49 protein-coding genes (1 of these 49 cut by a window edge) are annotated in these 57481 nt (G+C 71.1%); 23 read left to right on the plus strand and 26 right to left on the minus strand.

The genetic code is table 11. The features are described from left to right. Nucleotides 1–373 precede the first annotated feature (373 nt). The 7 genes from CXP56_RS04575 to cobU form a co-directional block, all read right to left on the minus strand. Nucleotides 374–649, minus strand: a complete 276-nt coding sequence (locus CXP56_RS04575) for a helix-turn-helix transcriptional regulator (RefSeq protein ID WP_051309870.1) — start codon at nt 647–649, stop codon at nt 374–376. Nucleotides 650–702: 53 nt separating this feature from the next. Beyond that, on the minus strand, nt 703–1554 hold the full coding sequence (locus tag CXP56_RS04580; RefSeq protein ID WP_286899993.1) for an ABC transporter permease: 852 nt from the start codon (nt 1552–1554) through the stop codon (nt 703–705). Continuing rightward, nucleotides 1551–2495 carry an ABC transporter ATP-binding protein gene (locus tag CXP56_RS04585; RefSeq protein ID WP_286900117.1) on the minus strand — a complete coding sequence of 315 codons (945 nt, stop codon included), beginning with the start codon at nt 2493–2495 and terminating at the stop codon, nt 1551–1553. The genes CXP56_RS04580 and CXP56_RS04585 overlap by 4 nt, the downstream gene beginning before the upstream one ends. 399 nt (nt 2496–2894) lie before the next feature. Next, nucleotides 2895–3707, minus strand: a complete 813-nt coding sequence (locus tag CXP56_RS04590) for an oxygenase MpaB family protein (RefSeq protein WP_286899994.1) — start codon at nt 3705–3707, stop codon at nt 2895–2897. 88 nt (nt 3708–3795) lie between these two features. Continuing rightward, nucleotides 3796–4554, minus strand: coding sequence for an adenosylcobinamide-GDP ribazoletransferase (locus CXP56_RS04595; RefSeq protein ID WP_028846692.1), 759 nt, complete (start codon nt 4552–4554; stop codon nt 3796–3798). A gap of 3 nt (nt 4555–4557) precedes the next feature. Further along, a complete protein-coding gene (gene cobT / locus CXP56_RS04600; RefSeq protein WP_245566557.1) occupies nt 4558–5622 on the minus strand; it encodes a nicotinate-nucleotide--dimethylbenzimidazole phosphoribosyltransferase in 1065 nt (354 codons plus the stop codon). Further along, nucleotides 5619–6239 (minus strand): bifunctional adenosylcobinamide kinase/adenosylcobinamide-phosphate guanylyltransferase, encoded by a 621-nt coding sequence (cobU, locus tag CXP56_RS04605; RefSeq protein ID WP_028846690.1) that lies wholly within the window; start codon nt 6237–6239, stop codon nt 5619–5621. The genes cobT and cobU overlap by 4 nt, the downstream gene beginning before the upstream one ends. A gap of 95 nt (nt 6240–6334) precedes the next feature. On the opposite strand from cobU, the gene CXP56_RS04610 reads away from it, so the two are divergent. Together CXP56_RS04610 and CXP56_RS04615 are read left to right on the plus strand one after the other, a co-directional pair. Beyond that, nucleotides 6335–7837: a cobyric acid synthase gene (locus tag CXP56_RS04610; RefSeq protein ID WP_028846689.1), complete on the plus strand. Its 1503-nt coding sequence runs from the start codon at nt 6335–6337 to the stop codon at nt 7835–7837. A 109-nt stretch (nt 7838–7946) separates the two neighbouring features. Continuing rightward, on the plus strand, nt 7947–9182 hold the full coding sequence (locus CXP56_RS04615; RefSeq protein ID WP_028846688.1) for an aldehyde dehydrogenase family protein: 1236 nt from the start codon (nt 7947–7949) through the stop codon (nt 9180–9182). A 93-nt stretch (nt 9183–9275) separates the two neighbouring features. On the opposite strand, the gene CXP56_RS04620 is transcribed toward CXP56_RS04615, so the two are convergent. The 4 genes from CXP56_RS04620 to mce form a co-directional block, all read right to left on the minus strand. After that, entirely contained in the window at nt 9276–9725 is a 450-nt protein-coding gene (locus CXP56_RS04620) for a universal stress protein (protein ID WP_028846687.1), read from the minus strand. 334 nt (nt 9726–10059) lie between these two features. Beyond that, entirely contained in the window at nt 10060–11250 is a 1191-nt protein-coding gene (locus CXP56_RS04625; protein ID WP_286899996.1) for a coiled-coil domain-containing protein, read from the minus strand. A 116-nt stretch (nt 11251–11366) separates the two neighbouring features. Then, a complete protein-coding gene (gene ccrA, locus CXP56_RS04630) occupies nt 11367–12710 on the minus strand; it encodes a crotonyl-CoA carboxylase/reductase (protein ID WP_038044509.1) in 1344 nt (447 codons plus the stop codon). Between the two features lie 114 nt (nt 12711–12824). Further along, entirely contained in the window at nt 12825–13283 is a 459-nt protein-coding gene (mce, locus tag CXP56_RS04635) for a methylmalonyl-CoA epimerase (RefSeq protein ID WP_028846685.1), read from the minus strand. 130 nt (nt 13284–13413) lie between these two features. Between mce and CXP56_RS04640 the strand changes: the two genes are divergently transcribed. The 3 genes from CXP56_RS04640 to CXP56_RS04650 all read left to right on the plus strand — a co-directional run bounded on the left by CXP56_RS04640 (nt 13414) and on the right by CXP56_RS04650 (nt 16488). Then, nucleotides 13414–14601, plus strand: a complete 1188-nt coding sequence (locus CXP56_RS04640; RefSeq protein ID WP_286899998.1) for an acetyl-CoA C-acetyltransferase — start codon at nt 13414–13416, stop codon at nt 14599–14601. 31 nt (nt 14602–14632) lie between these two features. Continuing rightward, a complete protein-coding gene (gene meaB, locus CXP56_RS04645; protein WP_028846683.1) occupies nt 14633–15595 on the plus strand; it encodes a methylmalonyl Co-A mutase-associated GTPase MeaB in 963 nt (320 codons plus the stop codon). A gap of 140 nt (nt 15596–15735) precedes the next feature. Next, complete coding sequence (locus CXP56_RS04650; RefSeq protein ID WP_286900000.1) at nt 15736–16488, plus strand: isocitrate lyase/PEP mutase family protein; 753 nt, start codon at nt 15736–15738, stop codon at nt 16486–16488. Between the two features lie 17 nt (nt 16489–16505). Here the strand turns inward: CXP56_RS04650 and CXP56_RS04655 are convergent, their stop codons facing one another. The 4 genes from CXP56_RS04655 to CXP56_RS04670 are packed head-to-tail and all read right to left on the minus strand — an operon-like array spanning nt 16506 to nt 22171. Then, nucleotides 16506–17156 carry a double zinc ribbon and FHA domain-containing protein gene (locus CXP56_RS04655; protein ID WP_028846681.1) on the minus strand — a complete coding sequence of 217 codons (651 nt, stop codon included), beginning with the start codon at nt 17154–17156 and terminating at the stop codon, nt 16506–16508. A gap of 13 nt (nt 17157–17169) precedes the next feature. Beyond that, complete coding sequence (locus CXP56_RS04660) at nt 17170–18474, minus strand: vWA domain-containing protein (protein ID WP_028846680.1); 1305 nt, start codon at nt 18472–18474, stop codon at nt 17170–17172. Next, on the minus strand, nt 18471–19568 hold the full coding sequence (locus tag CXP56_RS04665; protein WP_051309755.1) for a PP2C family protein-serine/threonine phosphatase: 1098 nt from the start codon (nt 19566–19568) through the stop codon (nt 18471–18473). Before CXP56_RS04665 ends, CXP56_RS04660 begins: the two co-directional genes overlap by 4 nt. Next, on the minus strand, nt 19565–22171 hold the full coding sequence (locus tag CXP56_RS04670) for a serine/threonine-protein kinase (protein ID WP_286900002.1): 2607 nt from the start codon (nt 22169–22171) through the stop codon (nt 19565–19567). The genes CXP56_RS04665 and CXP56_RS04670 overlap by 4 nt, the downstream gene beginning before the upstream one ends. Nucleotides 22172–23880: 1709 nt before the next feature. Between CXP56_RS04670 and CXP56_RS04675 the strand changes: the two genes are divergently transcribed. Next, on the plus strand, nt 23881–24228 hold the full coding sequence (locus CXP56_RS04675) for a DUF3817 domain-containing protein (RefSeq protein WP_028846678.1): 348 nt from the start codon (nt 23881–23883) through the stop codon (nt 24226–24228). 13 nt (nt 24229–24241) lie between these two features. Here CXP56_RS04675 and CXP56_RS04680 read toward each other — a convergent pair whose 3' ends face one another. Next, complete coding sequence (locus CXP56_RS04680) at nt 24242–24754, minus strand: MarR family winged helix-turn-helix transcriptional regulator (protein ID WP_028846677.1); 513 nt, start codon at nt 24752–24754, stop codon at nt 24242–24244. Between the two features lie 79 nt (nt 24755–24833). Here CXP56_RS04680 and CXP56_RS04685 point away from each other — a divergent pair, with 79 nt between their 5' ends. Continuing rightward, nucleotides 24834–25760: a tetratricopeptide repeat protein gene (locus tag CXP56_RS04685; RefSeq protein WP_028846676.1), complete on the plus strand. Its 927-nt coding sequence runs from the start codon at nt 24834–24836 to the stop codon at nt 25758–25760. A gap of 283 nt (nt 25761–26043) precedes the next feature. Here the strand turns inward: CXP56_RS04685 and CXP56_RS04690 are convergent, their stop codons facing one another. Further along, nucleotides 26044–27477 carry a neutral zinc metallopeptidase gene (locus CXP56_RS04690; RefSeq protein ID WP_286900006.1) on the minus strand — a complete coding sequence of 478 codons (1434 nt, stop codon included), beginning with the start codon at nt 27475–27477 and terminating at the stop codon, nt 26044–26046. Between the two features lie 167 nt (nt 27478–27644). Here CXP56_RS04690 and glgP point away from each other — a divergent pair, with 167 nt between their 5' ends. The 6 genes from glgP to CXP56_RS04720 all read left to right on the plus strand — a co-directional run bounded on the left by glgP (nt 27645) and on the right by CXP56_RS04720 (nt 34896). Next, nucleotides 27645–30146: an alpha-glucan family phosphorylase gene (gene glgP / locus CXP56_RS04695; protein ID WP_028846674.1), complete on the plus strand. Its 2502-nt coding sequence runs from the start codon at nt 27645–27647 to the stop codon at nt 30144–30146. A 352-nt stretch (nt 30147–30498) separates the two neighbouring features. Continuing rightward, nucleotides 30499–31263, plus strand: coding sequence for an ABC transporter ATP-binding protein (locus CXP56_RS04700; RefSeq protein ID WP_051309867.1), 765 nt, complete (start codon nt 30499–30501; stop codon nt 31261–31263). Nucleotides 31264–31311: 48 nt separating this feature from the next. After that, complete coding sequence (locus tag CXP56_RS04705) at nt 31312–32091, plus strand: enoyl-CoA hydratase/isomerase family protein (protein ID WP_028846672.1); 780 nt, start codon at nt 31312–31314, stop codon at nt 32089–32091. A 66-nt stretch (nt 32092–32157) separates the two neighbouring features. Beyond that, nucleotides 32158–33165 (plus strand): class I SAM-dependent methyltransferase, encoded by a 1008-nt coding sequence (locus tag CXP56_RS04710; protein ID WP_051309866.1) that lies wholly within the window; start codon nt 32158–32160, stop codon nt 33163–33165. Further along, nucleotides 33165–34325, plus strand: coding sequence for a class I SAM-dependent methyltransferase (locus tag CXP56_RS04715; protein ID WP_028846671.1), 1161 nt, complete (start codon nt 33165–33167; stop codon nt 34323–34325). The genes CXP56_RS04710 and CXP56_RS04715 overlap by 1 nt, the downstream gene beginning before the upstream one ends. A 34-nt stretch (nt 34326–34359) precedes the next feature. After that, a complete protein-coding gene (locus CXP56_RS04720; RefSeq protein ID WP_028846670.1) occupies nt 34360–34896 on the plus strand; it encodes a P-loop NTPase family protein in 537 nt (178 codons plus the stop codon). Here CXP56_RS04720 and CXP56_RS04725 read toward each other — a convergent pair. From CXP56_RS04725 to CXP56_RS04735, 3 genes are all read right to left on the minus strand, one after another. After that, nucleotides 34886–36223, minus strand: coding sequence for a serine/threonine-protein kinase (locus tag CXP56_RS04725; RefSeq protein WP_028846669.1), 1338 nt, complete (start codon nt 36221–36223; stop codon nt 34886–34888). The genes CXP56_RS04720 and CXP56_RS04725 overlap by 11 nt on opposite strands. Before the next feature lie 66 nt (nt 36224–36289). Further along, a complete protein-coding gene (locus tag CXP56_RS04730) occupies nt 36290–37261 on the minus strand; it encodes a nucleoside hydrolase (RefSeq protein WP_286900011.1) in 972 nt (323 codons plus the stop codon). 63 nt (nt 37262–37324) lie between these two features. After that, nucleotides 37325–37804 (minus strand): SixA phosphatase family protein, encoded by a 480-nt coding sequence (locus CXP56_RS04735; protein WP_286900012.1) that lies wholly within the window; start codon nt 37802–37804, stop codon nt 37325–37327. A gap of 130 nt (nt 37805–37934) precedes the next feature. Here CXP56_RS04735 and CXP56_RS04740 point away from each other — a divergent pair, with 130 nt between their 5' ends. Next, complete coding sequence (locus CXP56_RS04740; RefSeq protein ID WP_028846666.1) at nt 37935–38684, plus strand: acyltransferase; 750 nt, start codon at nt 37935–37937, stop codon at nt 38682–38684. A gap of 300 nt (nt 38685–38984) precedes the next feature. On the opposite strand, the gene CXP56_RS04745 is transcribed toward CXP56_RS04740, so the two are convergent. From CXP56_RS04745 to CXP56_RS04760, 4 genes are all read right to left on the minus strand, one after another. Next, nucleotides 38985–40235, minus strand: coding sequence for a glycosyltransferase family 4 protein (locus CXP56_RS04745; protein ID WP_286900014.1), 1251 nt, complete (start codon nt 40233–40235; stop codon nt 38985–38987). Beyond that, nucleotides 40223–41785: a 1,4-alpha-glucan branching protein domain-containing protein gene (locus tag CXP56_RS04750; protein ID WP_286900017.1), complete on the minus strand. Its 1563-nt coding sequence runs from the start codon at nt 41783–41785 to the stop codon at nt 40223–40225. Before CXP56_RS04750 ends, CXP56_RS04745 begins: the two co-directional genes overlap by 13 nt. Further along, a complete protein-coding gene (locus CXP56_RS04755; RefSeq protein ID WP_028846663.1) occupies nt 41782–42576 on the minus strand; it encodes a class I SAM-dependent methyltransferase in 795 nt (264 codons plus the stop codon). The genes CXP56_RS04750 and CXP56_RS04755 overlap by 4 nt, the downstream gene beginning before the upstream one ends. A gap of 506 nt (nt 42577–43082) precedes the next feature. Beyond that, nucleotides 43083–45365 carry a heterodisulfide reductase-related iron-sulfur binding cluster gene (locus CXP56_RS04760; RefSeq protein WP_084608939.1) on the minus strand — a complete coding sequence of 761 codons (2283 nt, stop codon included), beginning with the start codon at nt 45363–45365 and terminating at the stop codon, nt 43083–43085. A 330-nt stretch (nt 45366–45695) separates the two neighbouring features. On the opposite strand from CXP56_RS04760, the gene CXP56_RS04765 reads away from it, so the two are divergent. From CXP56_RS04765 to mnmA, 6 genes are all read left to right on the plus strand, one after another. Beyond that, nucleotides 45696–46484, plus strand: coding sequence for an electron transfer flavoprotein subunit beta/FixA family protein (locus tag CXP56_RS04765; protein ID WP_028846662.1), 789 nt, complete (start codon nt 45696–45698; stop codon nt 46482–46484). A gap of 37 nt (nt 46485–46521) precedes the next feature. Then, nucleotides 46522–47481, plus strand: coding sequence for an electron transfer flavoprotein subunit alpha/FixB family protein (locus tag CXP56_RS04770; protein ID WP_286900022.1), 960 nt, complete (start codon nt 46522–46524; stop codon nt 47479–47481). A 219-nt stretch (nt 47482–47700) separates the two neighbouring features. Continuing rightward, a complete protein-coding gene (locus CXP56_RS04775) occupies nt 47701–48489 on the plus strand; it encodes a GNAT family N-acetyltransferase (protein WP_286900023.1) in 789 nt (262 codons plus the stop codon). 41 nt (nt 48490–48530) lie between these two features. Next, the gene (locus CXP56_RS04780; RefSeq protein ID WP_286900025.1) at nt 48531–49493 is read left to right on the plus strand and encodes a lysophospholipid acyltransferase family protein; all 963 of its coding nucleotides are present in this window, start codon (nt 48531–48533) and stop codon (nt 49491–49493) included. 49 nt (nt 49494–49542) lie between these two features. Beyond that, complete coding sequence (locus tag CXP56_RS04785) at nt 49543–50766, plus strand: cysteine desulfurase family protein (protein WP_028846659.1); 1224 nt, start codon at nt 49543–49545, stop codon at nt 50764–50766. Beyond that, nucleotides 50763–51857, plus strand: a complete 1095-nt coding sequence (gene mnmA / locus CXP56_RS04790; protein ID WP_028846658.1) for a tRNA 2-thiouridine(34) synthase MnmA — start codon at nt 50763–50765, stop codon at nt 51855–51857. The genes CXP56_RS04785 and mnmA overlap by 4 nt, the downstream gene beginning before the upstream one ends. Nucleotides 51858–51894: 37 nt before the next feature. Here mnmA and CXP56_RS04795 read toward each other — a convergent pair whose 3' ends face one another. Continuing rightward, on the minus strand, nt 51895–52671 hold the full coding sequence (locus CXP56_RS04795) for a DUF2510 domain-containing protein (protein ID WP_286900027.1): 777 nt from the start codon (nt 52669–52671) through the stop codon (nt 51895–51897). Beyond that, complete coding sequence (locus tag CXP56_RS04800) at nt 52668–53573, minus strand: phospholipid scramblase-related protein (RefSeq protein ID WP_028846656.1); 906 nt, start codon at nt 53571–53573, stop codon at nt 52668–52670. The genes CXP56_RS04795 and CXP56_RS04800 overlap by 4 nt, the downstream gene beginning before the upstream one ends. A gap of 228 nt (nt 53574–53801) precedes the next feature. Between CXP56_RS04800 and CXP56_RS04805 the strand changes: the two genes are divergently transcribed. The 3 genes in view from CXP56_RS04805 to ligA are tightly spaced (at most 58 nt apart) and all read left to right on the plus strand, a layout consistent with a single transcriptional unit that may run on beyond the window. Continuing rightward, nucleotides 53802–54827: a uroporphyrinogen decarboxylase/cobalamine-independent methonine synthase family protein gene (locus CXP56_RS04805; protein WP_038044507.1), complete on the plus strand. Its 1026-nt coding sequence runs from the start codon at nt 53802–53804 to the stop codon at nt 54825–54827. A gap of 53 nt (nt 54828–54880) precedes the next feature. After that, the gene (locus tag CXP56_RS04810) at nt 54881–55678 is read left to right on the plus strand and encodes a hypothetical protein (RefSeq protein ID WP_286900029.1); all 798 of its coding nucleotides are present in this window, start codon (nt 54881–54883) and stop codon (nt 55676–55678) included. 58 nt (nt 55679–55736) lie between these two features. Continuing rightward, on the plus strand, nt 55737–57481 hold the 5' portion of the coding sequence (ligA, locus tag CXP56_RS04815; protein WP_286900032.1) for an NAD-dependent DNA ligase LigA. The gene runs 388 nt beyond the window's last position; only the first 1745 of its 2133 coding nucleotides appear in the window; its start codon is at nt 55737–55739; its stop codon lies beyond the right edge, outside the window.

Consider the following 57481-nt stretch of genomic DNA (forward strand, 5'->3'; position numbering starts at 1 on the left):
CTGCAGCACGTACCGATAGGAGCGCAGCCATCCCGGCTGGCTGTACGACAGGCCGACCTCCTGGCAGAACAGTCGGCCGGGCACCGTCTGTGCACCACGACCGGGCGGTCACCCGACTACCACGACTGGACTGCGGCCCGGGTACTGCGGCCGAGCTGCCGCCCCGCGCACCCGCGGCCGGGCTTGCCGGACCGTGTCCGGACCGTGTGGTCGAACGGGATGGCGGAGGAGCTGCTGGCGCGGCCGTGGTCGGATCGCGGCGTTGCTTGTGGCGGTCGGGCCTACCGGTCGGCGGTTGCCGGAGGGTGCGTTCAGCCGATCCGCTGCCCGCGCACCGTGACCGGCCCGCCGCGCTCGTGCCCGACCGCAGCGGTCACCCCTGGCCGACGTCCGAAGGAGCCCGGTTGCCGCGATGGTTGGTCTCCTCGCTGCCCAGCCGCGGGAACGGTTTGGTGGAGAACACCACTTCGACCGGCACGTCGAAGTACTCGGCGATCTTCAGCGCCAGGTACAGGCTGGGGCTGTATTCGCCGCGCTCCAAATACCCGATCGTCTGGTAGTGGACCTTGAGGGCGTCGGCCAGCTGGCGGCGTGAGATGCCGCGCTCGGCACGGAGCATCGCGATCCGGTTGTAGATCACTTCGCTCATGTCGGGCACACCTCACGCTCGCCTGCTGCCGAATCTGCTCGACTGCTCACCATTCACTGCACACGCTGCAAGGCACGGTCCCGTCGGGCGGCCACCGTCGATCCCGATTCTCGCCTGGCCATCCTGCGCAGCAGGATCGGGGCGAAGATCAGCCCGACGACGATCCACACCCCGAGTACGCCGATCATCTCCGCATACCGCCACGATCCGCCGATCTCCACCGCCGCGGCCGCATCGGGCAGCAGCGCCGACCGCATGCCGAGGCCGAGCCAGTAGATCGGGAACAGCTGGGCGATGAACTGCACCCAGCCGGGCAGCGCGGTGATGGGGTAGAAGACGCCGGAGATCGCCACCAGGCCCAGCAGCGGCAGCATCACCAGGCCCATGTTGCGCGGGTTGTCCGACAGCGAACCGATCATCGCCCCGATCGGCATGGTGGCGATCAGCCCGAGCGCCAGCACCCAGGCCAGCGTCAGCCACGCGTTCAGGCTTTCGATCCGGAACCCGTCCAGCAGGAACAGCCCGGGAATCAACACGATCAGCATGGCGAGCGCGCCGTCGAACGCACCGACGATGATCTTGCCGACCAGGTAACCGAACATGCCGTTGGGCACCGCTTTGGCGCGCAGCAGCGTGCCGTCCTCGCGCTCCACCATCAGCGACGCCGACACGCCGACCAGCCCGGCGAAAGCGACCTGCATGCCCAGCACGCCGGGCATGGCGGCCGAGCCGACGGAGATGTCCGTGCCCGGCAACGTCGAATCCCTCAGGAAGTACATCACGATCAGCGTGATGGTCGGGAAGAACAGCACGTTGAGCAGGTCCGGCCCGCTGGTCAGCATCTGCCTGATCTCCGCCAGGCCACGGCGGATGCCCGCGCGGATCGCCACACCGCTTGCGTTCATCGGGCCCCCTCCTCGTCGATGTCCCGGCCGTGCGGCTCGGCGGCCACGGTCACCTGCTCTTCCCTGCCGAAGAAGACCTGGGCGGCGTCCTCGTCGCCTGCCAGGCCGGATTCCATTCCGTACACCAGTTTCATGTAGGTGTCCTCCAGGCTGGCCCGCCGGACCTCCAGGTCCTGCACGGCCGAGCCGTGCTCGGTGAGCAGTCTGCGGACGAACGTGGTGGCGTCGTCGGTGGAGTGCACGTGACGTTCGGTGCCGATGCTCCACCGCACCTCGGCCTTGGTGGACACCATCCGCGACAGCGCGTCCGCGGAACCGTCCGCGATGATGCGCCCGCCTGCGAGCACCAGGATCCGGTCGGCCAGCTTTTCCGCCTCGTCCAGGTCGTGCGTGGTCAGCAACACGGTGATGTTCTCGTCCGCCAAGCGGTGCACCAGGTCGTGGAACTCGCGCCTGGCATGGGGATCGAACCCGGCCGTGGGCTCGTCCAGGAACAGCACCTCCGGCTTGCCGACGATCCCGATCGCCACGTCCAGCCTGCGGCGCTGGCCGCCGGACAACCGCATCACCCGCTTGTCGGCGTGCTCGGACAGGCCGACCGCCTCGATCAGCTCGTCGGTGTTCCACGGCCGGCGGATCGCCTCCGTCGAGTACGGGGTGTAGAACGAGCCGAGATGGTGCAGCAGCTCGCGCACCCGCCATTTGCCGTGGTCGCGCCAGGACTGCAGGACGATGCCGAGGCGCGCCCGCCAAGCCTCGTTGCCGTGCGCCGGGTCGGTGCCCAGCACCGACACCGAACCGCCGGAGCGCATCCGGAAGCCTTCCAGGATCTCGATCGTGGTGGTCTTGCCCGCACCGTTCGGGCCGAGCAGTGCCAGCACCTCCCCCCGCTCAGCGCTGAACGTGACCCCCTTGAGCACGTCGTTCGTGCCGTAACGCATGTGCAGGTCCCGGACGTCGATGACGGTGTCGGGTCCGGGATCCGCCAACCCCCCGACCTCGGTTGCCGTCTGGGTGGCAGAAGCCGAGGTTCCTCCCTTGTCGACCTCAGTCATGCGACGAAATGTAGCACATGTACTACATCAAGTTGAATCTATATTGCTGAACATCGCTCAGGTATGATAAATGGTTGGGCACCTACTACGTCCGTGAGCTGCCATAGGTCGTGCCGGGACGGCCGTCCAGTGGCCTGGAGCCCGGTGCTGTCGGCAGGAGCGACCTTGCTGTGCGGGCGAGGCAACGGGGGTGCCCCGGCGGCCACGTGGACGGCCTTCCCGACCTGCTGTGCGGGCGAGACAACGGGAAGAACGTGGCCCGGCAGCTCGGTGTCCGAGCCGATGTCAGACGACCGGCCTGCCGGTGCGCAGGCGCCGCCTGGTGTCCCAGCGGATCACGTTGAACGGGAATTCCCGGAGCGGTCGCGGCAGCACCCGGTTCACCTTGCCCAGCATCTGGATGACGCGGTCGAACCGCCGTTGCTGCCGCTCGGACCACGACACCCCGAGCTCGTCCCGGAACTCGGGATAGAGGAAGCCGATGGCCATGAACTCCATCACCGGGCCGAGCAGCCACTGCAGCGGCTTCGGCAGAAACGTGCCACGCGCGAAGCCACGCAGATAGCTGCGCGTGTCGTCGTCCATCTCGATCTTTGTGACCTCGCGCCGCCAGTACTCCTCGAAGGCGGCACGGTCCGCGGGCCATTGCTCTTCGCGGACTTGCAGCGTGGTGGCGTAGCGGCGGGCGTCCTGGTACAGCTCTTCCCGGGTGCGCTCGTCCGGCTCTCCCCACAGCAAGCGGCAGGTGTCTTCGGTGCCGCGGTAGATGCAGGCGGCGACCCACAGCTGCAGCTCCGGGTCCATCGCGTGGTACTGCACCGGGCTGTCCGGTCGTGAGCGCACTCGGGCGTGCACCCGGTTGATCTGGCGGCGGATCTCCTTGCGTTCCTCCGGTGTGCCGTCGACGGCCATCACCAGATACATCAGCGTGGTGCGGGTGCGCTTGAGCGGGTGGCGGTACAGGTTGCCGGATTCCACCGGGCTGTGCACCACGCCGTGCCCGACGGGGAGGCGGGCCAGCTGCATGATCACGTTCGCGCCACCGGCGAGCAGGGCGAGGCCGGTGAGCCTGTCGCGGATCCTGGCCGGCTCAGCCACCGTCACCTCGCCTCTCGGAGACTCTCCGCCATGCGGCTCACGGCGGATTCATGACACCAGGTGACCACAACCGTTGTCAATTGGGCGCTCAGAACGACAGCAGCACCAGCGTGCCCAACGTGGCGGTTTCCACGCAGGCCCCCAGCACGTCCCCGGTGACGCCGCCGAACCGGTGCACGCACCTGGCGAGCAGGGTGAGGGCGCATGCCGCTCCGACCACGACGGCCAGCCCGGCACGCCACGGCGGTAGGGGAGTCGGCAGGCTCGCCGCCGCGACGAGAGCGACACCGGCCAGCAGTGTCGTCACCGCGGCGAGCCGGCCGACCGTCCCGGCGACGGTCGCGCCGAGCCCTTCGGGGCGAGCCGACGGCACGCCCCGTGCACAGCACAGCGCCAGCACCAGTCGTCCGGCCAGCATGCCGACGGCCACCGCGAACGGACCGTGCCCCGCCGCGATCGCGCCGGTGATGGCGGCAGCTTGGCCGCCGAGCACGAGGACGACGGCCACGACTCCGCTCGGGCCGGTGTCTCCGCTGCGTATGACCGTCAACGCTCGCTCCCGGTCGTAGCCGGCGCTCAGGCCGTCGGCGGTGTCGGCGAGACCGTCCCAGTGCAGACCCCGGGTGCCGAGAGCGCCGGTACCGATGCACAGCAACGCGGTGAGCAGAGCGGGCAGCCCAAGCGCTTCACCGGCTGCCGCAACGCCCGCGGCCAGCACCGCCAACGGCAGCACGGCAACGGGGGCAAGCACCATTGCGGCGCCCGCGACGCGGCGGTCGACGACGCTCGGAGCGGGAACGGGGAGCGCGGTCAGCGTGCCGACGGACAACAACAGGGCGTTCACGATGGCTCAGCGGGGCGTCCCGCCGTCCGGCGGGACGACTTCGGACAGCAGACCCATGTCGCTGATGACCGCGCGGGCGGCGCGCAGGAACGGGATCGCCTGCACGGCGCCGCTCCCTTCGCCCAGCCGCATGCCCAGGTCGACGATCGGCTGCAAGCCCAGCGCCTTGAGGGCGAACTCCTGCGCCGGCTCGGTCGATCGGTGCCCGGACAACCACCAGGCGGCCGCACCCGGCGCGATCTCCGCGGCGACCAGCGCGGCGGCCGTGGTGAAGACGCCGTCGAGCACGACCGGTGTCCTGCGTGCGGCGGCTTCCACGACGAATCCCGCCGTTGCCGCAGCGCACGCGCTGCCAAGCACGGTGAGCAGGGAGAACGGGTCGGTGATGCGCGCCTCTGCGCGGTCCAGTGCCGCCTTGACCACGGCTGTCTTGTGCGCACGTGTCGCCGGGTCGATGCCGGTGCCGCCACCGACGACCTCTTCGGCAGGCAAGCCGAGGTGCGCGGCCACCAGCGCGGACGCGATGGTGGTGTTGCCGATCCCCATGTCGCCCGGGATCAACAGCCGGGCACCCGCGGCGATTTCCGCCCGTGCGACGGCCTGGCCTTCGCGGAACGCGCGCGCCGTCTGCTCGGGGCTGAGCGCATCCGTGGTGTCGATCGAGCCCGAACCCCGGCAGACCTTGTGCGCCAGGATTTCCGGTGGCATGTCCGTCAGATCGGCGTCGACACCGATGTCCACGACCCGCACCTGCGCTCCCACCTGGCGAGCCAGCACGTTCACGCCACCCTTGCCGCTGTGGAAGACCCGCACCATGGCCGCGGTGACGTCGCGCGGATAGGCCGACACCCCGTTGTGACTGACGCCGTGATCACCGGCGAACACCACCACGTGCACCGGGTCGACCGGGCCGGGCGGGACGCTGCCGTGTCTGCCCGAGAGCCACGCGGCCAGCTCTTCCAGCCTGCCCAGCGACCCTTTCGGTTTCACCAGGCTGTCCAGGACGTCCCGCGCGCGCCGCTCGGCGTCCTGGTCCGGGGCCGGGATGGTGGGGATGCCGGGAACGATCACGGCGCCTCCAATCGGATCGGGCGGCCCGCCACCATGAGCAGTACCGCGTCGGACTCGCTGGCCATGCGGCTGTTCAGCACACCGAGTTCGTCCCGGAACAACCGCCCGGACGGGGTGCTCGGCACGATGCCGCTGCCCACTTCGTTGCTGACCGCGACGACGGGAACGCGCGCGGCTCGCCAGGCCTGCACCAGCTCCTCGACCTCGTGCTCCAGCCGCTCTTTCCACCCTGGTGCGGCGTCCCATGCGCCGGCCTCGTCGCAGATCCGGGCGAGCCAGGTGGCCAGGCAGTCGATCAGTACCGGGGCGTCGGCCGCGCGCAGGGCGGCGGCGATGTGGATCGTCTCGACCGTCTCCCAATGAGCGGCCCGGCGCTCGCGATGGCGCCGGATGCGCTCGGCCCACTCCTCGTCGTCGCCCGGCGGTGCCCCGGTCGCCAGATAGATCACCCGGCGCCTGCCGGCGAGCAGCTGCTCCGCGTACGAGGACTTGCCCGAGCGGGCGCCGCCGAGGATCAAAGTGCGCCGCGGAGGAGCCAGCTGAGCAGCAAGACCGTCGAGCACGTGCGCGCCGCGCCGGACGACGGCGGCCAGTGCCGCGCGCAGGATGGACGTCACGCGGTCATTGTGGCAGCGGTGCGGTGGCCGGGAAATGTGAGTTTCCGGGCAGAACGCCGTTCGGTGCGGCGTTGCTCGGCTAGCGTCCGGGGGTCATGAGCGAAGCGCGACGGCAGCCGGGGAAAGGCCTGCTGGTGGCCGGAACCACCTCGGACGCGGGCAAGAGCCTGGTCACGGCCGGCTTGTGCCGGGCGCTGGCCAGGCGAGGCGTCTCGGTCGCCCCGTTCAAGGCGCAGAACATGTCGAACAACTCGATGGTCTGTGCCGACGGCGCGGAGATCGGCCGTGCGCAGTGGCTGCAGGCCCGCGCCGCGGGGGTCGAACCGGAAGCGGCGATGAACCCGGTGCTGCTCAAACCGGGCAGCGACCTGCGCAGTCACGTGGTGATGATGGGCAAGCCGTTCGGCACGCTCCAGGCGGGGGAGTTCGCCGTCGGGCGGCACGAGCTCGCCCGGCACGCCTTCGCCGCGCTGGAGGACCTGCGGCGGCGTTTCGACGTGGTGATCTGCGAGGGCGCGGGCAGCCCCGCGGAGATCAACCTGCGTGCGGGCGACTACGTCAACCTCGGGCTGGCCCGCGCCGCGGGTCTCCCGGTCGTGGTGGTGGGCGACATCGATCGTGGCGGGGTCTTCGCCGCCATGTACGGCACGCTGGCGCTGCTCGACCCCGGCGATCAAGCCGTGATCGCCGGCTGGGTGGTGAACAAGTTCCGGGGCGACCGCGGCCTGCTGGAGCCGGGCCTGCGCGAGCTGGAGAAGCGGACCGGCCGCCCGGTGCTCGGCGTGCTGCCCTGGCTGCCGGGGGTCTGGATCGACTCCGAGGACACGCTCCCGGTCACGGCGTGGCGGGACAGCCGATCGGCGACCGGGCTCACCGTCGCCGTCGTCCGCCTGCCCAGGATCTCCAACGCGACCGATGTCGATGCGCTGGCCGCCGAACCGGGGGTGAGCGTGACCGCGACCGCCGATCCGGCTGCGGTTCTCGCCGCCGACCTCGTGGTCCTTCCCGGGTCGCGAGCCACCGTCAGCGACCTGGCCTGGCTGCGCGACCGGGGACTGGCGGCGGCGCTGCAGGCCCGGGCCCGGTCCGGCAGGCCGATCCTGGGCATCTGCGGTGGCTACCAGATGCTGGCCGAGCAGATCGACGACCGGTGGGAGTCGGCCGCCGGAACCGTCGAGGGACTCGGGTTGCTTCCGGCGCGGGTGGTGTTCGCCGAGGAGAAGGTGCTGGGACGGCCGCACGGAACGTGGCGAGGGCACGAGGTCACCGGTTACGAGATTCACCACGGCACCGTGTCGGTGACGGGGGAGGCCGAGCCGTTTCTGGACGGCTGCCGGCTGGGCGCGGTCTGGGGGACCATGTGGCACGGCGCGTTCGACAACGACGGATTCCGGCGGGCATGGCTGGCCGAAGTCGCCGCGCAGTCCGGGGTCGAATGGCAACCGGACGCGGCGGCACCGGGGTTCGCCGATCTCCGCGAGCGGATGCTGGACCGGGTGGCCGATGCCGTGGCGGAGCACGTCGATCTCGATGCGGTGACCCGATTGATGGACGCCGGCCCCGGGCGGTTGCCCACGCTGGTGCCGCGGTTGGCGTGAGCGCGGGGACAGACGCCGTCCCTCGGCCGAGCCGGGGACCGCGCGGCGTGCATACTGGGCGCGGGGTTGGAGACCGACCGAGGAAGGACTCACCAGCGTGCAGCAGCAGGTGCCGGATCACGTGGCCGAAGCCGTCGAGCAGTGCGCCAAGGCAGCCAAGCAAGCCGCGCCGTCGCTGGCCGCCGCCTCCGACAAGGCGATCGACGCGGCGTTGAGTGCGATGGCCGGCCGGCTGGAGTCGGCGCGCGAGGAGGTGCTGGCCGCCAACGCCGAGGACGTCGCCAAGGCCAAGGCGGACGGGATGAGCGCGGGCCTGCTCGACCGGCTCACGGTCACCGAGCAACGGCTGGCCGGCATGGTCGAGCAGCTGAAGCTGCTGTCGACCACCCCGCACTTGGAGCGCGAGATTCCGGTGAAGGAGCTGAACGGCGGGCTGCGGCTCATCGAGCGCCGTCGGCCGGTCGGGGTCATCGGCGCGAACTACGAGGCGCGGCCGAACGTGACCGTCGACATCGCCTCGCAGCTGGTGAAGTCGCGCAACGGTGGTGTCCTGCGCACCGGTGGGGCGGCGCTGGCGTCGGCGAAGAAGCTGATGGAGGTCGTCATCGCCCCCGGCCTGGCCGACGCGGGCATCGACCCGGACGTCGTGCAGTTGGTGCCGGTACCCGAGCGGGAAGCGGCCTTCGCGCTGGTGGGCCTGCCTGCGCTGGTGCCGCTGGTGATCCTGCGGGGCAGCGGCGACAGCACCCGCGCACTGGCCCGCGCCGCGGCCGCCAAGGACGTGCGGACCCTGGCGCACGCCGACGGTGGCGGAGTGCTGTTCGTCGAGCGCAGCGCCGATCTGAGCAAGCTGCACGACCTGGTGTTCGAGAGCCTGGACCGGCTCGGCGTCTGCAACCGGTTGAACCTGCTGCTCATCGACGAGCCGATCTACGACAAGGCGTGGGAGGTCGTCTCGCAGGCGCTCGAGAAGCGGGGTGTGCGGCCGTCCCTGCCGCCGTACGACCACCCGATCGGCTACGAGTGGGCGCTGGATTCCGAGCGCGAGGCCACGGTGACCGTGGCCAAGGTCGACGGGGTGGACGCCGCGGTGGCGATCGCCAATGACGAGACCTCCGGGCTGGCCGCGGGGATCGCGACCGAGGACGCCGACGCGGCGGCGCGCTTCCTGGACGGCTACACCGGCACCGGGGTGTTCTGGAACGCGACGACGCGCCTGCTGGACGGCTTCAAGCTGCTGGCCGTGCCGGAGACCGGGATCAACCTGGACCGGGTGCCCGGGCCGCGCGGTCCGGTGACCTACCAGGACCTGTACGTGCGGCAGTACGCCGTGGTGCCCGCCTGACCGGCCGGCCTGCGTCGGCTGACCGGCCGGCTTGCGTCGGCTGACCGGCGGGCTTGCGTCGGCTGACCGGCCGGCTTGCGTCTGCGGGTGTGGTCAGGTGGTGTGCACGATCAGCACGTCGATGCCAGCTTTGCGGGCCACCTCGGAGGGAACCGAGCCGAGAATGCGCCCGGCGAGGGTGTTCAACCCGCGGTTGCCGACCACCAGCAGATCCGCGGAGTGCTCCTTGACCACGCGCAGCAGCGTGGCGACCGGCTCACCTTCCACCGCCACGGTCTCCACGTCCCGGGCGCCCTGAGCCGCCGCTCGCTCCCGCGCGGTGTGCAGGGTCTCGTCGGCCGGAGCCGAACCGACGACCTGGTAGGCCTCGTCACGCAGGATGTCCTGGGCTTTGTCGACCACCTCTTTGCTGGCGGGATAGTAGGCGCAGGCGACGACCAGTTTCGCCTGCGCGGCGGCGGCCACCTGGGCGGCGCGATCGACGGCGGCGTACGAGGACTCCGACCCGTCAGTGCCGACGACGACGGTTCGGTAAGCGGTCATGGTGGCTCCTTTGTGTCCGTGACGCCTCTGCGGCACGCGCTGAAGACTAGCGATGCGCGCTGCCGTATGCAGATCAACAACGAGCGTTCGGGTGTCAGGTTTCGGTCGGTGCCAGGATTGCCCGGCTCGTGTGACCACCGCGACGTGCTCCGGCCCGGGACACGCGCTCCGGGGCCGGTAGGGCGAGGGCGACCTGGCCGGAATGGACCAATTGAGGACGTGCGGGCCTCCGAGGCGTCGTCGCAGCCCCGCTTCGGCTTTGCTTTCGGCTGCCGGCCGGCGACGGGTGACGACCCCGAATCCGATGACTCGGCAGCGGCCGCCGGGGCAGGTCTCAGTTGGCCCCGTCGGCCTGCTGCACGACCGGCTTGAGCGCCTTGACCGTGTCCATCTCTGCGGTGGACTTCGCCGCCTTGCCGGCGCCCGTCGCGTCGTTGGCGTCCTTGCCCTTGCCCTCGACCTTGCCGTCCTGCTTCGCCGTGCTCTGCTCGGTCACCGACGTCGCCTCGGCGAGCAGGCCGTCGGCCTCGGTGATGGCCGTGCGGGCCGCGTTGATCTGGGCCGCGATGCGGGCGCGCAGCCGGCGCAGCGCCTCGACGCGCTCGGCGGCGTAGTTGATGCGGTGGTTGGCCAGTTCGGTCGCCTCCCGCACCCGCCGCTCGGCTTCGCTGGCCGCTTCGGCCAGCCGGGCGTTCGCCTCGGTGATCGCGTCCTGCTTGCGCCGGTTGGCCTCCTCGATCGACTCGCGACGCTGCTTGGCGATCAGCTCCTGGTGCTCGGCCAGCTCCCGGGCGATCCGCTCCTTGTGCTCGGACAGCTCGCGAGCGATCCGCTCCCTGGTCGCCTTGGCCTCCTCGGCGGCTTCCCGCAGCCGCTTCTCCGCCTCGGCCTTGCTCTGTGCCTCCTGCTCGGCCAGCTGCTTCATCGCCTCGGCGCGCCGGGTCGCCATGGCGATGTCGAAGTCCTCCTCGATCTTGGTGCGGCGCTCGGCGGCCGCCTTGTCCAGCCGCTGCCGTTCCTGCTCGGCCTTGGCCAGCAGCTCCTCGGCCTCCTTGCGCGCCTGCTCCATCGTCGTGCGATGTTCTTCCTCCATCGCCTGACGGCGCTTGTCCAGCTCGGCGAGCTGCTGGTCGTAACGCGCGCGCAGGGCGCTGGCGTCGGCTTCCGCCTTCGCCCGGATGTGCGCCGCTTCGGCTTCGGCGCGGGCCTTCGTCTCGGACGCCTCGTCCTGGGCCAGCTTCAGCATCCGCTGCAGCCGCTCGGACAGGCCCTCCATCGTGGTGGGTGGCTGGGAGAGCCGGTTGACCTTCTCGCGCAGCTCGTCGATCTCCGAGCGCGCCTCCTCCAGCTGCCTGGCCAGGTCGCTGGCCTGCTGGATGGCCGCGTCGCGGTCCGAGGTGAGCATCTTCAGGTCCGCGTCGAGGCGTTCCAGGTGCTCGTTGACTTGGTTAGGGCTGTATCCGCGTCGTACGACATCGAAGCCGGCACCCAGCGGTACCAGATCCCCGTCCTCGCCGAAGTTCATGGCTGCCAACGTTACCCGTTCGTGTTCGATCTTCCGTGCCGGTCGGCCGGGACGACGCGGCTGTCGGCGTGTCGCCCCGTGCGCACCGGCCCCGGAAGACGATTATCCCGGGCGGCTCACCGGCCGCGGAACCGGTTGATGGCGTCGATGTGCTTGGCCCGCAGTTCCTCGTCGCGCACGCCGAGCCCTTCCTGCGGCGCCAGGCACAGCACGCCCACCTTGCCCTGGTGGACGTTGCGGTGGACGTCCAGCGCGGCCTGGCCGGTCTCCTCCAGCCGGTAGGTCTTCGACAGCGTCGGATGGATCATGCCCTTGCTGATCAACCGGTTCGCCTCCCACGACTCGCGGTAGTTGGCGAAGTGCGAACCGATGATCCGCTTGAGGTTCATCCACAGGTACCGGTTGTCGTACTCGTGCATGTAGCCGCTGGTGGCCGCGCACGTCACGATCGTGCCGCCGCGCCGCGCGACGTAGACCGACGCGCCGAAGGTCTCCCGGCCCGGGTGCTCGAACACGATGTCCGGGTCCTCGCCCCCGGTCAGCTCGCGGATCTTCTTGCCGAACCGGTTCCACTCCTTCGGGTCCTGCTCGGTCTCCGACTTCCAGAACCGGTAGCCCTCGCCGGTGGCCTCGCTGCGGTCGATCACCAGCTCGGCGCCCATCTTGCGGCAGATCTCCGCCTTCTCCGGGCTGGACACCACGCACACCGGGATGGCCCCGCCGTTGAGCGCGTACTGGGTGGCGTACGACCCGAGCCCGCCGGAGGCGCCCCAGATCAGCACGACGTCGCCCTGCTTCATGTTCGCACCGTTGGCCGACACCAGCTGGCGGTACGCGGTGGAATTGACCAGCCCCGGGCAGGCGGCCTCCTCCCAGGTGAGATGCCGCGGCTTCGGCATCAGCTGGTTGGCCTTGACCAGCGCGATCTCGGCCAGGCCGCCGAAGTTGGTCTCGAAGCCCCAGATGCGCTGCTCGGTGTCGAGCATGGTGTCGTTGTGCCCGTCCGGGCCCTCCAGCTCCACGCTCAGGCAGTGCGCCACCACTTCGTCGCCCGGCTTCCACCGGTGCACGCCCGGCCCGGTGCGCAGCACCACGCCCGCCAGGTCCGACCCCACGACGTGGTACGGCAGGTCGTGCCGCTTGGCCAGCGGCGACACCTTGCCGTAGCGCTCGAGGAACTTGAACGTCGGGATCGGCTCGAAGATCGAGCTCCACACCGTGTTGTAGTTGATCGCGCTGGCCATCACCGCGACCAGCGCCTCACCCGGCCCCAGCTCCGGCGTGGGGACCTCGTCCAGGTGCAGCGACTTGCGCGGGTCCTTCTCCTTGGTCGGCACGCCCTGGAACATGTCCACTTCGTCGGCGTGCAACGTGACCGCCCGATAGCTCTCGGGTACCGGCAGCGAGCCGACAGCGTCGAGATTGTCGCTCAGGATTGCGTCCAGGATCTGCTGCACCATTGTCGCGACCTCCGTGCGCTCGGCCTGCGGGTGACCAGTTGCCCGGATTGAACCACGTCACAGGAAAAGTTACTCACAAGTAGCGAGCCATCTCACGTTCCCGCGCACGCGCCGTCACCCGGCGTCGCGAGCGGGTTCGACCAGCTCGATCAGCACGCCACCGGCGTCTTTCGGGTGCACGAAATTCACCCGGGAGTTGGCGGTCCCGCGCTTGGCCTCCTCGTAGAGGACCCGGCGCCCGTTGGCGCGCAGCACCTCGGTGACCTTGTCGATGTCGCTCACCCGGAACGCCAGCTGCTGCAGGCCAGGGCCGTTGCGGTCGATGAACTTGGCGATGGTGGACCGCTCGTTCAGCGGGGCGAGCAGCTGGACGGCCGTCCCGTGCCCGCCGTCGCCGGGTGCGTGCAGCATCGCCTCACGCACCCCTTGCTCCTCGTTGACCTCGACGTGGGTGGCCTCCAAACCGAAGTTGGCGCGGTAGAACTCGATCGCGGCATCCAGGTCCGGCACCGCGACCCCCACGTGGTCGATCGCGGTGACGAGGTGCTGCACGGGCTGCATGACGTCGTTCATGGCAGCAGCGTAGGTCACGGCGGCCGTCGCAGAGCAGCGCTGCAGAGTAGGTCACAGCTGCTACTGCGCAGTAGCGAGCGGCGGTAAGGTCCCCGACAGGACGACGTCGTCGAAGGCTTGGAGGCTCACGGTGTCTGGTTCGGTCATTGTCGGCGCTGCTCGAACCCCGATCGGTCGCCTGCTCGGCTCGTTGAAGGACTTCTCCGCCGCGCAGCTCGGCGGCATCGCCATCAAGAAGGCGCTCGAGCAAGCGGGCGTGGCGCCCGAGCAGGTGCAGTACACGATCATGGGCCAGGTGCTCACCGCGGGTGCGGGCCAGATCCCGGCCAGGCAGGCGGCGGTGGCCGCAGGCATCCCGATGGACGTGCCCGCGCTGACCATCAACAAGGTGTGCCTGTCCGGCATCGATGCGATCGCGCTGGCCGACCAGCTCATCCGCGCCGGCGAGTTCGACGTCGTGGTGGCCGGCGGGCAGGAGTCGATGACCCAGGCTCCGCACCTGCTGCCCAAGTCGCGCTCCGGCTTCAAGTACGGCGACACCACGCTGGTCGACCACATGGCCTACGACGGCCTGTTCTGCGCGTTCGACCAGGTCGCCATGGGCGCCAGCACGGAGAAGTACAACTCCCGCTACGGCCTGACCCGCGAGGAGCAGGACGCGTTCGCGGCCGCCTCGCACCAGAAGGCCGCCGCGGCGATCGCCGAAGGCCGATTCGACGCCGAGATCGCGCCGGTGGAGATCCCGCAGCGCAAGGGCGACCCGGTGATCTTCCGCGCCGACGAGGGCGTGCGGCCGGACACCACCGTCGAGACGCTGGCCAAGCTGCGTCCGGCGTTCGCCTCCGACGGCACGATCACCGCCGGTTCGGCGTCGCAGATCTCCGACGGAGCCGCGGCCGTCGTCGTGATGAGCAAGGCCAAGGCCGAGGAACTGGGTGTGCAGCCGCTGGCCGAGATCGGCGCGCACGGCGTCGTCGCGGGTCCGGACGCCTCGCTGCACGAGCAGCCGTCCAACGCGATCAAGGCCGCGCTGGCCAAGGAGGGCATCGGCGTCGACGACCTGGACCTGGTCGAGATCAACGAGGCGTTCGCCGCCGTCGGTGTGGTGTCCACCAGGAAGCTCGGCGTGCCGGAGGAGAAGGTCAACGTCAACGGTGGTGCGATCGCGCTCGGCCACCCGATCGGCGCGTCGGGCGCTCGGCTGGTGGTGCACCTGGTGCACGAGCTGCGCAGGCGCGGCGGCGGCGTCGGCGTCGGCGCGCTGTGCGGCGGCGGTGGTCAGGGTGACGCGCTGCTGGTGAAGGTTCCGCGGTCGTGATGCGCCCGGAGCTCTGGGCTCACCAGGCGTGATCCCGCAGTTCGACGTCGGCGAGCTGGTCGACCGCGCGCGAGCCGGGCAGCCGCGTGCCGTCTCCCGCTTGCTGTCCCTGGTGGAGGACGACCACCCACGGTTGTCCGAGGTCGTCCGCGCGTTGACCCCGTACACGGGCAACGCGCAGGTCATTGGGCTCACCGGTCCGCCGGGGGTGGGCAAGTCCACGTCCACGTCGATGCTCCTGGGCGCCTTGCGCGAGCAGGGCAAGCGCGTGGGCGTGCTGGCGATCGACCCGTCGTCGCCGTTCTCCGGCGGCGCGCTGCTCGGTGACCGCATCCGGATGACCGAGCACGCCACCGACCCCGGTGTCTTCATCCGCTCGCTGGCCACCCGCGGGCAGCTCGGCGGGCTGTCCTGGTCGACGCCGCAGGCGGTGCGCGTGCTCGACGCCGCCGGGTTCGACGTGGTGCTGATCGAAACCGTCGGCGTGGGGCAGTCCGAGGTGGACATCGTCCGGCTGGCCGACACCGTGGTGGTGCTGCTTGCGCCGGGTGCCGGGGACGGTATCCAGGCGGTCAAGGCGGGCGTGCTGGAGATCGCCGACGTGTTCGTGGTGAACAAGGCCGACCGTGACGGCGCCGAGACCACCGTCCGGGAGCTGAAGACCATGATCGCGCTGAGCCGCCGCGAGCTACGGGGCAAAAGGTGGCGGCAGCCGATCGTGCGCACCGTGGCGGCGCGCAAGCAAGGCGCCGAGGACGTCCTGCAGGCGATCGGGCAGCACCGTGCGTGGTTGGAGTCGGAGGGCGAGCTGGCGCGGCGGCGGCTGACCAGGGCCCGCACCGAGGTGGAGACCATCGCGCTCAGCCGGCTGCGTACCGAGCTCGCCGACCTGCGCGGTGGGGAAACGCTCGAGGTGCTGACCAAGCGCGTGGTGGATCGGGAACTGGATCCGTTCGCCGCCGCGGACGAGCTGATCCGCACCCTGCGCCGGTGAACCCCTGCCGGTCACGGCGGGACGCCCAAGACGGCTTGTCCGGCCCCCGAGTGCCCCCGCACCGGTTCGAAAGTGCCCTTCCATGCCGAGCCGCCCCGCACCGTGGTGGGAGACGGGGCGGGTTCGGGTAGAAAGATCGGGTGACCGCTCAGGATCTGTTGGACCTGCACGTGCCCGGCACCCCGCTGGTGCTGCCGAACATCTGGGACGCCGACACCGCCCGCCTGGTCGTGGCGGCGGGATTTCCGGCCGTTGCCACCAGCTCGGTCGCGGTGGCAGGCACGCTCGGTTACGGCGACGGGGAAGAGGCCACCGCCGCCGAGATGTTCGCCGCCGCGGCGCGCATCACCGCCGCGGTCGACGTGCCGGTGACCGTGGACGCCGAGTCCGGCTATGGCCTGCCGCCCGGTGCGCTGGCGGAGATGCTGCTGGAGATCGAGGCGGCGGGATGCAACGTGGAGGACACCGATCAGCAGTCCGGGCGCAGGCGCACGCCGAGCGAGCAGGCCGGCTTCATCGCCCAGCTGCGCGAACACGCCGATGACGCCCTGATCGTCAACGCGCGCATCGACTCGTTCCTGTCCGCGTCCTCGGCGGAAGCGGAGCGCGCGGCGCTGCCGGACGCGATCGAACGGGCCCGGGCGTATCTCGACGCCGGCGCCCACTGCGTGTATCCGATTCACGTGCGGTCGGCGGACGTGCTGGAGGAATTCGTCGCCGCGGTGGCTCCCGCGCCGGTGAACGCCACCTACCTGCCCGGCGGTCCGGACCTGACGCAGCTGGCCGGGATCGGGGTGGCCCGGATCTCGCTGGGCGGCGGGCTGTGGCAGGCCGCGCGCCGCTGGCTGGCCGATGCGCTGGCCGAGGTGGCGGCGGGGAAGGCGCCGTACTGACCGTGGGCGCAAGCTGGTCAGTGCGGGTCGACCTTGATGGTGATGACCGTCCAGGCGCCCAGGTAGAGCCGGTCGCCGTGGCGCAGCCGATGCGGGACGTTCGCGGGCAGCGGATACGGCTGGTCGTTGAGCATGGTGCCGTTCGTCGAGCCCACGTCCACGACGCTCCAGGTGTGGTCGCTGTTGGGCACGAACACGGCGTGCAGATGGGACACGCCGTAGTCCTCCGGCGGCCCGGTCAGGTCGATGTCCGGCTTGATCTTCCGCGAGCGGCTGCGCCGCCCGACGCTCATCTGGTCACCGCGCAGCACGTAGCGCCGGTCCTGCCAGCTGCTCGGGAACTCGCCGGGTGCGGAGCCGTTGCCCGCCGCCGTCACCGCTTCGAAATGCGCCCGATCGGCACTGACCACGGCCGTCCAGGTGGCCCTCGGCGGCTCCGGGAGCGGTGTGACGTGCACCGGCCGTTGCTCCGGCACCGGCGGGGGAGCGCCGGGCAGGGAGTCGGTGCCGCACGCTTCGCAGAACCGCCCCTGCAGCTGAGCACCGCACGCCGGGCACTTCGCCAAGCTCGGCACCGGCGAGGTCGGCTTCGACGCATGGAGCGAGAGCCCGCAGACGTCGCAGTAGTCGACGTCTGCGGTTTGATGCCCGCCAGGGCACCTCGGCATCGCACTCACCCTTTCAGAGTCCGGTGCGTCGCGAGACCCTCTTGGTCACCGTCGACCGGGTGTCCAACGTCATCTCGTCGATGGCCGAGACTCGACTCTTCAGGCGCACGGTGCCCTGCACCGCGTCTTCCACTTCCACCACGCCCGCCAGCAGGTTCACGGCGTCTTCGTGCCCGGATTGTGTGGCCAAGGCCACAGCGCGGCCGAGCTTCTGCGTGGCGGTCTCGACGTCGCCCGCCCGGCGTGCGGCAAGACCCGCGTGGATGGCGTCGGCCAGCTCGGCCTGGCCGGTGTAGTGCGCCACCGTCGGGTCGATGGCGGTGGACAGCGTGGCGTCGTCGGTCCACACCGCCAGCACGCGCGCTTTGCCGAGCACCACGTCGGACCCCTTCGGGCCGGAGGCGACCAACTGTGCCCGGCAGGCCAGCATCTTGTCGCCGACACCCGCCGGCGGTACCCGGAGTTTCACGTGGTAGGAGCGGGTTTCGCTGCCCCACGCACCCGTCGGGTACTCGATGCTCTGGGCGTCGATCCGTGCGCCCATCTCGGTCAGGTCGTCCAGGGTCGGCTCGACCTGCTTGACGAACTCGATCCTGGCGCCCTGCGGCGTCCACAGCCGGAGCCCGACGTCGGCCACCGCCTTGCTCATCGCGGCCTCGGTCATCGCGGCGAAGTCCGCGGCCAGGTCGGCGGGCTCCGCCACGATGTCCACGCTGCCCAGCAACGCGTGGGCGATCTGGCGTAGCTCGGCGACCTCCCAGTCGGTGCCGACGCCCCGGCAGTCGCACACGAAGTTGCCCGCGATGTCGTCCAGCGTGGCGTTCAGCTCCTTGGGGGCCTGGCTGTCGTTGCGGCCGTCGGTGAGCAGGATGGCGTGCCGGATCTCCGCGTCGCTGGTGGCGAACAGCTGGTCGGCCAGCCACAGCCAGCGCCCCATCGCGGTGCCGCCGCTGGTCTCCAGCCCGGCCACCGCGTGCCTGGCTTCCGCCTTGGTCCGCTCGTCGGCCACCGCCAGCCGGGTCGGTTCGCGCTGCGGCGGGTACACCACCCGGGCGGATTCGTTGCCCGCGATCACCGCGAACTCCACGCCGTCGCGGATCCCGTCGATCGCGGTCATGGTGGCCTGCTTGGCCGCGTTGAGCTTGCTCGGCCGGTACATCGACGCCGAGCAGTCCACGATGACGATCTCCGCGGCCGTGGTGGCCGTTTCCTCCGGCGCCTCGGCCGTCACCGTCAGGATGGCGTCGACCTGGGTGGCGCCCGGGGCCAGGTACTGGTTCTGCGCGACCTCGAGCTGGAATTCCGGGTAGCTGGTCATGAGCCGTCACTCCTCGCCGTCGTCGCCTCGTCGGCGCCGCGCAGCGGGAACGGGATCGCGGCCACGGTGATGTTGTCCCTGCCGCCCCGTTCGTTGGCGGCGTCGGTGAGCCCCATCGCCGCGCCGAGCGGGTCGCGCCCGCCGATCGGCAGGTGCGCGGCCAGCACCGGTGGACCGCTCAGGTACCCCCACAGCCCGTCGGTGCACAGCAGCACCGTGCCCGGCCCGTGCGGCCGGAACCGCTGGATCTGCGGCTGCGGGTCCTCAGCGTCGGCACCCAGCCAGCGGGCCAGCGCGGTGGCGTCCTCCGCGGAACCCGCGTCCACCGCGTTCACGCCCGAGGCGACCAGCTCGTTCGCCCTGGTGTGATCCACCGTCAAGCAGCGCGACCGGGTGCTGCGCGGGCCGGTGGCCAGCCAGTAGGCCCGGGAATCGCCCAGCCAGCCGACGGTCACCTCGTTCTCGGTGACCACGGCCGACACGTAGGTGGTCGCGGGCGGTCCGTCGGTGAGCTCGCCGGGGTCGTCGGCCAGCCGGTTGACCGCGGCCGAGGCGGCCGCGGCCGCGGCACGGGTCGCCGCGACCGGTTCGGCGGCCCCGGACATCGCCGACAACAGGATGTCCACCGCGGTGTCCGCGGCGGCCTGGGACGCTTCGGTCGCGCGCGAGGAGAACGCCACGCCGTCACACACGACCGCCACCACGCAGGACGGGTCGTCGCGGCGGCCCAGGAAGCCGAGCGCCAGCGCGTCCTCGTTCCGGGTCCGGCGCCTGCCACGATCGCTCACCCCGGCCACCACGCCGTCGAGGTCGTAGATCACCCGGTCCCGCCCGCGCGGCTGGGCCCGCCCGCAGCGCAGGCAGAAGCCCTCGGCGTCGATCCGGTCGAAATCGCACGACACGCACGCCTGCGCCGCCGCGGACGGATCCGGCCCGCCGACCGGGGTGCGGTGCACCAGCAGGTTGCGGCCGCACACCTCACAGAACCGGTCGTGCCAGCCCACCGGCGACGAGCAGCCGGGGCACACCTGGCTGGGCCGCACCGGCTCGGTGTCGGCGAGCGAGATCGACGTGCTCGGCGGGTGGGTGGTCACAGCCAGGTCCTCGGGCGTACTCGGTTGGCGCGGTCCACCAGGGCCACCCGTTCCTCTTCGTCGGACGCCTGGCGGGCCAGCGCGCGGTAGGCGTCCTCCAGCCCGCTGCGCAGCTCGTGCTCGGTGAGCCGGCGGCCGAGCACCTTGCGGTCGGATGCGTCGCCGCCGGTGCCGTTGGACGTGGTCCAGGCCAGCGCGGCCTCCAGCAGCTTGGCCGACATCCGGGCGCGGCGGCCGGGGTCGAGCTCGAGCGCGCTCAGCTGTCTGCCCGCCCGCTCCAGGTCCTCGGGGGTCAGCGACGCCGGATCGGTGGCCGACGTGGTGGTCTGAATGGCCAGCAGCCGCGCCGCGATGTAGTGGCTGGACGTCTCCGGCACCGAATTGAGCACGTCGGTGGCCTCCTCGCTGGCCCCGTTGGCCAGCAGGGCGCGGGCCAACCCGAACGCCGCGCTCACGTAGGTGCGGTCGGTGCGCCACACGGTGCGGTAGTAGTAGTCGGCCCAGTCCCAGTCGCCCTCGGCTTCCGCGCAGGCGGCGAGTGCCAGCTTGGGGGCCAGCTCGCCGGGCACCGTGTCGAGCACGGTGTCGAACGCGGTGCTGGCCTCGGTGGCCCGGCCCGCCGCCAGCAAAGCCAGCCCGCGGTGCCACTCCGCGCGCCACTGGGTACGCGACGTGTGCTCGCCGGAGCCGGCCAGCAGCTCGTCGACCGCGCGCAGCGCCTCGTCGATCTCGCCGAGCTCGATGTAGGCGCGGATCATCCGGAACCGGATCTCCTCGGTCGGCTTCTCGGCGCCGAGGATCTCGATCAGCTCGGCCGGGTCGGACGTGCCGATCGAGGCCAGGAACGCCGCCGCCGGGTCGTCGCTGTCCACCCGGGTCACCGGCAGCGCGTTGGCCACCTGCCGCGGGTCGACCACCCGGCGCAGCCGCTGGGCGTCGAACGAGTCCAGCTGGGAGATCACGCCGAAGCTGCGCCGTTCCGGGGTGAACTCGGTGGACGGCCCCGGCCGCGGCTGCCCGTCCTTGGCGGACAGCACCTCGCGCAGCACCCCGGTGAGCTGCTCGGCCATCTCGGCGGCCGAGGTGAACCGCCGCTCCGGTTCCAGCGCGGTGGCGCGCCGCAGCAGCCGGTCGAACGAGTCGAACTCGGCCAGCAGCGGAACGTCCTGCTGTGCGGGCAGGTGATCGCGGTAGCGCTTCTGGAAGTCGAACGGGAAGCTCATCACCGCCAGCGACCGCCCGACCGCATACAGGTCGGAGGCCACCGACGGCCCTGCCGTCTCCACTTCCGGCGCCTGGTAGCCGATGGTGCCGAACACCGCGGACGAGTCGTCGTCGGCGTGCCGCACCGCGCCCAGGTCGATGAGTTTCAGCTGCTCCTGGGTCTGGATGACGTTGTCCGGCTTGAAGTCGCAGAACAGCAGCCCGATGCTGTGCAGATAGCCGAGCGGGCGCAGCGTCTCGATGGTGTAGGCGATGGCCTGTTCCAGCGGCAGGCACTCGTTCGGGCCGTACTTCGCCCGCCGCTCCTTGATCATGTCCTTCAGCGACTGGCCGCCGACGTACTCCATCACGATGTAGCCGACGTTGTCGCCGTGCTGATCGCGGTGCTGGACGAAGTTGTGGATCTTGACGATGTTCGGGTGCTCGACCTTGGCCAGGAAGTGCCGCTCGGCGAGCGCGGCGGCCATGGCGTCGGAGTCCCCGGTGTCCAGCAGGCCCTTGAGCACCACCCATCGGTCGGCGACCGCGCGGTCCCTGGCCAGGTAGATCCAGCCGAGGCCGCCGTGCGCCAGGCAGCCGAGCACCTCGTACTGGCCGTGCACCAGCTGGCCGGGGAACAGCTTGGGGGTGAACGAGAAGCGCTGCCCGCACTGTGAGCAGAAGCCCTCGGTGCGGCCGGGCCGCCCGGCGGTGCTGCGTCCCACCTTGGCGCCGCATCGGCTGCAGAACCGGCGGTGTTCCGGCACCATCGGGTTCTTCAGCACGACCTCGGTGGGATCCCGGTACGGCACGTGCGGCATCTCGACCAGGCCGGCACCGAGCATGCCGCGGCCGGACGCCCGGGATGGCCCACTGCCCCGGGTGGTGGTGGTCGCCGAGTGCGACGAGGCCGCCCAGCCGCCGCTGGGTGCGGTCGCCCCCGATCCGGTGCGCTGCGAGACCGTGCGATGGGAGACCGTGCGCAGCGACCCGCGCCGGGATCCGGTGCGCTCGGACGGCTCGTCGTCGGTGTGCTGTGCGGCCCTGTCCGAGCCGCGCTCGGCGGCACCGTCCTTGGCGGCCGCATCCTTCGCCGGGGTGCCGGCCCGGGATGCTTGCTTGATCGCGTCGGAGGGCGCTTCCAGGCCGCAGACGACACAGAACCTGTCCTCGTCGAGGGTGCCGTCGCAGGACTCGCGCGGGCACGGGATGGCATCGGCCGGCGCTTGCGGCGCGCTGTCCCCGCCGCGTTCGCCGTGCGCCTCGACGACCGGCTTGCGCTCGTGATCCTCGTTGCCGGGGAGCGACCTGTCCATCACCTCGGTCCGCATGCTGCCGTCACCGGCGCGGGCCTCATCCGCCTGCCTAGCGGTCGACTTGCTGGTGCGTCGCCACCTCATCGGTACTCCCTCAATCGCTGCCGCGCACCGGATGTCGGTCCGGTAGCGGTGAGCAAGGCCGCCCACGCGGTCGGCCCGGTAGTGCCGGCCGCCGTCACGCTGTCGATCACTTCGGTCCCCTTGGTCCGGCTGTGCTCGGGTCGCGGGCCGTCCGGGGTGGCCTGCACGGCGAGGCGCACGGTTCGGCGAACTGCCGTGGTGCGTGCCGCGGCCACGCCCAGTGACGCGGTGTCAGCCAGCAGGCGCAGCGCACCACCGGAGGAGTGCCGGGGTGGAAAACGGCGCTGGGCCGGACGTTTCCGGGCGTGCGGTTGCCGGTGGACCGCATCGGTTGATCGTGGTGGGGATGCCACGGTCATACGTGCTTCTCATTCCTGCTGGGGGTGGTCGTTCGGGGGAATTGTCACCGTCCGCTGTCGTCACCGTATCCGTGCAGGTCACGAAAGCGAAGTCCCGTTTACTGCACGCGTATGCACGGTTACCGGGTGCACGGATTCCGGCGTATTTTCGGGCCGATCGGCCACGCGGGCGCGCGAACGACGGTGCCGCCCGCCGGACACTTCCCATATTTTTTGTCGGCGATTAAATCTGTGTCGCCCGTCGGTCCCGGGGACACGCCCGCAATCGCTCTCGTGGCACTCCGAGTCCCGGGCGCAGGCGGGTGTGTCGAGGCTCCCCTGCCGTGCGGTGGCCGGCCGCAATGGGGCCGACGGTGTCCGGCCGCAGAACTCATCGCCCTCGATCCCTCGTCTCCACCTCGTTGCGTTCTGCTGCTCGATCGCCCGCCCGTAGGACGGTCCTGCGGTGATGCGCGTCAACCTAGCCGCAAAACCGGTCCGGCGACACCACAAGATCGGCAAATTTCCGACGCGGACCCCACGAGCGAAGTCCATCGAGTGGGTTAAGCAGGGTCGCCCTGCGTCGAGGTCGCAGGCGGATCGACGTGATGATGCTCACTCTTCAGAGTTAGCACGGACGGTGCGGCGCCGGGCACGGGTGGGACGAGCGTCCGCTGACCGTTCGGTCACGAACCATGCCCGCGTGACCGTGGCCCGGGCACGGTCGTGGAAGCGGTGCGGCGAGCCGGGTCCGGACCGTGCCGTGTGGCAAGGCAGGTCGGGGCCGTGGTGCGGGGTGAGGGGGATCGGGACCGTACCGCAGGTCAGCCGGCGCCGGCACGGTCGGCGAATTGGCCGGGGACGGATTCGTGCCAGCTCGCGACCGTCCCGGCGCCGGCGCGACGGCTACCGGGGCTCGACGGGTGCGCCGCCCGGCAACGTCGCACGCCCGGCCCGATACCTGCGTCGGGAGCGCGGTTCGGCAATGCAGCGCTCGCGGTGCGATGCTTCCGGCTGGGTCCCCGCCCGGCGACCACTCCGCCCGCTCCGACGCTTGTGCAGGGTGTGCCATCGGGCAACGCGGCGTGCCCCCTTCCGGGATCTGCGGCGGGCGTGGGGGTCCGGTAATGCAGCGCTGCCGGTCCGATGCCTGTGGCGGATGCGCCGCCCGGCGATCCAGTGCGCCCGCTCCGGCACCCCCGATCACCAGCGACGATGCCCATTCGGCGCCCATTCGGCCGGTGCGGCCGGCTGCCTTGTGTCGGCCGTCTCAAGCGAGCCCGCCACGGCCGCCGTGAACGGCGTCACGACCGCAGAATGAGCGCCGGGGTCCGCCACGGACGGTCCGCACGAGCAAGGGAAGGGACAAGCGTGCACGGCAAGGTCGTCAAGACGTTCCAGGTGGTCGCGGTGGCCGAAGCGCTGTCGTGGACCGGCCTGATCGCGGGCATGATCGCCCGGTCGGTGGGCATGGGGGACGGCGGTGTGCCCGTGCTCGGCCTCGTGCACGGTGTGTTGTTCGTCTGCTACGTCGTCGCCGCGCTGGTGCTGGCCCGGTTGTGCCGGTGGAGTGCGGGAACGCTGGTCGCCGCCGCAGTCGCCGCGGTGGTGCCGCTGGGCACCTGGCCGTTCGAGCGGTGGGCGCTGCGCACTGGCAAGCTCGACGAGGCCGGTGTGCGGCGTCAGGCGGGCGTGGGCCTGTTCCTGCAGACCGCCTGAGTTCGGGCCGCCGTCAGTCGCGGTCCTCGAAGTCGCCGCTGGCTCTCCGCACCCGGGTCAGCAGGTCGATGAGCTGCTGGGTCTGCCGCTCGGTCAGGCCCTTCAGCCCGAAGTCGATCGAGGTGACCGCCTCGGTGGCGGCCTTCAGCCGCTGCCTGCCCGGCTCGGTGATCTCGACCAGCGTCGCCCGCCGGTCGCTGGGATGCGGCACCCGCTTGACCAGGCCGTCGGCCTCCAGCCGGTCCACGATGTTGGTGACCGACGTCGGGTGCAGCTGCAGCCGCTCGCCCATCACCCGCATCGGCAGCGCCGACCGGCGGGAGAACGACAGCAGCACCAACGCCTCGAACCGGGCGAACGTCAGCTGGTGCGGCTTGAGCGCGGTGTCCACCGCCGACTGGATGATCTGCTGCACCCGCATCACGCTGGTGACCGCGGCCATGGTGCGCGAGGGGCCGATGCGCTCGGCCCACAGCTGCGCTGCCCTCTCGATCGGGTCGAACGGCAACGGGGTGCGGCGATCCATGGCAGCAAAGTAGCAGTGGGCCGGGCACGCACCGCGAACCGCTGCCCCGAGCGGGGGTGCCGCTGGGTAGATTGGAGCCGTGACTGCACCACGTGGGATTTCCGGCGCGGTGGATCTGACCGCGCTCAAGCAACGGGCCGAGGCGCAGGCGCAAGCGGCCAAGCAGGGCAAGGCCACGCAGGACGGCACGGCGGGCGGCACCGGTGCGGCGGTCGTCGACGTCACCGAGGCCACGTTCCAGGCCGAGGTCGTCGAGCGGTCCATGCAGCAGCTCGTGGTGGTCGACCTGTGGGCCGACTGGTGCGGGCCGTGCAAGCAGCTGAGCCCGGTGCTCGAGCGGCTGGCCGGGGAATCCAACGGCGCCTGGGTGCTGGCCAAGGTGGACGTGGACGCCAACCCGCGCATCGCGCAGCTGTTCGGCGCGCAGTCCATCCCGACGGTGGTGGCGATCGCCGGCGGGCAGCCGGTCGACGCGTTCGCCGGTGCGCTGCCGGAACCGCAGGTGCGGCAGTGGCTGGACCGGCTGCTGACCGCGTTGAAGGACAAGCTGCCCGGCGTGCAGGCGGCCGCACAGCAGGCGGCCGAGCAGGCCCCGCCGGATCCGCGGTTCACCGAGGCGGAGGAGGCCGCGCAGCGGGGTGATTTCGACGCGGCGGCCGCCGCCTACGAGCGGATCCTGGCCGACGAACCGGCGAACGAGCAGGCGAAGGCGGCGCTGACCCAGGTGAAGTTCCTGGCCAGGGCGGGCAAGCTCGACCCGTCGGCGGTGCAGCGCGCCGACGCGGACCCGGCGGACGTGGCAGCGGCGATGCAGGCGGCCGACTTCGAGGTGGCCAACGGCAGGCCGGAGGCGGCGTTCGACCGGTTGATCGCCGCGATTCGCCGCACCGCGGGGGAGGACAGGGACAAGCTGCGGGCGCACCTGGTCGAGCTGTTCGAGCTGTTCGACACCGCCGACCCGCGGGTGGCCAAGGCACGCCGGGATCTGGCCTCCGCGCTGTACTGACGGCCCCGACGACTGCTGCTGCGTTCCCGGTGCTCGGTCGTCGCGGGTGACCGGACGGGCGGTGCTGGGCTCCCCGCCGAGCCCGCCAGGGCAGACGGCCACCCGCACACCCGGCCGTGTGCGTGCGGCCGTCACCTCCCAGCGGTTCGGCCGGAGCACGAACCGCATGGGCTGCGCCTGGTGACGGCGATCCGTCCGTATGAGGCCGCGTTCGCCTCGTCGGGGTGCCTGCGCACCGGATCCCCGGCTGGTCAGGCGATTTCCGGTGCGCCGCTGCGCTCGCTCAGCAGGCGTCGCGCCCTTCGAGGTAGCCCTTGCCGAACGCTTCGACCCGCAGGAATCCGCTCGGCACCTGGCCGCCGCTGACGTTGGATCCGATGAGGCTCTCCGGCTGCAGCATCTCCAGGATCGCCTCGTCCACGTCACCGGGGGAGAGCCGGATCACCGGGCCGTTGGCCTGTTCCGGGTTCTGCACGCCTTTCGCCCACGCGCCGGTCAGGCACGCCGCGCGCAGCGCCGCCTCCATGTCGTCGATCGGCTTCCCCTCGGCCTTCTGTACCGCCAGGGTGTACCGGGAGGCCAGCGACGCGTACGCGGCGAAGTCGCCCTTGCCCGCCGAGGCCTCGCCCGCCATCTCCCGCCCACGGTCGATCGGGGTGCCGATCTGGGCCAGCGCGGCCAGGTCGACGGTGACCACGTTCTCGTCCGGGCAGTACGACGTGGGCGGGGTGCCGCTGCCGTCCGGGCAGGTGCCGCCGGTGGTCCGCAGCTCCGGCGCGCCCTGACCGCCGAACACCCGGTCCAGGCTTTCCTTGACCAACCGCACCGAGTCCTCGGTCACCGGCATGTCGCCGCGGTCGCGGTCGGACTGGCTGAACCTGAACTGGGTGGTGCGCTCCCGGATCAGCTGCTCGTCGTAGGAGGCGCACTTCTTCGGGCCGTCGGTGAAGCCTTCGCGGAAGGCCAGCGTGCGGTCGAACGCGGTGCCGTGCGCCCCGACCTCGCCGGCCAGCTTCCCGGGTGCGTCACGCACCAGGTACATGGTGCTCAGCGCCGCGTTGAGGCCTTCGGCGGTGGACACCTGGAAGTACTTGGACTTGCCCTCCACGATCCACCGGAAGTAGGCGCCGGTGAAGCAGTCGGCCTGCGCTTCCAGCACGATCGTCTTCGGCTCCGGCCCGTCGGACGGGATGCCCGCTTTGTCGCCCAGCCGGTGCTGCACCGCGTGGCCGTACTCGTGTGCCAGCACGGCGATCGGGGCGACGTCGCCGTACAGCTTCATCAGCCGGGGGAGCAGCTCGCCGCGATCCCAGGCCACCGCGTCCTCCGGCGGGCAGAAGAACGCGTTGATCTCACCCTGCACGCTGCGCCCGCACATCTCGATCGTGTCGGTGTTCGAGTCGTACGACAGCAGCCGCTTGACCTGCTGGAAGTCCATGCCGAAATCCTTGGGCATGGTCTCGGCCCAGAACTGGCTGACGTCGGCGATGGTGGCGATCGCGATCTTGTCCGCCTGGTCGTTGGTGGCGTTCTCCACCGGAATGTCCGGCTCCGGCGCGTCCGGCTTCAGGCCGCTCTCGAAGTGCGTCACCGGCAGGTCGGCCACTTTGCCGACGTCCGGTCCGGTCGGTGTCCCCGCGGTGGTCGGGCCGCACCCGCCGGCGCCCAACGTCCCGATCAACAGGCACGCAGCCAGCGTCTTACCCCGGTATGTCATCTCGTCTCGTCGTCTCGCTTCGCAGAAATCCCACAGGCCAGGTCGGCACGTCGTAGCGCACGATATCGAGCGAGGCGACCGCGAGGGGGCCGAACGCGGTGATCTGACGCGCAGGAGCGATCTCGGGCACCGTCGGTGGACGTCCGCGCACGCTATGTTCGGTACGCATGAGGGCAGTGCGACGGTTCACCGTGCGAGCGGGCATTCCCGCCCCGCTGGCCGGACTCACCGAGCTGGCCACCAACCTGCGGTGGACCTGGCACCCGCCGACGCGTGACCTGTTCGCCTCGATCGATCCGGTGCTGGCCGGCCAGGTGGGCGGTGACCCGCTGCGCATCCTGGTCGAGGTCGATCCCCGTCGGCTCGACGCGCTGGCCGAGGACCAGCAGTTCCTGCAGCGCGTCCGGGCAGCCGCCGACGACCTGCGCGAGTACTTGACCAAGCCGCGCTGGTACCAGCGGAACGTGGAAGGCAATTGCCCCCAGGGCATCGCCTATTTCTCGATGGAGTTCGGTGTCACCGAGGCGTTGCCGAACTACTCAGGGGGCCTCGGCGTGCTGGCAGGCGATCACCTGAAAGCGGCATCCGACCTCGGGGTGCCGATGATCGGCGTCGGCCTGTTCTACCGGGCGGGCTACTTCCGTCAGGCGCTGTCGCTGGACGGCTGGCAGGTCGAGCACTACCCGGTCATCGATCCAAATGCGCTGCCGCTGGAGCTGCTCAGCGACGCCGACGGCAAGCCGGTGCTGGTCGACGTCGCCCTGCCCGGGGACCGCACGCTGCACGCGCGGATCTGGAAGGCGCAGGTCGGCCGGGTGCCGTTGCTGCTGCTGGACGCCGACGTGCCGGACAACGACGAGGACGCCCGTGCGGTGACCGACCGGCTCTACGGCGGCGACACCGATCACCGCTTCCAGCAGGAGATCCTGGCCGGGATCGGCGGCGTGCGCGCGGTGCGCAAGTACTGCGAGCTGACCGGCCACCCCGACCCGGAGGTGTTCCACACCAACGAGGGCCATGCCGGGTTCCTCGGCCTGGAACGGGTCCGCGAGCTGGTCGACGAGCACGGCCTGTCGTTCGACGAAGCGGTCGCCGCAGTGCGCGCCGGGACGGTGTTCACCACCCACACCCCGGTGCCCGCGGGCATCGACCGGTTCCCGGTGGAGAAGGTGCGCAGGTACTTCGCGGACGGCAGGCTGCTGCCCGGCATCGAGCCGGACCGGATCGTCGGCCTCGGCGCGGAGGACGACCCGGGGCTGTTCAACATGGCGCACATGGGGCTGCGCCTCACCCAGCGCGCCAACGGGGTGTCCCGGCTGCACGGCGAGGTGTCCAGGGCCATGTTCAACAAGCTCTGGCCCGGCTTTCCCGCCGACGAGGTGCCGATCACCTCGGTGACCAACGGGGTGCACGGCCCGACCTGGACCGCCAGGCAGATGCTCGAGCTGCGCGAGCGCAACCAGGACTGCACCGACGAGCAGCTGTGGCGCTTGCGCTGCCACCTGCGCGGCATCCTGATCGCGGAGGTGCGCCGCCGGTTGCGGGACGCGTGGCTGCAACGCGGCGCGTCGCCGTTGGAGCTGGGCTGGACCGAGCGCGCGTTCGACCCGGACGTGCTGACCGTGGGATTCGCCCGGCGCGTTCCGACGTACAAGCGGCTGACGCTCATGCTGCGCGACCCCGACCGGTTGCGGTCGCTGCTGCTGGACGAAGACCGGCCGATCCAGTTCGTCGTCGCGGGCAAGTCGCACCCGGCCGATCAGGGCGGCAAAGCGCTCATCCAGCAGATCGTCAAGTTCGTCGACGACCCCGCGGTGCGGCATCGCATCGCGTTCCTGCCCGACTACGACATGGCGCTGGCGCGGTACCTGTACTGGGGCTGCGACGTGTGGCTGAACAACCCGACGCGGCCACTGGAGGCGTGCGGCACGTCCGGGATGAAGTCCGCCCTCAACGGCGGGCTGAACCTGTCGATCAAGGACGGATGGTGGGACGAGGGCTACGACGGCCGCAACGGTTGGGCCATCCCGACCGCGGACGGGGTGACCGATCCGTTGCGGCGGGACGAGCTGGAAGCCGCGGCGCTGTACGACTTGCTCGGCCAGCAGGTGGCGCCGTTGTTCTACGAGCGGGACGACAACGGGGTGCCCGCCAGGTGGATCGCGATGGTCCGGCACACGCTGCAGACGCTCGGGCCGTGGGTGCAGGCGTCCCGGATGGTGCGCGAATACGTGCAACGGTGCTACCTGCCCGCCGCCGAGACGGTCGCCCGGCTGACCGCGAACTCCTACGCCGGTGCCAAGGACCTGGCCGCCTACCGCGCCAAGGTCGAGCGCGCCTGGCCCGGCGTGCGAGTGGTCGACTCCGAGCTGGAGACCGACGGCCGTGACCTGGTGGTGGGCACGGACGTGCGGGTGCGCGCCACCGTGGAGCTCGGCGGCCTGCGGCCGGACGAGGTGGAGGTGCAGGTCGTCCTGGGCAGGGTGGGGGACACCGACCAGATGCACGACATCGTCACGCACCCGATGCAGCCGGACGGCAGCCCGCAGCGGTTCTCCGCCACGGTGCCGATGCCGCGTGCCGGTTCGATCGGCTACACCGTGCGGGTGCTGCCCAAGCACGAGCTGCTGGCGGTACCCGCCGAGCTGGGCAAGGTCGCGGTGCAGTGAACCGCGCGCCGGTAGGGTGAAGCGACATGACGACCAGCACGTGTGACCGCTGCTCCGGCGCCGGGCAGGCGGCCGGAGCGGGCGCGCACGACCGTGTGCTGCCGGAGCCGAAGTGAGCCGAATGCGTACCGGATTGTTCGCCAGGAAGCTGCTCCGCCGGTTCGGTATGGAACCGGTCGCACAGGAAGCGGGCCGCCACCGGCTGCCGGATCCGCCAGGACAGAATGAGGGCGTGGCCGCATCGTCAGCGTCCCCAGAGCCCACCGACAACCCGGGAGCCAGCCAGGTGAACCGATCCCGTCCCGCCGTGGAGTTCGTCCTGCCCGAGGACCCGAACGACTTGGTCGTGCACATGTCCGGGGTCGGCGTGCGGCGCGGCAGATCGACGCTGCTGGACCGGCTGGACTGGGCGGTGGAACTGGACGAGCGCTGGGTGGTGCTCGGCCCGAACGGGGCGGGCAAGACCACGCTGCTGCGCATCGCCGCCGCCGAGCTGCACCCCACGTCGGGGGTCGCGCACGTGCTGGGGGAGCGGCTGGGCCGCACCGACGTGTTCGAGCTGCGCCCGCGCATCGGATTCGCCTCGGCGGCGCTGGCCGCGCGCGTGCCTGCCGACGAAACCGTGCGCGACCTGGTGCTGTCCGCCGGCTATGCGGTCGTCGGCCGCTGGCGCGAGCACTACGACGAGATCGACGCCGAGCGGGCCGAGGAGCTGATGAAGGCGCTCGGCGTGGCGCACCTGGCCGACCGGGCCTACGGCACGCTGTCGGAGGGGGAACGCAAGCGCACGCTGATCGCCCGGTCGCTGATGACCGACCCGGAACTGCTGCTGATGGACGAACCGGCGGCCGGGCTGGACCTGGGCGGCCGGGAGGACCTGGTCGGCCGGTTGTCGATGCTGGCCAAGGACCCGGACGCGCCCGCCATCGTGCTGGTCACCCACCACGTGGAGGAAATCCCGCCGGGCTTCACCAACGCGCTGCTGCTGCGCGACGGCCGCGCGGTGGCCGCCGGCCCGATCGACGACGTGCTCACCGCGGAGAACCTGTCCGCCACCTTCGGCGAGGACCTGCTGCTGGAGCAGTGGGGCGAGCGCTACTTCGCCCGCAGGCGGTAGCCTACCGGCGAGTAGACATCCAGCTGGACGAAGCCGGAGGAGCTGCGGGTGGCAGAGTTCGTACGTCTTGAGGTCGAGGCAAAGGTCGGCACGATTCGACTGGAGCGTCCTCCGGTCAACGCCCTGAACCGCCAGATGCAGGAGGAGATCCGGCAGGCCGCGCGCGAGGCGGCCGAGCGGGACGACGTCCGTGCGGTGGTGATCTACGGCGGGGAGAAGACGTTCGCCGGTGGTGCGGACGTCAAGGAGATGGCGGCCATGGACTACGCCGAGATGGCCGCCGCCGCGCCGCTGCTGAGCTCGGCGATCACCGCGGTCGCGGAGATCCCGAAGCCCACGGTGGCCGCGATCACCGGGTACGCGCTCGGCGGTGGCCTGGAACTGGCGCTGGCCGCAGACCGCCGGGTGGCGGGCGACAACGTCAAGGTGGGTCAGCCGGAGATCCTGCTGGGCATCATCCCCGGCATGGGCGGCACACAGCGGCTGGCCCGGCTGATCGGCCCGAGCAAGGCCAAGGACCTGATCTACACCGGCCGGTTCGTGCCCGCCGAGGAGGCGCTGGCGCTGGGCATCGTCGACGAGGTGGTGCCAGCGGACGACGTCTACGCCACGGCGCACAAGTGGGCGGCCCAGTTCGCCGAGGGGCCGATGCGCGCCCTGGCCGCGGCGAAGGCGGCCATCGACGGCGGCCTGGACACCGACCTGACCAGCGGCCTGCGGCTGGAGAGCCACCTGTTCTCCGCGCTGTGGGCGACCGAGGACCAGCGCGCGGGCATGACCTCGTTCATCGAGAACGGCCCGGGGAAGGCCACCTTCACCGGGCGCTGACGCCGGGCGCGGTGCCGAGCAGCCAGCACATCGAACACGGAAGTGAGACGGTACGTGACCGACGTCATCGACCCGGCGGCGCACTCCGAGCAGGAGGCAGCCGGACAAGCAGGGCAGCAGGCCGACCCGAAGCCGCGCCCGCACCCCACCGCCGAGGAGGTGGAGGCGGCCAGGAACGACCCCAAGCTGGCCAACGTGCTCTACCACGACTGGGAGGCGGGCACCTACGACGAGAAGTGGTCCATCTCCTACGACGAGCGGTGCATCACCTACGCGGTCGAGGTGTTCCGCGCCGTGGCAGGCGACGAGCCCGCCAGCTACGACAGCGCGATGGAGCTGGGCAGCGGGACCGGGTTCTTCCTGCTCAACCTGATGCAGGGTGGCGTCATCAAGAAGGGCTCGGTCACCGACCTGTCGCCCGGCATGGTGCAGACGGCGCTGCGCAACGCCGAGCGGCTCGGCCTCGACGTCGACGGCCGGGTCGCCGACGCCGAACGGATCCCGTACGACGACGACACGTTCGACCTGGTCGTCGGGCACGCCGTCCTGCACCACATCCCGGACGTGCGCAAGGCCCTGCGCGAGGTGCTGCGGGTGCTCAAGCCGGGCGGGCGCTTCGTCTTCTGCGGCGAGCCGACGAAGATCGGCGACTGGTACGCCCGCAGGCTGGGCCGCCTGACCTGGTTCGTGACCACGAACGTCACCCGGCTGCCCGCGCTGCGGGCGTGGCGGAGGCCGCAGCGTGAGCTCGACGAGTCGTCACGGGCCGCCGCCCTGGAAGCCGTGGTCGACCTGCACACGTTCGACCCGGCTGAGCTGGAGCGCTGGGCGCGGCAGGCCGGCTCGCTGAACGTGCGTGCGGTGACCGACGAGTTCACTGCGGCACTGTTCGGCTGGCCGGTACGGACGTTCGAGGCCGCGGTGCCGCCGGAGAAGCTGACGCCCGGCTGGCGGTGGTTCGCTTATCGCTCCTGGCAGCGGCTGATCGCGCTGGACCGCACTGTGCTGGCCAAGGTGCTGCCGCGGTCGGTGTTCTACAACGTGATGATCACCGGGACCAAGCCTGGGAACTAGTGGGCTACGCGTTCACGCTCGACGACGTGGCGTTTCTCCGCTCAGCCGACGGGGCGGAGGCGTTGCGCGCCTGCTCCGGGCTGGAGCTGACCGAACGCAGCATGGTGCGAGACGTGGCGGCGGCGCGGGAGATCGCCGGTGCCCGCGCGCCTGCGGTGCTGGAGACGCTGCTGCTGCGCCGCAAAGCGGCGGGCAAGCTGGTGGGCGCGGACCACTGGCTGTTCAGCGATGACGCGTTGCAGCAGGCCACGCCGACGGCCGTCGCCCGGCACCGTGCTGCACGGCTGACCGGACGCGACGTGCACGACGTGACCTGCTCGATCGGAGCGGACCTGGTCGAGCTGCAGCGGACCGCTGCGCGGTGCCTGGGGTCCGACATCGATGTCGTACGGCTGGCCATGGCCCGGCACAACGTCCCCGCAGCCGGTCTGGTCCAAGCGGATGCGCTGCGCCCGGTCAGCCGCGGAACGGTGATCGTGGCGGACCCGGCGCGCCGGGACAGGCGTGGACGCCGGCGCTGGAAGCCCGAGGACTTCGTGCCGCCGCTGGATGCTCTCGTGCAGGCCTACGCCAAGTGCGACCTGGTGGTGAAGTGTGCACCCGGCATCGCGCCGGAGGCCGTGCCGTGGGCGGACGAGCGCGAAGTGGTGTCGTTGGACGGCCAAGTGCGCGAGGCGTGCCTGTGGCGCGGCACGGTGGCGACAGCGCGGCGACGTGCGACCGTTCTGCGCAGCGACGGAACGGCGTGGACGGTCACCGACGACGAACCGGACGAGTGCCCGGTCGGTGAGCCGGGGGAGTGGATCGTCGATCCGGACGGTGCGGTGGTGCGGGCCGGGTTGGTGCGCCAGTACGCCGCCCGGCACGGGTTGTGGCAGCTCGACGAGCACATCGCCTACTTGACCGGGAATCGGCCGCCGCCGGGCACGCGGGCCTTCCGGGTGCGCGAGTTCGGCCGATACCGGGAGAGGGACCTGCGGCTGACGCTGCGGCGGCTGGCGGTCGGCAGGGTGGAGATCCTGGTCCGCGGTCTCGACGTCGATCCCAACGAACTCCGGCCGCGGCTCAAGCTCGGTGGCGAGAACGAGGCGACCGTCGTGCTGACCCGGATCGGGCGAACGCCGATGGCCTTCGTGTGCCAGGCACACCGCATCCCCTGATGCATCGACCGGCCCGGCTCATGTCGTGACGGGCATGGTCGACTTGGCAGCTCGTCGCGTGCTGGTCTACGGCGTCACGGGCTCCGGCAAGACCACCGTCGCCCGGCAACTGAGCCGGATCACCGGGTTGCCGTGGTACTCGGTCGACGACCTCATGTGGCAGCCGGGGTGGGTGCAGCTGCCACGGCAGGAGCAGATCCGGCGGATGAGCGCCATTTGTGCCGGCGACCGGTGGATCCTCGACGCCGCCTACGGCGCCTGGGAGTCGGTGGTGCTTCAGCGGGCCGAGCTGGTCGTGGCGCTGGACCTGCCGCGCTGGCTGAGCATGTGGCAGCTGCTGCGGCGCACCCTGCGCCGACTGGTCTCGCGGGAAGAGATCTGCAACGGCAATCGCGAATCACTGCGGCTGCAGCTGAGCCGCGACTCGCTGCTGCTGTGGCACATGCGCTCGTTCCGGGTCAAGCGGCGACGCATCGAGGCGATGATCGCCGACCCGGACGGGCCGGAGGTGATCCGGCTGCGGCGACGGCGTGAGGTGAACGCGTGGCTCGCTTCGCTGGCTAACGCCTGACTGTCGTCCGCCGGATGGAGTCGATCAGCAGCTTGTCGCCGCGTTTGACGATCTCCAGCTCGGTGCGCTGGAACGACGGACGCCCTTCGTGATCGACCAGGACGCCGATGGTGACCGTGCGCCCGGCGACGTCGGCCGATTCGATGATGGTGACCGACCCGACCGAGTCCCAGTAGGCGTCGAACTCGGCGCGGCCGGTCGCCCTCGCCCGCGGTGTGAGCATCGTCCACGCGGTGTCGGTGTCCCTCGGCAGGACGTGGTAGAACCGCGTCGCCACGGCGGCACGATCGGTGGGGCTGACACCGTCACCGGCCGCGCGGACGTCCTTGCGCTCCGGTTGAAACCCCATGGTGGCCATGACCAGCACGAAGACCAGCACGATGGTCACGATCGAGCCGGTGGTCACCAGCGTCCTGGGCTGCCTGTTGCGCGGACGGCTCCGCGTCGGGCGGCGTGCCGGAGCGGAGTCCGGCTGGTCAGGGGCAGGCGTCGAGCTCGTCGTCTCGGCCAGCACCGCGCGCAGCCGGTGGTGCACCTCGCGCATGGTGGGTCGTTGCGCGGGATCCGGGGTCAGCATCGCGCGCAGCAGCGGGGTCAGGGGGCCCGCGTGGCGTGGCGGGACGATCCGGTGGTCGGCAGCTGCCTGCAGCACGTCGGCGCGCTTGGCGAGGTCACCGTAGATCAGGTGGCCTTCGACCGCGCGATAGAGCGTGGCGCCGAGGGAGAACACGTCCGCGGCCGGTGTGGGCTCGGCTCCGCGGATCGACTCGGGCGCCACGTAAGCCGGGGAACCGATCAGCGGCCCGGCTGCGCCGACGACGTCACCGTTGACGTGGGCGATTCCGAAGTCGGTCAGTTTCACCAGCCCGTCCGGGCTGTCGGCGAGCAGGATGTTCGCCGGCTTGACGTCGCGGTGGACGACCCCTTGGGCGTGCGCGGCGGCCAGCGCGGCAGCGACCGGGGCGCCGATCCGAGCCACCTCGGCCGGTGACAGGTGGCCGCGCTCGGCCAGAACGTGGGCCAGCGTGCGGCAGGAGAGGTACTCCATGATCAGCACCGGCTCGCCACCGTCGTCCGCCACGTCGAAGATGGTGATCGCGTTGGCGTGGCAGATCCGCGCGGCCACCCTGGCCTCGTGCAGCACGCGCTGGCGCGCCTGCTCGGCTTCGTCGTCGGCCGTCCCCGGCGGCAGCAGCATCTGCTTGGCCGCGATGGCCCGGTTCAGCACTTCGTCGTGGGCCAGCCACACGGCGCCCATCGCGCCGCTGGCGAGCTTGCGGGTGAGCCGGTAGCGGCCGGCGATCACCCGGCCGTTCGGCTGTCCCACCCCCGCCTCCTCCTGGCGCCATGAGCAAACCGGGTCCTCCGGTTTGTCGGGTTCCGGCCGCGGTCGTTACCGGGTTCGCGTGAGCCCGTCCAGCAGGCGGGCCCGCACCCCTTCGAATCCCCATTCCGGCGCCACGTCAACCGCGACGGCGACCGGCTCGGTGTCGGTGGCCACGGTCTCGGCGATCAACTCGCGACGCCGGCGGTCGGCGACGAGCGCGCCACGCGACGGTCCGAAGGCGCATTCGACGTCCAGCGGATAGTCCTCGGTGCGCAGCATGCCCGGCCAGATGGCCTCGGCCACGGCGATCGCGTCGTGCAGGACGACCGCAGGCCGGCCCAGCGCCTTGGTGTAGTACTCCAGGTAGTCGGTGGTCAGTTCGCGCAATGCCGCGCCGATCGGCCCGGACGCCGCGAGCCGGTCGAGCCACGGCACGTCGACCGCGCATCGGCAGGTGAGGTCCATCGGCACCAGCACGCAGCGCACGTCGGGTTCGGTCAGTACGCGACGGGCCGCTTCCGGGTCGCTCCACAGGTTGAATTCGGCGCGCGCGGTGACGTTCCCGCCGTCGACCGCGCCGCCCATGATCACCACGCGGTCGATCTGCGGCTTGATCTCCGGATAGGCCGCCAGCAGCAGGGCGATGTTGGTCAGTGGCCCGATCGGGACGAGCACGACGGGTTCGGTCGCCTCGCGCAGCAGGGACACCATGAGCTCGACGGCACCGGCGTCTGCGGTCGGCACGATCGGGTCGGGCAGGACGGAGGACCGGCCGGAGAGGCCGTCCGAACCGTGGGCATAGCGCGCACGGTGCGGGTGGGGATGAACGAGCGGGCGTTCGGCACCCCGGGCGATCGGAACACCGCTGGCGCCACACAGCGCCAGGATCCGCTGCGCGTTGCGGGTCGTGGCGTCAACCGAGACGTTTCCGTAGACGGTGGTGACGCCGAGCAGGGTGACGTCGGGATCCAGCGCGGCGAGTGCGATGGCGAAAGCGTCGTCCACTCCGGGATCGGTGTCGATGATGAGCGCGGGCATGTGCCCATCAAACCCGATCGCCCGGGCGAACCGTTGTCACCGCACGCGGTCCGCCGACGGCGGCTAACGGGCGCGCGGGGTGGCGGCGGCGACCAGGCGCCCTTTGCCCGGGGCTGCGTCGGTCCACGATCCGGTCCAGGCGACTACCGCGATGCCTGCGGTGCTCAGGTCGATCCGTTCCCCGGCGAGCAGGCCCGCCAGGTGGGACAGGCCCGGGTTGTGGCCGACCAGCATGACGTGCCGGGTGTCGCCGGGCAGCTGGTGGACCACGTCCAGCAGGTCGCCCGCGGAGGCGGCGTAGATCCGCTCCTCGATCCGGACGGGGATGTCCGGCAACGCGGCCATGGCGAGCTCACACGTGCGGCGGGCCCGGACCGCAGGGGAGCACAGCACCAGCGAGGGCAATGGCTGGCCGGCGAGCCAGCGCCCGGCGACGGGGGCATCCGCTTCGCCGCGATCGGCCAGCGGCCGGTCGATGTCGTCCACGTCGTCCGGCCATGCGGCCTTGGCGTGGCGGAAGAGGGTGATCCTGCGGTCGGCCATGCACGATTCCTATCACGTCGGTGCGCAAACGCACGGTCACGATTCGCGCTTCGCCGGGCCCGGCGAGTGTTCGGCGCGTCGTCCGCCGGGTCCGATCGGCCGGTCGTGACCCGCCAGTAGGGTGTCCGACATGACGTCGATGTGGGGTGCCCCGATGCTGCAGCGGCTGGCCGCCTGGCGCCGCATGCGCAAGGACCCGGAGCAGGCACGGTTCTTCACCATGGACTCGCTGCGCTGGATCGTCCGTAACCGTGCCTACACCCCGTGGTACCTGGTCCGGTACTACCGGCTGTTGAAGTTCCGGCTCGCCAACCCGCACGTGGTGCTGCGCGGCATGGTGTTCCTGGGCAAGAACGTCGAGCTGCACTGCCGCCCCGGCTACGGCAGGCTGGAGATCGGCAAGTGGGTGCACATCGGCGACGGCAACGCCATCCGCTGCCACGAAGGCTCGCTGCGCATCGGCGACAAGGCCGTCTTCGGCAGGCAGAACGTGGTCAACTGCTACCTGGACATCGAGATCGGCGACGCCACGCTGGTGGCCGACTGGGTGTACATCTGCGATTTCGACCACGTGACCACCGACATCACGGTGCCGATCAAGGACCAGGGCATCGTCAAGGCGCCGGTGCGCATCGGCCCGGACACCTGGTTGGGGACCAAGGTGACGGTCACCAAGGGCACCCGGATCGGCCGCGGCAGCGTCATCGGGGCGCACGCCGTGGTACGCGGTGACATCCCCGAATACAGCATCGCGGTCGGGATCCCGGCGCGCGTGGTCAAGGACCGCAAGGAGCAGTACGAGATCGACCGCCAGCGGCGGGAGGCCGTGGCGGACATGGCGCGGAAAGCCAAGGCGGCCCTGCGCAAGACGCTCGGCTAGCTCGCGGCCCCGCCGCCGCGTCCCGGTAGCCACCGGCTCGGCCGACCGCCATCACGACGACCCTCACGCCGGGCACGGGCGTCGGCGGGCGAATCCTCACGCTCGGGTGTTCGGCGGCGCTGCGCAACAGATTCGCCGAGCTGGCGGCGAGCGGCTCGGACGGCCGGACCGTCTGCACGGTTCCGCCGGACGTGGCGGCGGGTCCGCTCGCCGGAGGCGCAGCGGGGTTCTCGGCCGGGCGATCACGCTGCGGAGCAGCCGGGCACGCCGTCAGCGGCGAGTGATCCGTCAGGCCACTTGTCACGTCTGGAAGGCGTTGCCGGTGGCGATCTTCGGGCGGCCAAGGGCCTGCGGCCCTCCGGCGCGCGCGTTCCGGTAGACCTCGGCGGTCGCTGCCGCGATGGTGGGCCAGTCGAAGTCCTCGGCCAGCCGTGCCCTGGCCGCCTCGGCCCGCCGCTTCGCGCCCTCCCGGTCGGACAGCACGCCGTGCACCGCCGCGACCAGGCCGTCCACGTCGCACGGTTCGAACGCCAGCCCGGTCACCCCGTCCTGCACGACCTCGCCCAGCCCGCCCGCGGTGGACGCCACCAGCGGGGCATTGGCGGCGGCCGCCTCCAGCGCCACGATGCCGAACGGCTCGTAGCGGCTGGGCAGCACGACGGTGTCCGCCCCGGCGAGCACGGCGCGCAGTTCCCGGTCGGGCAGGTGGCCCACGAAGTCCACCGCGCGGCGGATCCGCAGCTTGCGGGCCTGCTCGATGAGCGGGTCGAGGTGCCGTCCCTTGCCGGCCACCACCAGCCGGGTGCCCGGGTGCAGCTGCCGGATGCGCGGCAGCGCGGCCAGCAGGTCCTGCACCCCCTTCTCGTACTCCAGGCGACCGAAGAACAACAGCAGCGGGCCGCCGTTGCTGTGCCTGGCCCTGGCCGCCTCCACCTCGGCCCGGGAGACCTGCCAGGACCGCTGCTCGATCCCGTTGTGGATGACGTGGATGGTCTCCGGCGGGATGTCGAACAGGTGCGACACCTCGGCGCGCATCGCCTTCGAGCACGTGATCAGCTCGTCGGCGCGGTTGGCCAGCCACCACTCCACGGAGTGGATCTGCTGGTTGAGCGGGTGCGACAGCCAGCCGGCGTGCCTGCCCGCTTCGGTGGCGTGGATGGTGCCGATCAACGGCACCCGCGCGGCTTCGGCGAGCGCGATCGCCGGGTGCGTCACCAGCCAGTCGTGCGCGTGCACCACGTCGGGACGCCAGCCGCGGAGCAGCTCGTAGCCTGCGCGGACCATGGCGTGCCCCATCGCCAGCGTCCACGCGGCCAGGTCCCGCTCGAACGTCACGTGCATGGGGTCCTCGGCGACCCGGATGATCCGCACGCCCTCGCTGACGGAGTCGGTCGTCGGGTGCGTCTCGGCGTCGGTGCCCGACGGCTGCCTGCACAGCACCACCACCTCGTGCCCGTCGGCGGCCAGGTAGCGGGCAAGCGCATGCACGTGCCTGGCCAGGCCGCCGACCACCACGGGCGGGTACTCCCACGACAGCATCAGGACACGCATGAAGTCTCCGATCGTTGCAAGCGGCGAGCGTCGAGCTGGCCGAACGGGTGGTCCGCGGCCAGTTGCCCGCGGGCCAGCGCGGCGGCCCGCTCGGTGTCGGCGGCGTCCAGGGCATCGGCGAGCCGGGTGAACCGGGTGGTGTGTTCCGCCGCTCGGTGCCTGGCGTAGTCGGCGGCGGAGTCCTTGGTGACCATGAAGGCCCAGTCGCTGGACAGTGCCAGCAGCGCCTCCCGCACCAGCTGATCGGCCGCCGGATCGCGGACATCGGCCGTCGCCCGGCCCGCTGCGCGCAGGCTCGCCATGGTCCGCAGCAGCCGCTGTTGCAGCCGGGCGTTGCTGTCCACCATGTCGGCGACCTGCTCGCCGTCCCACACCCGCCAGTCCTTGCCCGATCCCCAGGACGAAGCGGGCAGTTCGACGGGTTCGCCGACATGACCGGCTTCGGTCGCCCCGCGCAACGTCGTCACGCGCACACCGGCTTCCGGCAGCGCGCGCAGCACGCCTTCCAGCCACATGGGGCCCTCGTGCCACCAGTGCCCGAACAGCTCGGTGTCGTAGGCGGCGATCACCAAGGCCGGCCGCCCGTGTTCGGCGCGCAGCTTCCGCAGGCGGAGCAGGACCGTTTCGACGAAATCCTTGACGTGGCTGTGCACCGCCTGCGCCGCGCGGTCCTGGTCGTAGGGCGCCTTGTCCGGCGGCGGCACCCGCTTGCCGGTGACGCGGGACGGCTTGATGCCGACGGCGTGGTCCCAGGTGTGGAAGTCGCGGTAGGCCGGATGGCCGGGATAACCGGCCTTCGGGGACCAGACACGGTAGGTGACGTCCAGGTCCCGGCCGAAGCAGAGCACGTCGGTGTCACCGACCGGGCGGGCGACGTGGGTCCGGCCGCGCAATGCCGGCCCGTCGACCAGGAACCGCCGCACCCCGGCCGCCGCATACGCGGCTTCCAGCCCCGGTTTGTAGCCGCACTCGGGAGCCCAGATGCCCTCCGGCCGGTGGCCGATCCGCAGGCGGGTGTCGGCCAGGCCTTCGGCCAGCGCGAAGTCCCGGACCGGATCGGCCAGCAGCGGCTGGAAGGGATGGGTCAGCGGGCCGCCGAGCAATTCGATCACGCCGTCGTCGACCAGCGGCCGCAGCACCGGCGACAAGCCGTGCCGCCAGTCCGTCTCCAGGTGCTCGGCGGCGGCGATGGCGGCCTTGTGCTCGGCGACGGCCAGCTCCCGCAGCAGCGGGTCGTCCCGCCAGCGCACCGCGGCCTGCTGGACCCGCAGCTGCCAGTGGCCGATCCATTCCTGCACCCCGCGCAGCGCGTACGGGTCGTCGAGCTGGGCGGCCAGCACCGGCGTGACGCCCAGCGTGAGCAGGTCGCGCCTGCCTTCGTCGGCGAACTTCCGCAACAGGTCGAACACCCGCAGGTAGGAGTGGGTCCACGCCTGGTAGAGCCACTCTTCGCCGACCGGCCAGCTGCCGTGGTGCAGCAACCACGGCAGGTGGCTGTGCAGCACCAGGCAGAAGGTCCCCTCGTCGTTGCCGTTCAACGCTGTGCTCACCGCCGCACCGCCACGGCGATCAGGTCCAGGCTCGCGTCGATGTCCTCGTCGCGGATGACGAAGTCGTCCGCGGTCAGCGCCGCCACGTCCGCCAGCAGGTCGTCCGGCCAGGGGGCCGCGCCGGGCAGGTGGCCCATCACCACGTCCAGCTGGGCCTCGATGATCGATCCGCCGTACCGGTCGTCCAGGCGCCGCACGCCGGGGCCGTGGTGCAGCCCGCGCAGGCTCCGCACGGCGAACCCGGCCTCGCCCAGCAGGTCGCTCAGCTCGGCCGCGGTGAGTTCGCGCGTGTGATACGGGTTGAGCGGAGTGTCCGAATCCGGGGTGAACGTCAGCCGGTTCGGCGTGGTGCACAGCAGCAGGCCGCCGGGGCGCAGTACCCGAAGGCATTCCCGCAGGAAGCCGTGCTGATCCCACAAGTGCTCGATGACCTGCAGGTTCGCCACCACGTCCACGCTGCCGTCCCGGAGGGGCAGCCAGGCCAGGTTGCCGCGAACCGGGCTCACCGCGGGATAGGCGCGCGCGACGTGCCGGACGCATTCCGCGTCGTAGTCCAGCGCGATCACACGCTCGGCGACCTCGGCGATCATTTTCGCGCCGTAGCCCTCGCCGCATCCGGCTTCCAGCACCACGGCGTCCGCGCACAGCGGCACCAGCGCGCGGTAGGCCGCTTCGTGGCGGCGGAACCAGTAGTTCTCCTCCGGCACGCCGGGGACGGTGCGCTCGCCGGTGAGGTGCAGCTGGACCGCCCTGGCAGCGCGCACGGCGGCTCCGTCGGCCGTGCCCGCCATGCCGCTCACCGGCCGGCCTCCCGCCGCGGCGCCGCCCGCCTGCCCATGCCGCGCGCACACGCCTGCGCGCTCACCGGGACTTCTGCCATGGACATGAACCTACCCGTCGGTATCTGGCTCCGCCCGGCCGGAGCCGGTCGCTCCGGCCGAGCTCACACCGCCGGACACCGCCCGCCGTGCGCGCCGAATGCCGGACGAATGTGGGGCGATCGGGGGACACCGCATCCGCCCGAGGTCGGAAATACTCGCGGCGGGGTCGGCACGGCCGGCGGGGATGCGGCGGTGCGATGAGCGCGGCGCGAAGGCCTCACGGGTCGCTGGGGAGGGCGACCCGGGATCGGTGACCGTCGACGAGCAGGGCGGCACGCACGTGCCGGGCGACGGTCGTCGGCGTGTCGCACCAGCGGCACAGCCGACCGCGGTCACCGGCGTCGGTCGCCAAGTGTTCATCGCACCAGCCGCCAGCCGGCGATGAGCGGGCCGGTGCCCGCTCATCGCCGCACCGGTCAGGACTCCGTCTTCTCCAGCTCCGGCTCGGCCTGCCCGGCCGCCCGCTGCTGGACGTCCTCGCCGCGCTTGACCGCTTCGAGCAGCAGCTGGGCGACGTCCTTCACGCCGACGTTGGTGCCGACGTTCTCGCTGCCGCGCTGGGTCAGCCCGTCGGCGACCATCACCTTGCAGAACGGGCAGCCGGTGATGACGGTGCCTTCGGCGTCCTTCGGGCCCGCGCCGTTGCCCAGCGTGGTCAGTGCCTCGTCGACCCGCTCGAGGTTGATGCGCTTGCCGATGTGCTCTTCCATCCACATCCGGGCGCCACCGGCACCGCAGCACAGCGCCCGGTCGGCGTGCCGCGGCATCTCCGCCAGCTCGGCGCCCGCGGCGTCGATCAGCTCACGCGGCGGCGAGTACACCTTGTTGTGCCGACCCAGGTAGCACGGGTCGTGGTAGGTGACCTTGCGCCGCTCGATCGGGCCGACCCCGTCGACCGTGGTGCCCTCCGGCGGGGTGATGGGCACCAGCTTCTTCTCCCGCACCAGCTTGTTCAGCAGCTGGGTGTGGTGCACCACCTCGTAGTGGCCGTTCAGTTGCGGGTACTCCCTGCCCAGGGTGTTCATGCAGTGCGGGCAGGTGGTGACGATCTTGCGCTTGACCGGCTCGCGGCCCTCGAACACCGAGTTGAGCATCTCGACGGTCTGCTGCGCCATCATCTGGAACAGGAACTCGTTGCCCGCGCGGCGGGCCGAGTCACCGGTGCAGGTCTCCTCGGTGCCCAGCACCACGTACTTGACCCCGGCCAGGTGCAGCAGTTCCGCGGTGGCCTGCACGGTCTTGCGGGCGTTGTCGTCGAACGCGCCGGCGCAGCCGACCCAGAACAGGTACTCCACGTCGTCGGCCAGCTCACCGTCGTAGACCGGCACCTCGAAGTCCAGCTCCTTGGCCCAGTCCAGCCGCTCGGAGTTGTTCTGGCCCCACGGGTTGCCCTTGTTCTCCAGGTTGCGGAACAGCGTGCCGAGCTCGCCGGGGAACTCTGACTCGATCATCACCTGGTGGCGCCGCATGTCCACGATGTGGTCGATGTGCTCGATGTCCACCGGGCACTGCTCGACGCAGGCGCCGCACGTGGTGCACGACCACAGCACGTCCGGGTCGATGACGCCGAGTTGCTCGGCGGTGCCGACCAGCGGCCGGGTGGCCTGCCGGGGGTCGTTCTGCGCCATCCGGGACGAGCCGGACTCCGGCACGCCGTGCCCCTTGGTCTCCACCGCGTCCACCGCGTCCGGGATCTCCTTGCCACCGATCAGGTACGGGGCCTTGGCGAACAGGTGGTCGCGCAGGTCCATGATCACCAGCTTGGGCGACAGCGGCTTGCCGGTGTTCCACGCCGGGCACTGGCTCTGGCAGCGGCCGCACTCGGTGCAGGTGGCGAAGTCCAGGTAGCCCTTCCAGGTGAAGTCCTCGATCGCCCCGCGGCCGAACTTGGCGTCCTCGTCCGGGTCCTCGAAGTCGACCGGCTTGCCGTCGTGCTCGATCGGCTGCAGCGGGCCGAGCGCGTCGGGCAGCCGCTTGGCCGACACGTTCAGCGGCGCCAGGCCGATGTGCAGGTGCTTGGAGTGCAGCACGATCAGCAGGAACACCAGCATGACGCCGATGTGCAGCAGCAGGCCGAGCCGGTCGAGGAAGAAGATCGTGTCGGCGTCCAAGCCGGACATCAGCTCGCCGATCGCGTCCGAGGCGAACGCCCCGCCGTCCTTGTACGGCAGGTGACCGCCCGCCGAGGCGGCGCCGCGGAAGAGGAACATCGTCCACAGGACGTTGAAGATCATGAACAGGATCAGCCACGCCCCGCCGGTGTGCGAGCCGTAGAACCGGGAGGCCCGCTGCTTGCGCTCGGGCGCCTGCTTGATGCGCAGCACGGTGAACGTGATCAGCCCGACCAGCGCGGCGAGCGCGATGAAGTCCTGCAACGCGCCGAGCAGGTCCCACTTGCCGATCAGCGGGATGGCGAAGTCCTCGTCGAACAGCGCACCGTAGGCCTCCACGTAGACCGTGGCCAGGATGAAGAAGGCCCACATGGTGAAGAAGTGGGCCAGGCCGGGCACTGACCACTTCAGCAGCTTGCGCTGGCCGAACACCTCGACGAACTGCAGCCACACCCGCTTGGCCAGGTTGTCGCCGCGATCGGTCGGCTGGCCCGACCGGATGAGCTTGATCAGCCACGCGATACGCCGTGCGGCCAGCGCCGCCACGACGGCCGTGGCCAGCAAGCCGATGATCAAGGTGATTGTCAACGGGTCCTCCGTGGTGGTGCGTCAGGGAACGCGGCAGCCGTTGGCGGACAACTTAACTTGTCGGTAGCAGGTGCGGAAGTCGGGCACCGACCGGCATCGACAGAAATCTGGACGATCGTGCAGGTAAATCGCGATTCCGCGTGAATGACGTCACGCGATGGGCTGCATGCTGCGTTTTCGCCGTAAGCTACCCGCCGGTAGGGCTCTAGGGTCGCTGAGGTTCCGCCAGGGTTCTGCCGGACAAGAACCACATCAACCAGCTACCAACGAGCTGTCGCGCACAGCCGATCGCCAGCCGAGCGGCTGCCATCAGGAGGTCGAAGAAGGCCGATGACCAACATTGTCGTTCTGGTCAAGCAGGTGCCGGACACCTACTCGGAGCGCAAGCTCAGCGACTCCGACTTCACGCTTGACCGTGAGTCCGCCGACGCGGTGCTCGACGAGATCAACGAGCGCGCCGTCGAAGAAGCGTTGAAGATCACCGAGGCGGGTGAGGGCGAGGTCACCGTCCTGGCCGTCGGCCCGGACCGGGCGACCGACGCCATCCGCAAGGCCCTGTCCATGGGCGCGCACAAGGCCGTCCACGTGTCCGACCCCGCGTTGCACGGCTCCGACGTGATCGCCACCGCCAAGGTCATCGCTGCGGCGATCCGCCGGCTGGACAGCGTCGACCTGATCATCGCGGGCAACGCCTCGTCGGACGGCGGCTCCGGTGGCGTGCCCGCCATCCTGGCCGAGCTGCTGGGCATGCCGCAGCTGACCCACGCCCGGTCGGTCACCGTCGAAGGCGGCACCATCAAGGTGGACCGGGAGACCGCCGACGAGGGCGTGACGCACCTGGAGGCGCAGCTGCCCGCCGTGGTCAGCGTGACCGAGAAGATCAACGAGCCGCGGTACCCGTCGTTCAAGGGCATCATGGCCGCCAAGAAGAAGCCGGTCGAGACGCTCACCGTGGCCGACCTGGGGGTCGACGCGAGCGAGGTGGGCCTGGACAACGCCTGGTCGAAGGTGCTCGAAGCCGCGCCGAAGCCGCCGCGTGAGGCAGGCCAGAAGATCGAGGACTCGGGTGACGGCGGCGTGAAGATCGCCGAGTTCCTCGCGGCCCAGAAGCTCATCTGAGACCACCCCGCCTCGATTCCCAAGGAGACGTAAACCGATGGCTGAAGTTCTGGTTCTCGTCGACCACGTCGACGGTGAGGTCAAGAAGTCCACGTTCGAGCTGCTGACCGCCGCGCGTGCGCTCGGCGAGCCGGCCGCCGTCGTGGTGGGCGCCCCGGGCAGCGCGGCCAAGGCGAAGGAGTCGCTGGCCGCCTACGGTGCGGCGAAGATCTACGTCGCGGAGTCCGAGGACGCGGCGAACTACCTGGTTACCCCGAAGGTCGACGCGCTGCAGGTGGCCGCGGGCAAGGCTTCCCCGGCGGCGGTGCTGGTGCCGGCGACCGCCGAGGGCAAGGAGGTCTCGGCGCGGCTGGCGGTACGGCTGGACGGCGGCCTGCTGGTCGACGCGGTGGACGTGGCGGCCGACGGCACCGTGCAGCACAGCATCTTCGGTGGCGCGTTCACGGTGAAGGCGCAGGCCACCAAGGGCGTGCCGGTCATCTCGGTGCGGCCCGGCGCGGTGGACGCCGAGCAGGCCGAGGGCGCGGCGGCCGAGGAGCCGCTGGAGCTGCCCGCGGTGGACCCGGCCAAGGCGGCCAAGATCACCGGGCGGGAGCCGCTGGTGCGCGGCGACAGGCCGGAGCTGACCGAGGCGTCCGTGGTGGTCGCCGGTGGCCGTGGCGTCGGTTCCGCCGAGCAGTTCTCGGTGGTGGAGGCGCTGGCCGACTCGCTGGGCGCGGCGGTCGGCGCGTCCCGTGCCGCGGTCGACTCCGGCTACTACCCGGCGCAGTTCCAGATCGGGCAGACCGGCAAGACGGTCTCCCCGCAGCTGTACATCGCGCTGGGCATCTCGGGCGCGATCCAGCACCGCGCGGGCATGCAGACCTCCAAGACGATCGTCGCGGTGAACAAGGACCCGGAGGCGCCGATCTTCGAGATCGCCGACTTCGGCGTGGTCGGCGACCTGTTCAAGGTCGCGCCGCAGCTGCAGGAGGAGATCGAGAAGCGCAAGGGCTAACCCGGCTCGGCTTCCCGGTGGCCTGTCGTCCCGCTGGGCGGCAGGTCACCGGTCTGTTGCCGACGGCCTGTCGTTCTGCTGGGCGGCAGGTCACTGGTCTGTTGCCGACGGCCTGTCGTTCTGCTGGGCGGCAGGCCACCGGTCTGTTTCCGCCCACCTGTACGCCATGAGGGTGCACCGAGCGGCGACGACGGTGCGTGAGCTGGAATCATCAACGACATGACTTCATCGCAGTTGCTGGCCAGCATCACCAAGAGCGCCGGCAAAGCAGGGGGGAAGGATTCCGGCACCGGTGGCTACTCGGTGTTGGTCGCCAAGACCGAGGACGAGGTCGTCGCTGCCCAGCGGCTGCGGCACCAGGTGTTCGGCGTGGAGATGGGGGCGAAGCTGCACTCGCCGGTGGACGGGTTGGACGTCGACGAGTTCGACCAGTACTGCGACCACATCGTGGTGCGGGAGGACGCCACCGGGGAGATCGTCGGCACCTACCGCATGCTGCCGCCGGAGCGCGCCGCCGAGGCGGGCAAGTTGTACTCGGACACCGAGTTCGACCTGAGCAACCTCGCCGAGCTGCGCGGCAGCCTGGTGGAGACCGGCCGGTCGTGCGTGCACGCCGACCACCGCACCGGCGCCGTGGTGAGCCTGGTGTGGACCGGCATCGCCCGGTACATGGTGCTGTCCGGCCACCGTTACCTGGCGGGCTGCGCGTCGGTGCCGCTGGCCGACGGCGGGTCCTACGCCGCATCGGTGTGGGACATGCTGCAGGAGAAGTACTACGCCGACGAAAGCTTGCGGGTCCACCCGCACCATCCGTGGCGGACCGAGGGCGTGCCGCGGGTGGAGAAGCTGGTGCTGCCGCCGCTGGTGCGCGGGTACCTGCGGCTGGGCGCCCGGGTGTGCGGGCCGCCCGCGCACGACCCGGACTTCAACGTGGCCGACTTCTTCGTGCTTCTCGACATCCACTCCGTCGACGAGCGTTATGTGAAGTTCTTCCTCGGTGCCCAGTAGAGTCGGGACGTCACCTGGGTGTGACGGACGATAGGGGGAGCATGCCCAAGGAACGGCCGGTACCGACCAGTTCTCTGCCGCAGGCGCATCCGTGGATGCCCACGTCGCCGTGCGGCCCGGATTGCGTGGAGGCGGAGACCCCGCCGTCGGCAGGCCGGCTGCGGGTGATCCTCCGCCTGGCGAGCGCGCTGCTGGTGCTGCTGCTGGCAGGCATCGCCAGCCCCTTGCTGTTCCTCATGCCGCGGCGAGTGCGCCCGGTGGTGGTACGCACGCTGTTCGGCGCCATGCTGCGCGCGTTCGGCGCCCGCCTGGTGGTGCACGGCCGGTCCCGCCTGGTCCGCGCGGCGGCCGAGCCGCAGCGGGGCGTGATGACGGTCAACAACCACATCTCGTGGCTGGACATCGTGGCGCTGAACTCGGTGCAGCCGATGCGCGCGCTGGCCAAGTCCGAGCTGCGCAGCTGGCCGGTGCTCGGCGGGCTCATCCGGCGCGCGGGCACGGTGTTCGTGAACCGGGAGAGCCTGCGCTCGCTTCCGGGGACGGTGGCCGAGCTGGCGGAGGCGTTCCGCGGCGGGGCGATGGTGAACGTGGCGGGCGAGGGCACCACGTGGTGCGGCAAGGCGTCCGGTCGGTACGTTCCCGCGCCGTTCCAGGCGGCCATCGACGGCGGAGCGGCCGTGCTGCCGGTGGCGCTGCGCTACCGGCTCACCACCGGCGAGCAGACGACCGCACCGGCGTTCGTCGGCACCGAGTCGCTGGTCGCGTCGCTGATGCGCGTGGCCAGGCTGCGCGGCCTGGTCATCGAGATGTTCGTGTGCCAGGAGATCCCGGCAGGCCGCACCGCCGACCGCCGCGAACTGGCCGACCTGACCGAGAGCGCGGTGCTGTCCGCGCTGGGCATGACCGCCGCGCTCGGCTCCCGGCCGTGGCAGCCGCGCATCCTCCAGCCGGAGGCCGAACGCATCCACCGCGTGTCCGCGGGCCGGTCGGATTCGGCGGCCTGATACGCCGCCCGGCGCCGGTGTCGGTGGCGGGCGATACCCTGGAAGGGTCATGACCTCGACGCAGCGACCAGCCCGCTCGGCATACCTGGACCATGCGGCCACCACGCCGATGGTTCCCGCCGCCGTCGCCGCCATGACGCAGGCGTTGTCCGAGGTGGGCAATGCGTCGTCGCTGCATTCCTCCGGCCGCCGGGCGCGCCGCATGGTGGAGGAGGCGCGCGAGTCGATCGCCGAGGCGCTGGGTGCGCGCCCGTCCGAGGTGATCTTCACCGGGGGTGGCACGGAGGCGAACAACCTGGCGGTCAAGGGCATCTACTGGGCCCAGCACAAGGAGAACCCGGCGCGGCGGCGCGTGCTGGTGTCGGCGGTGGAGCATCACGCGGTGCTGGACGCCGCGCAGTGGCTGGCCGACGACATGGGCGCAGAGCTTGCGCTGCTGCCGGTGGACGCCGAGGGCCGGGTGTCGCCGCAGGCGGTGCGCACGGCGCTGGAGGCCGATCCGGATGGCGTCGCCCTGGTCAGCGTGATGTGGGCGAACAACGAGGTCGGCACGATCAACCCGATCGCCGAGATCGCGGCGGTCTGCGCCGAGTTCGGCGTCCCGCTGCACACCGACGCGGTGCAGGCGGTCGGCGCGGTGCCGGTGGATTTCGCCGACAGCGGCGCGACGGCGCTGGCGTTCAGCGGCCACAAGCTGGGCGGCCCCTACGGGATCGGGGCGCTGCTGCTGACCCGCGAGGCGCAGTGCACCCCGCTGTTGCACGGCGGCGGTCAGGAGCGCGACGTGCGGTCCGGGACGCTCGACGTGCCTGCCATCGTCGCGCTGGCCGAGGCGGTGCGGTATGCGGTGAAGGAGCTGCCGGACACCGCCGAGCGGCTGGCCGGCCTGCGGGACGAGCTGGTGCGCGGCGTGCTGGCGAAGGTGCCGGACGCGGTGCTCAACGGTCCGCGGCTGGACGGTGACCGGCTGCCGGGCAATGCCCACTTCAGCTTCCCGGGCTGCGAGGGCGACAGCCTGTTGATGCTGCTCGACGCGCGCGGCATCGAATGCTCCACCGGCTCGGCGTGCACCGCGGGCGTGGCCGAGCCCAGCCACGTGTTGCTGGCCATGGGCGTCGACCCGCGCCACGCGCGCGGGTCGCTGCGCTTCTCGCTGGGGCACACGTCGGCGAAGGCCGATGTCGAAGCGCTGCTGGCGGAGATCGAGGGAGTCGTCGAGCGGGCTCGCAAGGCGGGTCTGACCACGCGGCGAGCAGGAAGGGTGAGGACATGAAGGTGCTGGCCGCCATGAGCGGCGGGGTGGACTCCGCGGTGGCGGCCGCGCGGGCGGTGGACGCCGGGCACGAGGTCGTCGGCGTGCACCTGGCGCTGTCGGCCAAGCCGGGCACGTTGCGCACCGGGGCCCGCGGCTGCTGCACGATCGAGGACGCGCGGGACGCGCGCCGGGTGGCCGATCTGCTCGGCATCCCGTTCTACGTGTGGGATTTCGCCGAGCGGTTCACCGAGGACGTGATCGAGACCTTCGTCGGCGAGTACGCCGCGGGCCGCACCCCGAACCCGTGCGTGACGTGCAACGAGAAGATCAAGTTCGAGGCGCTGCTGGAGAAGGCGATCGCGTTGGGCTTCGACGCGGTCGTGACCGGGCACTACGCGCGCCTGCGGATCGTCGACGGGGTTCCGGAGCTGCGCCGCAGCGCCGACGAGGGCAAGGACCAGTCGTACGTGCTGGCCTCGCTGAGCGCCGAGCAGCTGCGGCACGCCATGTTCCCGCTGGGGGATTCGGTCAAGTCCGAGGTCCGGGCGGAGGCGGCCGAGCGGGGCCTGATGGTCGCCGACAAGCCGGACAGCCACGACATCTGCTTCATCCCGGACGGCAACACCAAGGCGTTCCTGGAGTCCCGGCTCGGCCGCAAGCCGGGCAAGCTGGTCGACGCGAAGACCGGGGCGGTGCTGGGTGAGCACACCGGCATCCACGGGTTCACCGTCGGGCAGCGCAAGGGGCTGGGCATCGAGGCGCCCGCGCCGGACGGCCGCCCGCGGTACGTGCTGGCGCTGGAACCGGTGTCCGGCACGGTGAAGGTGGGGTCGGCCGAAGACCTCGGCGTGCGGGTGATCGAGGGCGACCGCGCCACCTGGCCGGCGAAGCCGCTCGACGGGCCGACCGAGTGCCAGGTGCAGGTGCGTGCACACGGTGGTGTGGCGCCCGCGGTGGCGGTGGCCGACGGCGAGGACCGGGTGCGGGTGGAGCTGCGCGAGCCGCTGCGCGGTGTGGCGCCGGGGCAGACGCTGGTGCTGTACCGGCCGGACGCCGAGGCCGGAGACCTGGTCCTTGGCGCCGCCAAGATCACCGGCACCCGGCGCTGACAGGGGTACCAGTGCAGGCCTGATGCGCCTCTCGCTGTCACTTGGTGTCCGAGTGGTAGGCGTTGTCCAGGGCGAACGGCGCGAGGAGCACCAAGGTGCCCAGCGGTTCCGGCAACCGTGACGGGCGGCTCAGCCAGTAGCTGTCCCCGTTCGCCGGGATATCCGGCAGCGGGAAGTCGCTGAACTCCCGCTTGACGATCTCGGCCACCTGGTGCTTGGCGTCGTCCACCACGGTGTACTTGCTGGACAGCCAGCTGGTGGCAGCCAGCCCGCCCGCCCTGTTGCCGTGCACGGAGAAGCTCATCCGGTTCCGGCCGAGACCTGCCGTCTCGGCCTTGATCTCGCCGACCGGGCGGCCCCGGGCGTCGGTGACGGTGATCCGCGGTTTGAAGATCTCGCTCGCCTTCTGGTACGGCTGGGTGATGGCGGCCAGCAGCGCGCCCGCGGCGTCGAAGAGCCGGAAGTACATGGTGTCCTGGCTGGCGCGGCCGGGCAGGCGCATCCCGGTGCGTCCGTGCTCGTCGGTCTGGTGCAGCGACCCGATCTCGTTGCCGTGCCGGTCGACGTACCGGTACGAGGCCGCGTTGCCGGCCGGCGCCTGCTCGACCAGCACCAGCTCGCGCACCTCGAACAGCGGTCCCGCGCCGAGCAGGCCGACGGGGTGCTGGGCCTGCTGGGCCTGTTGTGCATGGTTGCCCGCCGCACCGGGGTGGGGACGCACGTGCTCGGTCCACGCAGCCCCGTCCCACCAGCGCACCAGCGCCGGGTTGGTGCTGTCGGTGTACCAGCCGGGCAGAGGGGTGGTGCTGGTCATCGGTCCCTTTCGTAGAACACCTGATCAAGCGCGCACGCCGAGATCAGCACCAGGCTGCCCAGCGGCTCCGGGATCGGGTTCGGCCGCCGCAGGATGTAGCTGTCGTCCTGGGTGAAGATCTCCTTGACCTTCATCATCCCGACGCCGCGCTTGACGATCTCCGCCACCTGCCGGCCGGTGCTGTCCCGGCACGCGAAGCGGGCACCGCCCCGCTCGCGACCGTCGTACTCGACCTTGCCGACCTCGGCGCCGTCGACGGTGAACACGAACCCGGTGCGGGCGAAGATCTTCTTCCGCTCGACGAAGCCGACCGTCTGCTCTTGCGGTCCCCGCACTTCGAACTTGGGCTTGAGCGCAGAGCTGAATCCCTGGGGCAGGCGCACGGTGAGCACCGTGTTGTCCTGGGCGTCGGTGAGTGCGAAGTGTCTGGATCCGAAAACGGACAGCTCGTCGACCAGCTTGACCGCCCGGCGGAACACCGAGCGTTCCTCCTTGAACGTGCCGATCTGGTTGTTGGCCGGGTCGAAGATCTGATAGGCGCCCGCGTTGCCGGAAAGGCCGACGAACGTGGCCTTCTGCGCGATGAGCAGTTCCGGCGCGGTGTAGAGCGGGTGCTGCGGCGCAGGCCCGGCCGGGACATTGGCCTGTGCTGCCTGCTGCGGAGCAAGGCCGGACGGCTGCTGGGGAGCGAAGCCCGCGGCCGCGTGCTGCGGCGGCTGACCGGTGTACTGCGGCTGACCGTGCTGCGCGTGGGCGGGCGCCTGCTGGGGCTGTCCCGGTGCGTGGCCCGGCTGCCCGTGCGGGTTGGGCTGGGTGTGCGGCGTCCACGTGTTGCCGTCCCACCAGCGCAGCAGCTGCGGATTCCCGGGATCCGGGTACCACCCAGGTGCAGGACTCGTCATGCGCGCACATCCTAGATAACCGGCCGCCGCCCGGAGGGCGAATTGGGCGAATCCGGACTGTGATTCGCTGTTGGCCTGCCGGGGTGGGGGGCACCGTCAGGGCCATTCAGATGCATGGAGAGCTGAAGCTCGACGGTGATCGCCTCAGTACTCGGCCACGACGGGTGGTGGCCAGCTGGCGCGGCGCCCCGTGCGACGCGGGCGCGCCGGAACGGGGAAACTAGACGCATGCTGCCTGTCGGAGTCGCCACCGGAATCGGGTCGATGCCGGGAACCGATGCCGCCGAGGCGTGCGCGGTGGTGCTGGGGGAGCTGACCGGCCTGCCCCACCTGCCCGAGCTGCCGGACCGTGGCCTGGGCGCGGACCTGATCGGACGATCGGCGGCCATGCTGGTCGACATCCCGGTGGAGTACGTCCCCAGCGGGTACCGAGTCACCGCCCGGCCGGGCAGCGACCATCGGCGCGGTGTCGACCTGCTGCGCTGGGACATGGACGCCATGCAGGAAGCGGTCGAGAAGGCGGGCGAGGCGCCGAAGGTGATCAAGACCCAGGTGGCCGGGCCGTGGACGCTGGCCGCTGGGATCGAACTGCCGCGCGGGCACCGGGTGCTCACCGACCACGGAGCCGTCCGCGACGTCACCGAGTCGCTGGTCGAGGGCGTCCGCGCACACGTCGCCGAGCTGAGCAAGCGCACCGGTGCCCAGGTGATCGTGCAGCTGGACGAACCGACCCTGCCCGCCGTGCTGGCGGGTTCGCTGCCCACCGCCAGCGGCTACGGCACCGTGCCCGCGGTGGCCACGGCCGACGCCCGCGAGGTGCTCGCAGCCGTCATCGAGCCGCTGGAATCGGCTTCCGGGGCCCCGGTCGTCGTGCACTGCTGTGCCCCGCAGCCCCCGATCGCGCTGCTGCGCGCCGCAGGCGCCGGTGCGGTGGCCATCGACGCCACCACCATCGACGGCGCTCCCGGTGCGTTGCTCGACGAGCTCGGCGAAGCGTGGGACGACGGTGTGGTGTTCGTGCTCGGCCTGGTGCCGGCCACTGAGCCGGAACACCGCATCGGCTTGCGAGACGTCGTGCAGCCCGCGTTCGACCTGACCGGCCGGCTCGGCTTTTCCCGCAGCATTTTGGCCGAGCGCGCGATCGCTTCCCCGGCGTGTGGGCTGGCCGGTGCCTCGCGGTCCTGGATGCGGCGAGCCATCGCGCTGGCCGGGGACGCGGCGAAGGCGTTCGTGGAGCCGCCGGAGAATTGGTGAGCAGTCCGGCGGAACGCCGGACGCGGCCAGGTCCGGACCGCTACGGTGGCGTCATGAGTTTGTTCCGCCGCCTGTTCGGCCGAGATCGTCCCGCTCCGGCCACCCGGGAGCAGCCGACCGACCCGCAGCTGGCGGCCGAGGAGTTCTGGCGCGGCTGGTACGAGCTGCTGCCCAGGCTGAGCGCGGCGCTGGGGGAGCGCGAACCCCACCGGGTGGAGCACGAGCTGACCGAGCTGGTCGCGGCGATGCACCCGGACCTGCAGTTCTCCATCGACCGGGGCGAGCGGGCGATCTATTCGCTGGTCGTCACCGGCCAGGAGGATCCGGCGCTGCGCCCGTACACGGATGCATGGAAAGCGGCCGCCCCGCCGGACGACCCGATCTGGGAGTTCCACGACTCGGTGCCGCCGGTGCCGGACCCGACCGAGGTGACGGTCAACCTGGGCGAGCACCGCATCGCACTCGCCGACGTGCGGGTCGTCGCGCAGGTCGACGAGCAGGAAGAGCAGGTCGACGTCGCCGTCCACCATCCGCTGATGTCCGAGCTGAAACCGGATCAGCGGGAGACGATGACCTTCCTGCCGTTGGACGCCACGCTCGGTGAACGGCTTGCCGGCCGGTGGCTGCGGCGGGTGGAGACGGCGGAGAACGAGCCGGAGAACGCCATCACGCTGCTCGAGCTGCGGGATCTGGTCCGCAAGCTGGACGGCCGGGAAAACGGCGAGGACCACCAGGCCGCGCCGAGCGCAGGCGATGCCGAGGACGGCGCCTCCGAAGCCCGGGACCAGAAGGCCGAGGACGGCAAGTCCGGCGACACTCGTGACGCCGGTTCCGGCGATTCCGGGGAGTGAGCGGCCGGCCGTCCCGGGGAAGTGCGAAGCCGTCGGTGACGGGCACTAATCTGCCTACGTGACCGATCGAGAGGAACACCCGGAGGCGGAGCACCCCGACGTCGAAGTTGCCGAGGTTCCCGCGGAGATCCGGCAGCGGCATCAGGAACTGGCCGAGGAGATCCGCGGTCACCAGTTCCGCTACTACCTGGAGACGCCGACCATCTCCGACGCCCAGTTCGACGAGCTGATGCACGAGCTGGAGCGCATCGAGGCGGCCTATCCCGCGTTGGTGACGCCGGATTCCCCGACCCAGAAGGTGGGCGGCACGTTCTCCACGGAGTTCGCCACGGCCGATCACCTGGAGCGGATGCTCAGCCTGGACAACACGTTCTCCGCCGAGGAACTGTCCGCGTGGCTGGACAGGGTGGAGCGCGAGATCGGGACCAGCTCGCATTTCCTGTGCGAGCTCAAGATCGACGGTCTCGCGGTCAACCTGCTGTACGAGAACGGCAGGCTGACCAGGGCGCTGACCCGTGGTGACGGCCGCACGGGCGAGGACGTCACGCTGAACGTCCGCACCATGCGGGACGTCCCCGAGCGGCTGACCGGCACCGACGAGTTCCCGGTGCCGGAGCTGATCGAGGTGCGCGGCGAGGTCTTCTTCCGGGTGGAGGACTTCCTCGAGCTGAACGCGAAGATGATCGAGGCGGGCAAGCCGCCGTACGCCAATCCGCGCAACACCGCTTCGGGGTCGCTGCGGCAGAAGGACCCACGCGTCACCGCGTCCCGGCCGCTGCGGCTGATCTGTCACGGCCTGGGCAAGCGGGTGGGCTTCGAACCCGAGCGGCAGTCCGAGGCGTACCGGGCGCTCGCGGCGTGGGGCCTGCCGATCTCTCCGTACGTCAAGGTGCTGGCCACCCGGGAAGAGGTGATGCGCCACGTCGACTACTGGGGCGAGCACCGGCACGACGCCGAGCACGAGATCGACGGCATCGTGATCAAGGTCGACGAGGTGGCCTTGCAGCGCAGGCTGGGCACCACGTCGCGGGCGCCGCGGTGGGCGATCGCGTACAAGTACCCGCCGGAGGAGGCCACCACGACGCTGAAGGACATCCGGGTCAATGTGGGCCGCACCGGCCGGGTGACGCCGTACGCGGTGATGGAGCCGGTGAAGGTGGCCGGGTCGACCGTGGCGATGGCGACGTTGCACAACGCCAGCGAGGTCAAGCGCAAGGGTGTGCTGATCGGCGACCGCGTCGTCATCCGCAAGGCGGGCGACGTCATCCCCGAGGTGCTGGGGCCGCTGGTCGAGGTGCGGACCGGGGACGAGCGCGAGTTCGTCATGCCGACGCACTGCCCGGAGTGCGGCAGCGAGCTGCGCCCGGAGAAGGAAGGCGACGTCGACATCCGCTGCCCGAACGCACGGGCATGTCCGGCGCAGCTGCGGGAGCGGCTGTTCCATCTGGCGGGCCGTGGCGCATTCGACATCGAGGTGCTCGGCTACGAGGCCGCGACGGCGTTGCTGGAGTCGGGCGTGGTGGCCGACGAGGGGGACATCTTCGACCTGGACGAGGAGAAGCTGCGCCAGGTGGACCTGTTCCGGCTCAAGTCGGGTGAGCTGTCGGCCAACGGCAAACGGTTGCTGGCGAACCTGGAAGCGGCCAAGGACAGGCCGCTGTGGCGGGTGCTGGTCGCGCTGTCCATCCGGCATGTCGGCCCGACCGCCGCGCAGGCCCTGGCCAGGGAGTTCGGCTCGATGCAGCGCATCCAGGAGGCCACCGAGGAAGAACTGTCCGCGGTCGACGGTGTCGGCCCGACGAT

Source organism: Thermocrispum sp., from assembly GCF_002919275.1.
GTDB lineage: Bacteria > Actinomycetota > Actinomycetes > Mycobacteriales > Pseudonocardiaceae > Thermocrispum > Thermocrispum agreste.

Bases quoted from the DNA above. Each gene is read 5' to 3' on its own strand.
- CXP56_RS04660 (WP_028846680.1), bottom strand. From the start codon at position 18,474: ATGACCAGCTACCCGGAATTCCAGCTCGAGGTCGCGCAGAACCAGTAC.
- CXP56_RS04585 (WP_286900117.1), bottom strand. From the start codon at position 2,495: ATGCGTTACGGCACGAACGACGTGCTCAAGGGGGTCACGTTCAGCGCT.
- CXP56_RS04775 (WP_286900023.1), top strand. From the start codon at position 47,701: ATGACTTCATCGCAGTTGCTGGCCAGCATCACCAAGAGCGCCGGCAAA.
- CXP56_RS04610 (WP_028846689.1), top strand. From the start codon at position 6,335: ATGAGCGAAGCGCGACGGCAGCCGGGGAAAGGCCTGCTGGTGGCCGGA.
- CXP56_RS04800 (WP_028846656.1), bottom strand. From the start codon at position 53,573: ATGACGAGTCCTGCACCTGGGTGGTACCCGGATCCCGGGAATCCGCAG.
- CXP56_RS04580 (WP_286899993.1), bottom strand. From the start codon at position 1,554: ATGAACGCAAGCGGTGTGGCGATCCGCGCGGGCATCCGCCGTGGCCTG.
- mnmA (WP_028846658.1), top strand. From the start codon at position 50,763: ATGAAGGTGCTGGCCGCCATGAGCGGCGGGGTGGACTCCGCGGTGGCG.
- mce (WP_028846685.1), bottom strand. From the start codon at position 13,283: ATGAACGACGTCATGCAGCCCGTGCAGCACCTCGTCACCGCGATCGAC.
- CXP56_RS04620 (WP_028846687.1), bottom strand. From the start codon at position 9,725: ATGACCGCTTACCGAACCGTCGTCGTCGGCACTGACGGGTCGGAGTCC.
- CXP56_RS04625 (WP_286899996.1), bottom strand. From the start codon at position 11,250: ATGAACTTCGGCGAGGACGGGGATCTGGTACCGCTGGGTGCCGGCTTC.
- CXP56_RS04755 (WP_028846663.1), bottom strand. From the start codon at position 42,576: ATGGCGGGCACGGCCGACGGAGCCGCCGTGCGCGCTGCCAGGGCGGTC.
- CXP56_RS04740 (WP_028846666.1), top strand. From the start codon at position 37,935: ATGACGTCGATGTGGGGTGCCCCGATGCTGCAGCGGCTGGCCGCCTGG.
- ccrA (WP_038044509.1), bottom strand. From the start codon at position 12,710: ATGGTGCAGCAGATCCTGGACGCAATCCTGAGCGACAATCTCGACGCT.
- CXP56_RS04765 (WP_028846662.1), top strand. From the start codon at position 45,696: ATGACCAACATTGTCGTTCTGGTCAAGCAGGTGCCGGACACCTACTCG.
- glgP (WP_028846674.1), top strand. From the start codon at position 27,645: ATGAGGGCAGTGCGACGGTTCACCGTGCGAGCGGGCATTCCCGCCCCG.
- CXP56_RS04720 (WP_028846670.1), top strand. From the start codon at position 34,360: ATGGTCGACTTGGCAGCTCGTCGCGTGCTGGTCTACGGCGTCACGGGC.
- CXP56_RS04795 (WP_286900027.1), bottom strand. From the start codon at position 52,671: ATGACCAGCACCACCCCTCTGCCCGGCTGGTACACCGACAGCACCAAC.
- CXP56_RS04680 (WP_028846677.1), bottom strand. From the start codon at position 24,754: ATGGATCGCCGCACCCCGTTGCCGTTCGACCCGATCGAGAGGGCAGCG.
- CXP56_RS04745 (WP_286900014.1), bottom strand. From the start codon at position 40,235: ATGCGTGTCCTGATGCTGTCGTGGGAGTACCCGCCCGTGGTGGTCGGC.
- CXP56_RS04575 (WP_051309870.1), bottom strand. From the start codon at position 649: ATGAGCGAAGTGATCTACAACCGGATCGCGATGCTCCGTGCCGAGCGC.
- CXP56_RS04670 (WP_286900002.1), bottom strand. From the start codon at position 22,171: ATGAGGTGGCGACGCACCAGCAAGTCGACCGCTAGGCAGGCGGATGAG.
- CXP56_RS04735 (WP_286900012.1), bottom strand. From the start codon at position 37,804: ATGGCCGACCGCAGGATCACCCTCTTCCGCCACGCCAAGGCCGCATGG.
- CXP56_RS04700 (WP_051309867.1), top strand. From the start codon at position 30,499: ATGTCCGGGGTCGGCGTGCGGCGCGGCAGATCGACGCTGCTGGACCGG.
- CXP56_RS04805 (WP_038044507.1), top strand. From the start codon at position 53,802: ATGCTGCCTGTCGGAGTCGCCACCGGAATCGGGTCGATGCCGGGAACC.
- CXP56_RS04780 (WP_286900025.1), top strand. From the start codon at position 48,531: ATGCCCAAGGAACGGCCGGTACCGACCAGTTCTCTGCCGCAGGCGCAT.
- CXP56_RS04655 (WP_028846681.1), bottom strand. From the start codon at position 17,156: ATGCCGAGGTGCCCTGGCGGGCATCAAACCGCAGACGTCGACTACTGC.
- CXP56_RS04785 (WP_028846659.1), top strand. From the start codon at position 49,543: ATGACCTCGACGCAGCGACCAGCCCGCTCGGCATACCTGGACCATGCG.
- CXP56_RS04730 (WP_286900011.1), bottom strand. From the start codon at position 37,261: ATGCCCGCGCTCATCATCGACACCGATCCCGGAGTGGACGACGCTTTC.
- CXP56_RS04690 (WP_286900006.1), bottom strand. From the start codon at position 27,477: ATGACATACCGGGGTAAGACGCTGGCTGCGTGCCTGTTGATCGGGACG.
- CXP56_RS04770 (WP_286900022.1), top strand. From the start codon at position 46,522: ATGGCTGAAGTTCTGGTTCTCGTCGACCACGTCGACGGTGAGGTCAAG.
- CXP56_RS04810 (WP_286900029.1), top strand. From the start codon at position 54,881: ATGAGTTTGTTCCGCCGCCTGTTCGGCCGAGATCGTCCCGCTCCGGCC.